Source organism: Nocardia pseudovaccinii NBRC 100343 (genome assembly GCF_001613225.1).
Lineage (GTDB): Bacteria > Actinomycetota > Actinomycetes > Mycobacteriales > Mycobacteriaceae > Nocardia > Nocardia pseudovaccinii.
Genome location: NZ_BDBY01000186.1, coordinates 1 through 50,634, shown reverse-complemented (window position 1 = coordinate 50,634; position 50,634 = coordinate 1). Strand labels below are relative to the sequence as shown.

Genomic DNA, 50,634 nt, shown 5'->3' with positions numbered 1-50,634 from the left:
GGGCAGATCCTGCAGTCGCTGAACCTGCGCCCGCGCAAGCTCGAGATCGTCTCCTGCCCGTCCTGCGGGCGCGCCCAGGTCGATGTGTACACCCTGGCCAATGCGGTGAGCGCCGGTCTGGAGGGCATGGAGGTGCCGCTGCGGGTGGCCGTGATGGGCTGCGTGGTGAACGGCCCGGGTGAGGCGCGCGAGGCCGACCTCGGTGTCGCCTCGGGCAATGGCAAGGGCCAGATCTTCGTCAAGGGTGAGGTCATCAAGACCGTGCCGGAGGCGCAGATCGTGGAGACCCTGATCGAAGAGGCGATGCGCATCGCGGAGATGGGCGCGAACACCACCACCGGGCGAACCGATGCCAAGGGGGCCTGACTGTGCCATCGAAAGATCGTCCGCAGATTTCGATCTGATCCAAACAGAAGACGGAGCATGATGATGGCTGCCCAGTCACTCCGGCACTGTGTACTGCGAAGAACCCCTCCATCCCCCCCTGGCCCTCAAACGAACTTTGTGGGCAGCAGGGATACTCGTGTCGGTCTGCGGGGTGACGGCAGCGGCGTGCTCGTCGGATCCGCCGGAGACCGGCATGGCGTCCGAAACGCAGGCGAGGCCGTATCAGCAGCTGCTGTCTGGGGCGGATCGGGACGCGGTGGCCTATCGGGACGCGATGCGGCAGGTCGATCCGTGCGGATATCTCGACGAGGCGGCGGATAGGTGACCCGAACTACTGGGGCGCTGATGGCGAATTCGCAAGTTGCGCAGCACTTTTCCAGGTGGACCTGTGCCCGGCGGCGGTGGCGGCGGCCGCGAGCCCACATCTGGGCCAGAGGCCGGCGCGGGCGCAGTCACATTTCGCGCAGAACTGGGCGACGGCGTCGTCCGGTGAAGTTGTCACAGTGGCTGCTTTCTGCGTCGGGCATGGGTGGCAGTTGGTCAGTGAGGGCCGTGCGCAGGCGCTGGGAAACCCCGTGTTTGCGGGCCGGATCGGCCAGCCGAGGGAAGACGACGATCGAGTCGCCGTCATAGCGCGGCACGACGTGGACGTGGAAGTGGAAGACGGTTTGGTGGGCGGCCCGGCCGGTGGCGTGGACCAGGTTGATGCCGGACGCCGCAGGAGTCCCGCAGAGCGCTCGCCACCTGCTTGATAGCCGCCATGAGTGTTGGAGCGACTGTTCCGGGATGTCGAGCAGATCCTGGAAGTGCGGCTTGGGAACGAACGAGTACGGGTGTGACTTCAGATTTCAGCCCACGCCCAGGGCTTTGAGCTGTGTAGTGCGAGATGCATTGAGCGGCAATGCTGTTCGGGCTCGGAGTGAGCGGCAGCCTGACATCCAGGGTCCCCCATCCGGTAGCACACATAGTGAGTGGAGACATCGGCGCGAACAAAGTCGGGGAGGTGCGCGATGCCGGTTTCCAGCGCCGGATGTTCGTGGTCGACAGGCCGGGGGCCCACACCATTCCGAGCTCGTCGAGCTGCGCGATCTTCGCGGAGGTTAGTGCGCCGGTTCTTCAGATATGTTGTGTACATGCAATCCACGCGCCTAGTAGGACTTTGTCGCTGACGCGAAGGACTGAGGAACGCGTGCGCGTTGACTGCGACACATGCACGGGCGCGACTATCATTGCGGCCCAGGTCTGCTGGCTGTCCTCAGCTGGGAGAAACCTTCTCCGGAATGCCGATCCAGGCCACTGTAGCGAGCCCAAGCCCCCCGGCCGCGAAGGCAGCCGCGAACCACTCGCTGGAGACCGCCGTGTCGGCGAGGAGGAAGGCGGGCGGCAGGTACAACGACAGCAAGAGCAGGCGGCCAACCACAGGACGGCCCTTGTGCAGCAACAGAACTCCGCTCACCGCGCCCAGCGTCACGAGCGGGGCAAGCACCAGAGATACCGATGTCACGCCACGACCTCCTTTCCCCAGACAGAGCCGACGCAGTCACCATAAGCGGGCTTCCAGTTCGGGGCACATCCGCGCCCCCTCGACGGAACCACCGAGACCCGTCCACGTGCGCTGATCACTTCGACCGCATCGCTCTTGGCGCAGCTCAAGCGGTTCCGTAGCGCGTGCGCTCGATCAAATAGCTTGTGCGACCTCTGCCGCGATAGCGGCTGCAGCTGCGGTGGGGTCTTCGGCGGCGGCGACGGCCCGGCCTATGACGAGGATGTTCGCACCGGCGCGAATGGCCTCGGCAGGGGTTGCGATTCGCTGTTGGTCGTGTACAGGGCTTCCGGCGGGGCGGATGCCAGGAACGACGGTGAGGATATCGGAAGCTTTGCTCCTGATGACAGGAAGATCGGTTGCAGCACAGACGATGCCGCCACATTTTGCTGTGACAGCGTCGGTCAGGCGTTCACTGAGCAGTGCGGGAGAGGCGTCGGGTGCGCTGGTCAGAACCGTGACCGCGAGAACAGTCGGCGCCGGCATATCTGCCGCATCCGCGCCTTCCTGGAGTCCTTTCACCGCCGCCTGCAGCATGGCCTTTCCGCCAGCCGCGTGCACGGTCAGGTACTGCACGCCCAGTGACCCGAGAACCGTGCTGGCACCGTAGACGGTGTTCGGGATGTCATGCAGCTTGACATCGAGGAAGACGTCCATACCGATGTCCTGGATGGCTCGCACCGCGCTGTGACCGGCGGCGCTGAACAGCTGAAGCCCGACTTTCGCCACACCGATGCTGGGCTGCACCGTTTTGGCGAGGGCCAGGGCAGCGCCCAGGTCGCTGGTGTCGAGCGCGATGGCCAGCCGGTCCCGGGCATTGGTTGGCGAGGTGTGCATCGAGGGTCCTCCTAGTCGTTTTCGAGGGGTGCTTCGTATGTGTCGAACGTGATGACGCTGCCGTGCGCCGGTCTCACGTTGCAGACGGCTTCCAGCGCTTCACCCTCGGCGCCGTAAGTGCCGTGAATGTGTTCGATGACGATGCTGTCGGCATCAATTCCGAAAACCTGCTGTTCTGCGTCGTTTGCGTGCCGGGCTCGAATTTCGTTGGCGGTGCGGGTCACGACGTGTCCGGATTCTTCGACGTAGGCTACGACGTGGATGCGTTCGTCGTTCTCTAGTCGGGGAGCAGCCGCGACGATGGATTCCGGGAAGAACATCGAGGTCTCTTCGGTCGGCACATCATCGACGTACGTGCGGCTGCGACGGTGGAAAACGCGAGCGCCGTTGTCGACCTTGAGCAGATGGGCGATTACGACCGGTGCCGTGATCCATTCACGCGCGACGGTGTCTTTCCGCACCGATCCGCTCACATCGCCTCCGAAGACCAGCCCCTGCGCGGCGCGTGCACGTGCGTAGCGGCCGTTCATCGGCCACCTGATTCCCCGCAATTCTGGCGGCATGGGAACGGCCCGCATGCCGGGCCGGGCGATCACCAATCCTTCGGCGACCAGCTGTTGCACTGCCCGGCCTGCGGTCTTCATGTTGACCTCGAAGCGGCTGGCGATGTCGGAGGTGCTGGGAAGCGCCCCGGTGTCGTAGTCGCCGGCGAGCACTTCAGCTCTCAGTGTCTCGGCGATCGAGACGTATTCGGGCTGTTTGGCCATGCCCTGACGGTACCGGAGTACTAGCGGTCATCGGCAAACCCCTCACCGCCTGGCACCTATCCACCTGGTGGACAACCGCTAGGTGGCTAGGTACCGTAAGTGAATTGGATTGGCCGTGCAGCATCTCGGCCAGGCACATCGTGCCCGGCGATTCGCCTGCTTGCACCACGGCTTCTCTGCAGCGCCGAGCGCAGCCACCGGAGGTGGAGAAGAACATGATGCAGACACCGCTGATCTCGACGGATTGCGTCTCCGGCTTGCCTTCGCGCGACCGCCTTCTGATCGCTGTGTGCAGCGACAAAGACGATCCGGATCCGATCTGTGGGTGGGCGCGAGAACTCGTGCGTCTGCACCGCGCGCGACGAGAGTTCCCAGCCACGGCCGCCGTGTGCGACTGCCGCCGGGGCGAGGTGATTACGCAGATCAGCGCGTTGGCTGGTGCTGTAGAGCCTTCAGCGACTGTCGAACGCTCGCTCGGCGTGCTGATCGACCGGATCGCCGCCGCCGCTGAACGTGCGATGGGGCACCTGGCGGTGTCGGGCGCCCGCTCCGAGCAGATGCATGCGGCATGGACAAAGCTGGCCGAACTCGAGCTCGAGTACAGCGCGCTGATCTGTGACCGGTTCGCCTCCCGTGAACGGGCCCCATCCTGACGGGCCGCTCGCAGCACTGGCTGTTAGACCGCCGAATCTCGCGCGAAACATCCTGACCACCAACACCATTGACGGCTCCCGGTCCGGCTCCGGTCGAGCCGCGCCCTCACACGTCTTCTATCTGGTTCCGCCACATCTATGGAGGTGACTCTGATGAGCACGTTGATCGAGATCTCGAAGCGCAAACCCCGGGAGATCCCACGGGTTTTCGATTTCCAGACATCCATCGAGACGATCCGCGCGCACCACTGGCGAGTATTCAGCGACGCGTACAGCGGCTGCGCGTTCAACTGTTCATATTGCCTGTACAAAGGGCCTGACGACTACGGTCGGCATGTGAAGGTGTCCCCCGGGTCGGCCGAGGCCGACCCGTCGATGGGCATTCTGGACATCGGTACCACGACCGACCCTTATCAGCCGATCGAGGGCACCGAGCTACGCACTCGCGGAATTCTGGAAGCCGCGCTCGCCCAGCGGATTCCGGTGTTCATACTGACACGTGGAACGATGGTCACCCGGGATATCGACGTGCTGGCCGAGCTGGCCAAGCAGGGCTTGGTCGAGGTGTGCTTCTCGGTGATCACCCTGCGGGAAGACTTGGCGCGGACCCTTGAGCACCGCGCTCCCGCCCCCGCCGACAGGCTCAAGGCCGCCGAACAAGTGGCCGCGGCCGAAATACCGGTCAGTTTCCACGTCGCGCCGGTGATCCCGGGCCTACAGTCGCCGACCGAGATGGACCGGCTCGGATACGAGTTGGCGTCGCTGGGCTCGCACGTGTTCAACGCGGTACTGGGCGCTCAAAAAGGCTGGTGGGACACGTTTTACGGTGTGATGGAGGGGGCGGCGGACGCGATCGACTCGATCGAGGCGTTCCGGGCCGCGTATCCACGCGAGCTGACGTTCGAGCGGGACGCCGCGGTCAACTGCGGCTTGGCCGATGCGCTGTCGACCCTGCTGCCGTTCCGCGACGGAGTGACCAGGGGCGGGGCGACGTTCGTGGCGGAGAACTTCCCGCACCTGACCACCGGCCCGTTGGAAAACGGCATCTACCGGTGGAAGTTGCCGACGGTGTACGACATGGCGCGGTGGGTGAGCGCGCAGACGGGGCCGGTCGACTGGGACATGTTCTGCGCCTGGTATTCCGGTCATACACCGGGGGACCGGCTGACCGCTTTGGTGCGCGGGCTGTGGGACCAGGGCGAGCTGTTCGTCGGCACCGCCGTCGGCCCCGCCGCCGAGCCGGGAACCTACAGTGGCGGCGCCGAGGTCGGCGAGACCGCGCGCACGACGCTGGTGGCGCGGCGCGGGGCACGGAAATGACCGGACCGGCCGCAGGTTCGACGACGGCGGCGGGTCAGATCCGCACGTTGACGCACCTGGTGCGGCGCGCGGAGTCCGAGCTACGGCCTGACGTGTGGGCGTATATCGACACCGGCAGCGGCGATGAGGTCACCGTCGCCGACAACCGTCAGGCGTTCGGGCGCTGGCAGCTGGTGCCTCGGCAGCTGGCCGGGGTCACCACCGCCGACACCGGCACGACCTTCCTGGGGATCGGCCTGTCGGCGCCGGTACTGACCGCGCCGATCGGGTGCGACCGGTTCCTGTGCGATGACGGGCTGCGGGCCGTCGCCGCCGCGGCGGCTGATTCCGGGATGGCGGCGGTGGTGGCTGAAGCGTCGGGGTGGCCGCTGGAAGACGTGGCCGCAGCGGCGACCGGTGGCTCGATGATCATGCAGGCCCATGCGAGCGGGGAGATCGGGCAGTTCGTGGAACTAGCCGATCGTGCCGTCGCGGCCGGGTATCGGGCGGTGTGCGTGACGATCGACTGCCCGGTCCTGGGGTGGCGGGAGCGGCTACGCCGTCTCAGCGTCTCCATCGATCCCGCCCACTACTCGGGAAACCACCCCGACGGCCGGTTCGCGGCGACGCTGGTCGGTGAGACCGGGTCGTCGTGGACCTGGCGGACATTGCGTGACGCTGCCGACCGGCTCACCGTGCCGCTGATGGTGAAGGGGGTGCTGTCCGCGTCCGACGCGGTGCACGCGGTCGACTGCGGGGCGAGCGCGGTCGTGGTGTCCAACCACGGCGGCCGCCAACTCGACAGCGTCCCAGCCACTCTCGACCAGCTGCCCGAGATCCTCGAAGCGGTCGACGGACAGCTGGCAGTGGCGGTCGACGGCGGAATCCGTTCCGGCGGCGACATCTTCAAGGCCCTGGCGCTGGGCGCGGACGCGGTGCTGATCGGCCGGCCGGTCGCGATGGGCTTGGCGCTGGAGGGGCGGACCGGTGTGAAGGCGGTGCTGGACCTGTTCACCGCCGAACTGGCACGCACCATGGTGCTGGCCGGCTGCGCCCGCATTTCCGATATCAACCCCGATCTGCTGCGGAGACGACGATGACCACACTTGACCCGACCGGCCTGACCGACCACATCGACAGCGACGCCGAGGTCCTGATCGACCGCACAGGCCGACACTGGCACGCGCACCCGGAGCGGCTGCAACTGTCCGGGGATGCACTGATCGGCGGGATGCGCCGCGACCCGGCCGAGCGAATGGTGGTGCACGCGCCCGCGACGGGTGACCCCCTCGGCGCGGCCGCGTACACGACCGCTGAGGAAGCGCACGAAGCGATCCGCCTGGCCCGCAGCGAATTTGGCACCGGCGAGTGGGCCCGCTCCCACCCGGACGACCGCGCGGCAGCACTCGGGCGGTGGGCGGAGCTTCTCGACCGCCACGGCGACGAGCTGGCCGTGCTGATCTGCGCCGAAACCGGCAAACCGATCCGCGACTGCCTAGAAGTAGACGTCGCCGGATGCGTGCGGGCGATTCGCTGGTCCGCTGCCGCGATCGGCAAACACGGCGGACACCATCCCGACACCGGCCCACACTCCCTGGCGGTCGTGGCCCGGGAGCCAGCAGGGGTGGTCGCGGTCATCGCGCCGTGGAACTTCCCGCTCGCGGCACTGGGATACGAAGTGGCACCGGCGTTGTCGCTGGGCAACGCGGTACTGCTCAAACCGTCCGAGCACGCCCCATACGCGGTGCTGCGCGCGGCCGAACTCGCGCACCAGGCCGGCGTCCCGGGCGGGGCGCTGGCGGTGCTGCCCGGCGGGCCCAGCACCGGCGCCGCGCTGGGCCGTCACACCGAGGTCGACGTGATCACGGTGGTCGGGTCCGCGCTGACCGGGCGAGCGTTCCGCCGGTACGCGGCCGAAACCGGTGCCCAGGTGTGGTGCGAGTTGGGCGGGAAATCGACCGCCATCGTGTGCGCCGACACGCCCGGCCTCGATCAAGTGGCACGGAAACTGGTGTGGGGCGCGACATTCAACGCCGGGCAAATGTGCACCGGCGTCAACCGCATCCTCGCCGACCGAACGATCGCCGCCGAACTGACCGTCGAACTGGAGACCGCACTCGACCGGCTGATGATCGGCGACCCCCGCGACTGGGACACCGACATCGGCCCGATGATCACCCCTGAAGCCGCAGGCGCGGTCGCGGGCGCGATCGATCAGGCCTGCGCTGATGGTGCGGTTCTGCGGCGCGGCGGCCCGCTTACCACGCCACCGACCCGCGGCGGTGCCTACCTCGCCCCGACCCTGCTTACCGCCGTCAGCCCGACCATGCCGATCGTCGTCGACGAAGTGTTCGGACCGGTCACCTCACTTATCGCCGTCGGCAACCCTGACGAAGCCGTTGCGGCAGCAGCGGGTTTCGGTACCGGCATCGCCGCCTCGGTGTGGACCGCCAGCCTTGACACCGCGCTGACCGTGGCCGGCCAGCTCAAGGTCGGCACCGTGTGGGTGAACGACTTCGAGGCCGACGACCTGACCGTGCCGGTCGGCGACCTCGGCCGCGGCGGGTCCGGGCACTCGAAAAGCCTTGCTGTCCTGGACAAATACAGTCGATGGAAAACGACGTGGGTCACCGTGCGCGCACGGTGACCCACGTTGCCGGGGCGGTCAGTAGGCGCGAGCGAAAATCACCCGCTTGCCGTAGGCAGCCGGGGCATCACAGCGCACGCACCGGCCGCTCTCCGGCGGCCCGTCCAGCGGCACGCAGCGCGGCGTCGCCGCGGTCGCGGCCTTGACTTGGTCCTCGCACTCGGGTTGGCCGCAGTGCAACGCGACGGCCCACCCCGACGCCACCGCCGCCTCGAAACCAGTCCAGTCGTCCACGGTCACCGTCCGCGACTGCCGGAACTCGCTCGCCCGCGCCAGCAGCATCGCCTGGAACTCCTCAAGGACCTGCGGCATCTGCTGCGGCAGCGCATCCAGGGCGATCGACTGCTTGCCCTCCCCTAGGCGCAGCGCCATCACCGCAGTCCCCGCCGCCAAATCGCGGGGACCGAGTTCGAGCCGGACCGGTGCGCCTTTCAGCTCCCACTCGTTGAACTTCCAACCAGGCGACAACTGGTCGCGGTCATCGACGTGAACACGCACATCAGCGGCCCGCAGTTTCGCGGCCAGCTCATGGGCGGCCGGGACGACGGTGGTGTCGGTGCCGCGGGTGATCGGCACGATCACCACCTGGTGCGGCGCGAGCCGCGGCGGCAGCACCAGGCCGCGCTCGTCACCATGGGTCATGATCAGCCCGCCCAGCATGCGGGTGCTCATCCCCCACGACGTGGTGTGGGCCAATTCCTCACGCCCGTCAGCGGAGCTGTAGCGGATCCCAAACGCGGACGCGAAGTTGCGGCCCATGTAGTGGCTGGTCCCTGCCTGCAGCGCCTTGCCGTCGCGCATCATGGCCTCGATCGTCACCGTCGACACCGCACCCGCGAACCTCTCGCCTGCGGTTTTCTCGCCGGGAACCACCGGCATCGCGCCCAACTCCCGTGCGACCCGCTCGTAGATGCCCAGCGCCAGCATCATCTCCTCCCGCGCCTCGACCTCATCGGCATGTGCGGTGTGCCCCTCCTGCCAGAGAAACTCGGTGGTACGCAGGAACATGCGCGGCCGCAGCTCCCACCGCACGACATTTGCCCACTGGTTCAGCTTCAGCGGCAGGTCACGCCACGACTCGATCCACTTGGCCATCATCTCGCCGATGATTGTTTCGCTGGTGGGCCGCACCACCAAGGGCTCCTCGAGTAGCTTGCCGCCGGCGTGGGTGACTACCGCCAGTTCCGGGGCGAAGCCCTCGACGTGCTCGGCCTCCCGCTTCAAGTACGACTCTGGGATGAGCATCGGGAAGTAGCAGTTCTGGTGACCGGTTTCCTTGATCTTCGCATCCAGCTCGGCCTGCAGCAGCTCCCAGATCGCGTACCCATACGGTCGGATCACCATCGTGCCTTTGGCCGGACCCCGGTCGACAAGGCCCGCCTTGATCACGACGTCTTGGTACCAGGAAGCGAAATCATCCTGAGTGGCGGTCACACCGCGCTCGTCCCGTGCCATAGCCGCAAGGCTAAACCAGACCGGTGACCCACCTCACTCCGATATCGCACCGGCAAGCAGCCGCGGCGCGGACCCTCGTCAGCTGAGTCAGGACGTGCCTGCTTGTTCGAACCCTAGGAATGATCAGCAAGGTGAATCAGCCCAAGCCTGCCTCTGCAACTTGGTCCGGTCCGCGCCGCGAGCCTCTGCTGATCAAAGCGCTCGTGTGCACGGTGCTTGCCGGACTGGCGATGGCGGGCGCTATCGCCACGGTGGTCCAGTGACAGCGCACGTCGACGCCGAAATCCTGAGTAGCCTGCCTGATGGGAGGGAAAGGTGTTGGCAGACAATCGGATCGAGGACAGTGATTTGTCGGGTGACGACAAGGATGTCGTCGAATCGGTGACGGCCGGTTTCATCGCCGAAGCACTCACCGATGGGCGGATCTCTTCCAGCCCGCTGCGGGCTCTCGCCAGGCATGAGAGACAGAACTCCCTGGCCGTCAGCTGATCAGCGACGAGGAGCCAGATCGCCACCGCGACTTCGCGCTGACGGTGAACCAGACAATGAATCTGGCCTGGCCGCACCATGTGCCCAATGCCCCAACAGTTTTCGTGCTTCCCGCCGAATTGATGCCGCCCATTCACGCGGCGCTTCCGTCGAGGGTGGTGGAGCTGAGCCTGACTCACCTCGCCGAATTCGCGGCGCGGATACTCAACGATGTGGGCGAGCTGGCAGGAGAGGGTCGCACGGGTCCGCTTCATGGCGACGTTCGACGGCGAAGCGGTCGTGACACTGATGGACGTTCGTGCCGGGGCCACGTCGTGGGGGACGCTGACCTTCCGTGTCACCGCGACCGGGGTGGAAGGCAACATCAAATGTCAGTAGACGGCCGTAGTTAACACCTCGCTGACCTGGGCAAATGGAAAGCCGTCAGCGACACCGGAATGTCATTGGTGTGGCGACGCGAGGATGTCGGCAGGACTCTCGGATTCGGAGAAATGGCCCTGATCTGGCGGGTCAGGCCGACACCGGCCGCCACCGACATTTTTCTGATGGCGAGCCTGCCGATTCCTCGACCTGCCGCTGTAAAAGCCACCGCGTTAGTTACTTTCGGAGTCCGCCATGGGAGTTGGCGCGTTGCTCAGCTCTCGTCCTCCCAACGTGCCAGGAAGGCGGCGATCTGTTGCAGCAGTTCGCGTCGTGGTGTCCCGGTGCGGTCTTCGAAGAACGCCAGAACGATCGCTGTCAGGTTTTGGTAGCCCATGACCAAATTGATCAGGTCTTGCTCGGTCTGGTCATCGGAGATCAGCTCAAGAAGCCGTTCGACATTGAACGACATGCCTGTGCCGTTCTCGCCATCAATCATGTGCGCGGACAGGGCCTCGATCGCCATCCGGGTTGCCTCAAGTTGTCGCTGCCGAATTGTCATCTGCTTAGCGTAGGAACCTGATGAGACAAGCTCCGCGCCCTGACGCGCCCGGGTCTGCTGGTCTGCTACTGCCAATCCCCGATGGTGAGATGTCCAATCCGGACAAATCTGCGAGTAGGACGAGTCTCTGACCAGCATGCTCGCATCCTTTTCCGGATTGTCGATCGGCTTCCCGTTCCGGAAAAGGATGCGAGCATCGGAGAAAATCCGGGCGAGTGCCGAATCCAGCAGCAGGCGCCGTTCACCGGTCCGACACTGCAGGTTTCACCGTTCTCCATCCGGCTACCTCGCCTGCCAATGCCAAACAGGGACCTGTCATCAACCGAGGTCAGCGCCCTGCCATAGCCGCAATGTCGACCAGATCGGGTTCGGCGGGTGGTGCCTCACTGAGATCGAAATGGGTTGGGGGTACTGAGCGTCCCGAAGCCTTGGTTTGTGCGGACGAGAAGCGTGGTGTCGGTGACACGTGGCAGGGAGTGCAGTAGGCTGCCGACGGGAAAGATCAGTTGGCCATCCAGAACATTGCTGCCGCGGTAAATAGGAATTCGGGTCTCTACCTTCCAACCTCGGATGGTCTCGTCGAGCTCTTGAATCTTCTGCGCTTGTTCGCCGGACACGTTTGTCTGCCTCGCTTCTGTGCGGCGTTGTGATCGCGGCGCCGATCCATTGTGCTCTGAAACCTGCATCCACGTGAGAACGTAGTCCCCAGCGAGCGGCCGGCGTCAAGTCCGGCTCACCGGGTCGCCGACGTGGTGCGTGTTCATGATTTCGCCTCTCATGTTCGATCAGGGACGTCGTCATTGCTGGTCACACAGCTTGATGGCGAGGAGATCGTCGGTTTCGCCGAACTACGCGAATCCGGGCCGCCCGTATCTGGGCGACTGTGCACGCGGCCGGTCGCACCGGTAGCCGTGAGAAGATCGAACGCGCATAGACTCGGGAGATGTCGCGGCGACCCGTCAGATGAATTGTGGTTCGGCAAATTGCCTTCCCCGTGGCCGGAGCGACTGCTCGGATGTGTAGACACTCGGCACCCAAGTGGCAGGCGTCCACCGCCGCCTCAGCGATGGCGAGGTTCATGGGCTCGGATTCATCGTGGCTCCTCGTTTCGATCGAAGACCAGAGTGCCTGTGGGGTGCACGGGGTATCGCTGGGATGCGGTCGGTGTGCAGACGCGCCCTGCCCGTCGCTGGGCTTGTTCACAGCGGGCTCTTCACAGGCAGCAGTGCGGTGCGGGACTCGCTCGGGACGCCGCGCGCCGGTGTCGCCTTCACCTCGGCGTGCTGGGAACGGGACGTGCTGTTGTGCCTGGTCAGGTGTGTGATCAGGACGCTGGCGCGCGGACATAGCCGGCGCCGAGGTCGAAGGTGTAGTCGATGTAGCTGGGCTCGAACGGACGCTGCAGGTCGCCGTCGAGCAGCATCACGACCGTGTCGCCGATCTTGCGGAAGACGATGTTGGCTGGGGCGCAGTCGAGATCGGGATCAGGTGTGACGCGAAATGTCATGCCGTCGGGAATCTCCTCGACCCTTACCCAGCCGGGCTGCCCGCTGGCGAGCTGACGGGCCAGGGCCCCGCGCTCAGCGGCGGTGACAGAAAGGAACTCGGCGACAACGAGATCGCCACGATGACGAGCCGTTCGCTCCCACAAACGCAGGTCTTGGATTGCGAGACGAGCTCGGACGGTAGTGTTTTCGTCCGTGGTGCTGTCGATGTCAGTCACGCCCGGCCACCCCGGTGTTCTCACGTTGGGCGCTCGCTCGCCAGCGGCGGTTCTCGGCAGCCCGATTGGCGCGGCGGACGGACAGTGCGGCGTGGCGGCCGTGCGCGTTGCGGTGTAGGTAGCAACGGCAGCCGTGGCCGGAATACCGGCACTTCCCCCGATACGGCGGGGGGCTGTCGTAGAGCATACGGGCCATCAGCGGAATTCCTTTCTCACGAACAGATGTGGGCGGTACATCAGCCTCGGTCGGTCCTGGTGTCGAAGTAGCGCCTGGTGTGCAGCCGTCTTGGGGTCGTCGGGTGTGGGCTGAAGGGTTGGGGCGTCATCAGTGGCCGTCCAGGCGCGATGACAAGGCGTCGAAGGCGGCTCGGAGCGATGGATGACGGGTGCTCAGGGTCCACTGGGGGTTGCGGAGCTGGCAGCTGTCGTCGTCGAAGACCAGCAGGTGCCCGTGGACTTCGTCGGTGGTCACGTTGCGGACTTCCAGCCATCGGCCGGTGTCCGGCCGGGTTGTCGGGACTGCCGCGCCGGCGCGAGGGTCAGGGTCGATGAGAGTGACTGTTTCGGCGTACTCGGCGCCGTTGTCGTCGTGGCGAATGACGATAAATCGTTGACCGATAAGGGATTTAGGGGCTGATGTGGTCATGGGAACTCGCTGTCGTCGTCGATGCATCGGCGGGCGGGTGGCACACGGCTGGTGCGCTGGATGCGTCTGAAGGCGATCGAATTACCGGCGGCAAAACGTCGTCGGGGCCCGAATCGTCGATGCCGGTGACTAGAGGTGTTCGCCTCGGCCGATCCCGCTTCCGGAGTTTACAATACACCCGTAATAGGGGTATTGTAAACGGCATGTTCGCGCAGGAGCAAACAGGTCGCCGTGCTTACCGAGTAACTGGAGGAACGCCAGGAAGACCTCGATGCCGCACGGACGGCCAACCGCGATCTCATGGCGCAGCTCAACAGCACCGGTCGATAGACGGGGTTCCGCGACTGGCAGTCGCGCGATGAACAGGGCACTCTTCACCTACCCGCGCGCGTGGTCGACGCGGGCTGTTGTTCAGATACTCCCTACACTCGGATTCCCTTGCAGTTCAGTCGCTCTCAACGGCGCGACTGTCGCATCGTTTTACCACTCGCGGGGATGTCCAGTATTCGGTCGGATCCCGGTGCGTTGGGCGAACGACTGCAGACCCGGCAGCGTGTTCGCGCTGGGGTGACGGAGCAGGCTGAGGGTGATCTGCTGGACCGGTTTGCGGTACCGGACTTCGTCGGGGGCGGCCTGTTCGGCGGCCAACAGGGCGCGGTAGCAATGTTCGGGTTTGCCCCATTGGTGGAAGGCACGAGCGACGTCTGCCCAGTAGCGGGCGCGGCGTTCGGGGGATGGGATGGCAGCGGGGTTGATCTGTCGTGCGGCATCGATGGCGGCGCCGACGTCTCCGAGTGCCCGGGCCGCGCTGACCTGGTACAGCCCCACGGCGGTGGGACCGGATTCGGTGTGGTCGTCGAGCTGTTCGGCTGTGTCGCGAGCTTCGGCCAGCAGGGTGTAGGCGGTGTCGCGGTCGCCGTCGACAGCGGCTGTGTAGGCGGCGGTGGACAACAGCGCTCCGTAGACCGCGATGTACTGGCGGCCGTGGCGGAGGTCGGGTTGCAGGGTGGCCGCGGTGTCGACGATCAGTTGGTGTGCGGTGGCGGCGTGTCCGGTGCGGCGCAGCACGATCGCCCAGGCTCGACGAGCGTCGGCGCGGGTGAGGATGTCGTCGCTGCTGTGCGCGACCTGCACGGCGCGATCGGCGGTGGTCCACGCGAGCTGATCGCGACCGAACTTGACCGTCAGTTTGGACGCCAGGATGTAGGTCTGGGCGAGTAGCGCGTTTACGAGGGCGACCTCCTCCGGGCGGCCTCCGTCGGCGTGGGTGGCCATCGCGGCAGGCAGCAGTACCGGCAGCCGGGACGCGACCTCGGCGTACCGGCCGAGGTCGAACGCCGACTGCGCCGCCGTCAGATCGTGCTCGATCTGCGGAAGCTCCACCGGCGGGCTCCCGGACGGCGCAGCCAGCAGGGTCTGCTCGAGGTAGTGGAGAGGGTCGACGGCGGCCGGTGATCGTATCGCGGAGGTACCGAGAACGGCGGCGGTGCCAGCCAGGCTGGTCAGTCCGGTCAGCAGCGTGCGGCGACGCATGTCGGCCTCCTCGTCCGGCGCGGAGTTGACGCCGACGATAGCGGCGGGTGAGCGCACATGCATCGGTTGTGGTGGAGTGTCGGCCAATCCGAGTAGTGGCGGTGGAATGTCGAGAGCGTCGGCGAGGCCGCGCAGCACGCGGACATCGGCGAGGTGCTGCTTGCCGGTTTCTAGCCGCGACAGCGTGGAGATCGAGTAGTTGGTGCGCTGGGCCACGTCGGCAAGGGTGAGATCGGCGGCTCGCCGAACAGCACGGACGACCGCGCCGTAGTCGCCGGACGCGGCGGCGGCATGCACAGCGTCGGTGTTCCAGATCGCGCGGCCCTGGTTCATGCCCGAGTCCCTTGTTCAGGCCGGGAATTCGAGCGTATCGGCCGGATCGCCCAGTGCGCCAGATAATTTGCGTAACCCGCAAACTGCTGCCGCAGTGTGCAACCGGGATAGCAGAGGGCCCGGTGGACGGCGTGTTCTGGAATGGTCGCGGCAGCTCTACCCGTCGTCCCTGCCGCGATGGAGGTACACGATGACCATCCCTGCCACCTCACCGCAGGCGTCGACGATCTCGACAGACTCACGAGAGATGACCGCTGCCGAACTCGACAACGCCGGGCTGCTGCATGCCGGCGAGAACGTGATGATCAGCAGGTTCGCGGTGTTCGTTCCGGCCGACGAGCTGGGTGTGATTCGGCCTGTCGTCGTCGGTGACGGCGCGCGGATCGGCGCCTTCGCGGTCGTGCACGGCGGCACAACGATCGCCGAGCGAGCCCGGATCGAGGAGCGCGCTGTTGTCGGCAAGCCCGAGCACGGATATGCCGTCGGCCGGATCCGCTCCGGCCACGGTGGCGGTACCGTCATCGGGAGCGGTGTGGTAATCCGTTGTGGCGCAGTAATTTATGCCGCTGTCGGCATCGGTGCCGACACGGTGGTGGGGCATCACACGGTGCTGCGCACCGGCGTTCGGGTCGGTGCTGATACTCAGCTCGGCCATCAACTGTGAGTGGAACGCGACACCCGCATCGGAAATGAGGTGCGGTGCTCGCCTGGATCGCACATCACAAGTTCCGCGGTGCTGTCGGACCGAGTGTTCCTCGGTGCGGGGGTGCGCACCATCAACGACAAGACGTTGACCTGGCGTGATCCGCACCGCGAACCGATACTGGTGGCGCCGCAGTTCGGCACTGGCGCCAAGGTCGGAAGCGGTTCGGTGATCCTGGCGGGCGTCACGATCGGAGCCCGCGCGCTCGTCGGAGCCGCGTCCCTTGTCACCCACGACATCCCACCCGGCGCACTGGCTTATGGCCACCCCGCCCGCGTCCACGGGGAGGCATCGTGAACACGATCAACTTCCCCGACGCGATCGGCACGTGGCTGGATCCACTGCAGGCCTTGCTCGACCCCGGCTCCTGCTGCGAATGGCACCACCTGGTCGCGCTCGCCCACACGCTCGACGACGTAGCCGGGATGTTCCAGCTCGAGCCGGAGTTACCTGCCGGTGCGGAGCGCAGCCGCCGGTTGTTGGCGATTCGGGCCGAGCTGTCGCGCCGCGGCGTGCTCGACACCACGGCCCGGTCGGCGCTGTTCACGGTGCTGGCGCAATTCGTCTGCGGGTATCACGACATCGATTTGCGTGATGCTGTCGGGCTCGGGCACGGTGCGCTCATCGCCCGCCACGGCGGCGCAGCGGCTCGCGAGCGGTGGGTTCCGCATCTGCTGGCCGGACAGCTGGCCGGGATCGCGATCACTGAACCGCACGGCGGATCCACCCCGGCCGCCACCCGCACTACCGCGCGCAAGGCGGCCGATGGAACGTGGCTGGTCACTGGCCGCAAGACCTGGATCTCAAGACTGACCGAGGCGGCGGTGCTGGTCGTATTCTTCCGCGCTCCCGACGGCACGCTGGCCGCCGCCGCAGTCGACGCCACCGCACCGGGCCTGCACCGGCGGCCGATCCCGCCCTCTGGACTGGCAGGCTGGAGCTGGGGAATCCTCGACCTCAACGGTGTCGAAGTCCGGCCAGACGATGTCCTGCACGGAGACGGAATGACGTTGCTGCGCAACCACTTCGCCAGGTACCGGCCACTGGTCACCGCCACCGCGATCGGCGGCGCGGCTGCGGTGTTCGACGCCGTCACCGCAGCGCTCGCAGCCCGCCAGGCCGCAGGTGACGTCACGCGGTTGCGGGACTCGGCACTGGTGACACTCGGGCGCACCCACGCGCAACTGGTCACCGCGCTGCTCGGCGCCGCCGCCGCGGGACGGCTGACCGAGGCCGGGCATCCGGACGCGGAATGGTGGGCCGCTGTGACGAAGGCCCACGGGATCGATCTCGCCAACCAGGCTGCCGCCGACCTGGTGTTGTTGCTGGGCGCTGTCGGATTCTGCGCCGACAGCCAGGTCGCGAAGACGCGCCGCGATCTGAACGGGCTACTGTACGCCGACGGCATTCACGAAAGCCTCTACCGGGCCGCCGGAAAGCAGCACGCCACCCGGCCCAGCACCGCCGCGTCAGTGCGGGCGCTGGAACCGCTATTACCACGGTCGGCTTGACCCCCATAGGGGCGGTGCAGTGATCAGGCGATGCGCCGCCCCTGCTCGCACAACACGGTCACACCGTCGCGGGCTGCCTCCAGCGCCGCGGACAGACGATCGGCGAGCAACGGCTTCACCAGGCTGGCAGCATCCTCCAGCGAGTAGAAGTCGGCCGAGAAGATTTCGGTCGGGCTGAGAACCATGCTGCTCACATCGGTTTCGGTCAGCACGCCGCCATCGAATACAAACACGACCCCTTCCGGACGGCCATCCTGCGGGCGAACGTAATCCACGACCAGCAGTCGGCCCAATGGGGCGTCCCAGCCGGTCTCCTCGACCAGTTCCCGCTTCGCGGTCTCCCACGGTGATTCATCCGCCTCGACCGATCCGCCGGGGATCTCCCAGTTCTCCTTGTATCTGGGCTCCACCAGCAACACCTGGTCGCGCGAGTCCCGGAACAACACCCCGGCCGCCATCCGCTTGCGGTTCAGCGTCGCGACATACTGCTCCACAGGCAGCACCTCGGCGCCGGATGCTCCAGACTTACTCGACGTGGTCACCTGCGACACGATAGCCACATCCTGTGCGATTAGGTGAGTTCGTGTCCGCTCCGTGAATGCATCAACATTGCCGATCCGCGTAGCCGTGGCCGTCGGCGGCGGTGCAGGTGGAGCCCGGTTCGACAGCCCGGAACTGCCGGAATCCCCTTGAGCGGCATTCCCAGCAACGACAGCGCAGCATGGTGATAGGCGACCTGGACCGCGGGCAGGCCAGACAGGTCGACCGGCTCATCGGCACAATGGAGACCTCGAAAACTCAAAGCCGAACCCGGCGGTTGCCGGAATCCCCTCTGCCGCAAGGAAATTTCCTATATTCGACGGTCCGGCAACCTTGGGCCCGACGTCTAATCCGGCAGCTCGCGCACCCGCGGTAAGCGCTGCGGCGGGCTGATCGTCCCGGCCGAGCAGGAACGGTGGCCACGACACGACAACGTCCATTGTTGTCGGGCGCGGTGCTGGAAATGAACTGTCCAGCAGAGTGATTGCGTGATCTATCAGCTTTGCTGCTGTGTCGTCGTCAACGACGTCGGTCAGCCGGATGTCCATACCCACGACGCAGTGGTCGGGCACCATGGTGAAGCTGCCGCCGCCACTGATCTCGGTGACAGTGAGCTTGGACGGCAGCGGAAAGCCGTCCGGTGTCGGCGGCGGCAATTCGATTGCCTTGAGGGCCCGACCAACCGGGCCGCTCGGCTCACTGCGTTCCTGGATGTGCTCTTGGATGCCCCCGAATGGGCCGCCTCCCCGAACACGTGAAGCCGCGCACGGAACACTCCACGTCCGCCCACAACCACCTCGTGAATGCCGGGATAACCGATCATCACACCACCGATCGACCCGGTGTCAGGGTCGCTAACACCGTGCAGGAATCCGCCCGGGTTTTCGGCACCGATCCGGACTAGGCGCGTGAGCTACGCGCCAGGCACGTTGGGTAGCAATGAGATTCACCCGTCGTTGTTGTCTATGACGGATTTGTCGGTGGCGTTGCGGACTATGTCGTGCACGCTGGCTTGCAGGGAGCGCAGCAGTTCCCGTTCGGCTTGCTCGGTGTGGGACTGGATGTTCCATTGCCGGACGTCGTCGACTTCGGACTCGATCGCTTCGCTGAGCCGAGTGCGTAGCAGGCCGGGGCTGAGGGCTTCGATCTCGACCGCGTTGTGTGGATCGATGCGTTCGCTCAGGCACTCTTGCCGGTAGCGGGAGTAGTTGACATCGCGGGTGTTGACGTCGTGGGTGACGAACTCGCCGGAGCTCACGTCGCTGGCCGTCACGGCGATCTGCCGGAAGCTCAGGTCGAGCCCGTCGCCGCCGCTGTAGCGGTTGACGCGGGTGACGACGGATCGGGGTACTGCGCGTCCGGTGGGGTCGAAGTCGCCGGCGAAGATGACGCTCACAGGCTTGCCGTGGCGTGTGTACTCCGCGACGGCCTCGTGCACGAATGTCTTGGAGGATTGGCCGCGGCAGGAGTACAGGCTCACGCCCCAGGCCGACGTCACAGGTTCGAGGACACCGGCCACCGAGTCGCTTTCACACCACACCTCTACTCGCCGTGTTTGTGTGCTCCACAGGTTGCGCCGATAGTGCTGCGCCGTGTGGTCCATGGCGTCCTCGATCGAGTCGTAGGCGATCTCCTGTTGCACCCGTCTGGTGCCGTCGGTGATCCATTCCCACGGCAGATCCCCGCGCTCGCGCATGAGGCCGAGTTCGCGGACGACCACCGAATAGTTCCGGCGCGAGCCGCCGCTGTCCTTGTCCCACAGCCACCCGATCCCGAGGTAGTAGACGTGGCGCACCGAGCACGGGCGCGCCGCTTCTACCAGGGCATACAGCTCGGTCCGCAGCTCCTCGACCTGCGCTTTCGTGCGTCGAGGGCGCCTTGTCGAGCTAGCGCCGTAACTCATGGGTCCAGTCAACTCCGGACACGGGTCCCCGTCACCCCAGCGCCCGGATCGGGCCGGTTGAGTTGGGCCATCAACTCGCGGTTGGCGGCGCGGGCCGTATCGAGCTCTTCGCTGCGCTCTTCGAAGCGCACACGCAGATCGGCGAATTGCTGTTCAAGGGGTGGTGATCCGGGCTTGGAGTTGGTCGGTGTCATCGAGTCTGCTGCCGAGCCCGGTTTCGCGCTAGACCTGCTCGCCGAGGAGGTCGCTGAGGCGGGTTTCAATGCGCCGGACCTGAATTCAGGTTCGTTTGGTCGACAAACCAGCTATCGGAGACCTCACCCATCTACCAACGCAGACAACAGCTTTCAGAAACAAACAGGAGGGGCACCGCACAGCGGTGCCACTCCCTGCAACTCACTTCGACACAGGCCCTAGCTGTCGCCGTATAGCGCGGGGCCGATCAGCCGAGGCAGCGAGACTCCGGGCGCTGGTTCCTGCGCGAAACCCAGGAACACACCGACGACGAGTAGGAGCATCACCAGGCAACATTCGTCGCCCGCGGTCAGCTGTCTTCCGGCTGGTGGTCCCAGAGGTGGACGGTCTCGCCGATCTTGAGCGGTTTGTCTGCGGGCCCTTTGATGTGGGGAGGCACGATGCGTTCCTCGTGTTCGCACCCATCGTCGCTGTGGGCGCGGGGGTTGAGACAGGTATTGCGCCGGTAGGGGCGCACGGGCCAGCGGCAGGACCATTGCGGGGCGCGTCGGCCGGTGGAAGCTGTGGCGTCCTGCTCGGTGGCGGTCCGGCTGGGGCGGTGGGCGTTGTGGACGTTGACGATCCGGACGGCGGAGGGGCCGGTGATACCGGCGCGGTGGTCGCGTTTGCGGCCAGCGCGGTTGCGAGGGATCTCATCGACTTCGGTGAGCTGGTTGTTTCCGGTCTGGCTCATCAGCTGCCAGGCGGTGTAGACGACCTGAGCCCATTGCTTCGTGGTGTCAGGCTCCGGCTCACCGAACGGTCCGCCGAATGCCAAGATGGTTTCGTTGTCCCAGTTCAGTGGGGTGCGGCGCGGGTGAGACCGGATGTCGCCCGCAGTCATCGCGGTGCCGTCCGGCGCGGTGCCGACGATGGTGTCCGGCGCCAAAGCGTCGAAGGCGCTACCGGGCGGGGCGTAGAAGGTGAGCCACACTCCGGCGAAGTTGTCGGGGATTGGATTCAGCTGGCCGTGGTTGCGCTGGTTGAACCAGCGCACGGCGGGGCCGCCGGTGACGTCGACATCGTCTGGTGCCCACACGCCCCAGCTGACAGCGACGATCGGCGTGGTGAGAATGGCATGGGCCCCCTCCCGTGCCATAGGACCGCCACCCAGGACGTCGGCGACGTCATGGGTGTATCCGCCGATCGGCTCGGCGAACGCCATGAACCCGTACGGGGAGGGAAGCCGCGACGGTTTGACCGGCTCGGTGGGCGGGGTGGACGCGGCGGCCAGCGCGAGCGAGGTCATATCGGCGGTGGCGTAGTACAGCTGCGCTTCGCTCAGGCGACGCTCTTCCGAACGGGCCAGTAGCACAGAGGCGATCGAGCCGGGGGAGGCACCCACGCCGGGCACGGTCGGGAATACGGCGGTATGTCCAGCGTTGATGGCTGCCGCGAGCGAGTACATGGACTCCTCGCTGCTGGTGTACTCGCACATCCGCATGCGCCACTCCGGCAGCTCGCGCGGCTCCGGCGGCTTCCAAGGCGCGGCGGCGAGCCCGGTTGGGGTGGTCACTTGCTGGCCTCCAGTCTGGTGGGGGACATGGCTGGACTGTATCCAGCCCCACTGACAAGGGGATGCTCGTCAGTCAGGTGGAGGATCGGACGACCGAGTCGGTCACTCCAGCTCCAGCTTTGCTGGAGTTATCCAGTTGGGGGAGTTAGCTTTTGGCGGCAGTCGAGCTGACCTGAAGTGTCCTTTAGACTTCGCCGAGCCAGCCGTAGGTTTGGGCTTCGGCGATGCGGTCGGTCAGGTTGCGTACGATCTCGATGAGCCGCGGCCGGGCCCGTGGGTGAACCCTGAGCATCGGGCAACGGACACGCGTGTTCGATGTTGTTCGGTGGTGTTCCGGTAGCTCGCGGAGTTGATCACCGTCGGGTCGAGGATGTCTGCCGTTTCGAGGACCGCAGTGCTGCGCAGTGGCCCCGATCAATCCTTCTGTGGGTTCAGTGGGTGAGTTCGGCGTGGAGGCGGTCGACGGCGTCGAGGAGTGGGGTGGTTATATCGCCGGTTTGGGCTTCGCGGATCCGGTCGATCAGGTGGGAGATGATGTTGGTGCGAGCGCGGTTGGTGATGGTGGGCGCGATGAGGTGGCTGTAGGCGATGACGAGCTCGGCGTAGGTCTGGGCGAGTTGGTCGATGGAGTCTTGCGGTGGTAGGGCGCGGATTCGGTTGACTTGGTCGGCGAGTGCGGCGCAGGCATCGGCGACGAATCCGACGGGGTCCTGTGGTTGCAGGAGGATCGTGGTCACGACCGCTATCTTGCCTGCCGGCGCGGAGGAGGCTGCCTCAACTAATCGTTCGGGCTACGTGCATTTTCGTTGGCGAAGGCAAACGACTAGGACTGGTTCAACGGCGTTGTGTGCTGATGTATTCGGCGGCGGCTTGCAGGTCGGCGACGGGTGCGATGATTCCGCGCGGGCCGTTCACGATGGTTTCGTTCGGATTGGTGAGGCGGCACACGGTCCAGCTCTCGATGAGCTGGTTTGTCTGCTTGTCGTATGTGCTGAACCATTCGCGCAAGCGCCAATAACCGGGGGTGCCGCGAAGTTCGGGGATCTCGATGAGATCACGGGTGTCCTGGGTGAATACGACATCATTCATGATTCGTGGCTCCCTTACTGGCGCGGCGAATGGGGTCTCTACTGTTTCGGCCTGGTGGTCAGTCCCGTGCCCGGAGCGTGCCAGGCGCGAGGCAAACGATCAGGGCACCAAAAGTGATGTTGCGGTGGGTCTTTCCGCGCAGAATTCGGCTCTCGACGACTCGTCCACGCCCATTGCGCGGGCGATCGCGGCCGCTCTGAGCCGCTGGACGAGATGCATTTCCAGGACCTTGCGGCCCTCGTCGTCCATCGCCGGGGCGAGGCATCAGCGGTCGTTGTCAGCGAGTACGCGATACACGTCGAGTACGAACGTGCCCGGCCCGTCCTTGTCAGCAACGATGCTGGGGTGGTCCATCCAGCGGAGGTTGACAGTCCGAAATGTGATCTCCAACGCGAGCTCGTCGTTGGTGACCACGTTGAAGTTTGCATCGTGCATCGACAAGGGGTGCAATCCGTTATCAGCCCAATCCAAGACGATGTAGCGGATCGCGGTGTCGTCGACCGGGTTCGGTTGGGCCAGCGCAGCGACGAACAGTAGCGAAGCCCTGGAGATGAGCTCTTCCCTGCCAGACCCTCCGGGTAGGTCGAAGATCTGCTGGAGAGCCCGCTCGAGGCTCTGGAGGTTGTCGAGTTCGGCGCTACCAGTGATCTCGCTGATCTTCGTGCGCAGCTGCGGGTCCAAGGGCCAAGCAGGGTTGTGGTCCATTCGTGTGCTCCCGGTTTCGTGAGAGGAGATAGGCAAGGCAGACGCAGCCCATGGGCGGTGGCGCGGGCTCGTCGCAGCAGGCAACGACGCGGCCGTGAGTCGGACTGTTCGTTGAAGGAACCGCTGGTATGCGGCCCCGGCGTCTGGCGCCGAACACAAACAATACCCCCATAAAAGAGGTATTGTCAAAAAGATGTCGGTCGGCTTGCTCGATGCCCAGAATCAGCCTGTCAACCTGCGCAAATACCATGTCCCCCTGAGCTTTACGGGATGGTTTCGGTGGCGGTCGGCCAATTGATGCCGCAGGTCAGCAGTCCTAACCCGTCGGACATCCGAGGAGTCAATTCTCAGACCAGCGGCGCGACCTCGCCTGTCTGGCGCCTCCGGATGAAATACGCTGGTGGTGTGTACATCCCGTGCGCAGTATTCCGCCGCACACCGCTCGAACGGGCGGACCAGGATCTTGCCTGGCATCGTGATGACCAATGGTTCTTCGCGGCTGGTGCTTGCCACATCCTGGCCTACGCCTTCCTCGAAACCCGCTTACCCCGATTCAGTGCGAAAGGCTTGTGGCCGGCCGAGGCCGCCGATCCCGGTCACGTCTACGCCAGCGACGGGACGTGGGCCTTCGACCACTGCGGCTGGACCCTCGAACGCGAACTGCTCGAAGTCTCGCGCGCGGTTGAACCTACGGCTAACTATCAGTCTCGCGCCATTCGAATGGGGCTCGATGAGCTCTGCGCCAGGCACTGGCACCGCACCCGCGCCGAATTCCTCCACGATCCTTGGCCGCGCGCCCGCGCCTATATCGCACTCGTGGACAGCAGTTGCCAGGACACGCGTAAGGCCGGTCAGCAACTTTGACGTGGGCGGTACTGCGCACTACCACGCAGCGTACGAGAATTCGCGATATTTGAATGTGCGAGCCTGCCAGTCAGCGCCTGAGCATCCAAATACGTTGTCAGCAGCTCATCGATCACTCAGGAGGCGGTGCTGCGGAAAGCGTCTTGTGCCCGGCGGAGTGCGTCCCAATTGCGCGTTCACCTGAGCGCTCGGCCATCACTTCTCGTTGTTATAGTCGGCTGACTCGTCGAGCCGAAGCTACCGTGGCCCTGGCGACTTCCTCCAATGGATTGTTATTTGCATCACATCATGTGGGGGAAGTCTGCGAGTCCACACAAATCGGGGACGTGTCGAGGCCGCACGTATGGCGCTATTTCGAAGGACGTGTGAGAGAGCTCGCGGTGTGGTCGGCACCCGGCTGTCGGATGTTGTCGAGCAATAGTGGAGCATGACCACCGAACTGATCTCTGACACAGCGGGTTTCGCCAACTCGGTCGATTTATCACTACCTGCGCAGGTCGTATGTGGTGAAGCGTTGGATGTCATGCGCCGCTTACCGCCAGCGGCTTTCGACGCGATCGTAACCGATCCTCCGTACTGCTCAGGTGGTACGTTCACCACCGATCGCACGTCGCGGTCTGCGGCCGAGAAGTACGTCAGTTCTGACTCGGTGCAAGGGCACATGATGCCGGATTTCGGCGGAGATCAGCGTGACCAGCGCAGTTTCACCTTGTGGTGCAGCTTCTGGTTGAGCGAGGCCCTTCGGGTGGTGCGCCCCGGCGGGACTGCACTCGTATTTACCGACTGGCGGCAATTGCCAGCCGTCAGCGATGCATTGCAGACGGCGGGCTGGCGATGGCGGGGGATCGTTGTGTGGGCAAAAACGAATGCTCGACCCCAACCGGGGTTCTGCAATCAAAGCGAGTACGTGCTCTGGGCGTCGCATGGGCAGCTCGACCGTGATCATAAGCCGCCGTATCTGCCCGGGGTTTTCACCATTGGTAGTCCGAAAGGGCGCGCTCGCAAACACATCACCGCCAAGCCGCTGACACTGATGCAGCAGTTGGTGCGGTCCACGACTGAGCGGGGACTGATTCTCGACCCATTTGCCGGAAGCGGCACCACAGGCGCGGCCGCCATCATGGAGGGGCGGAGATTCTTCGGAATCGAAGCTTCTTCTACATATGCCCGACTGGCAAGCGACGTTGTCGGCAAGGCGTTTGCAGAGTGAGGCGATGGGTTCCCGGCGGACCGTCGCCGGTCGCGACAAGGCGACCAGCATCACCGACGACCGCGTGCTCGTCGTGAGCAACACCGACGCCAACGCGAGCCTTCCCACCGTCATCGGCCTGTGACCAGCGAAACCGCCGCGACGATTCCCGCCGCGGCCCGACAGCATGCCATCCCGTTCAGCGAGGTCGATCTCATGTCGGGAGCGGCCGTCGTCACATCTACCGGCCCAAGATGATCTTCCGAGAATGGCTCACCGACCCGATCGGGACGGTGTCCACGCCGACCATGCGCCAGGTCTTCGCCGCGATGGTCAACTACATCGACGAGTGACCGATTCTCGTGGAAAGCTGACAACATGACCGACATGATCTCGGGGCTGATGCTGGGTCTCACCGAGGCCGAGCGCGCAGCGGCCGACCGCCTCGAACTCACCCTCGGAGTGGACCTGCTTCTGCAACACACCGATTCGGGGTGGGTGGCCTCGCTCATCGCCCCGGACGGCGAACGGCATTCCGCCGCCGGTGATGGCATCGGCCTGTTCCTGCTCGACGCCGCCGAGAAGTGGGCCTCTCCCGTCGTCTGAGCCACATCCTGACCCGGTAGCCGTAACGGCGAGGGAGCCCTGGAACCACACCAGGACTCCCTCCACACCGGGCCGCTGTCCCGGAAGGGGAACCGGACACCGACCTACGCGAAGCAGCTGACCGCGCTGCACGTCTGGCTGCTCGACCGGGACACCGATCCCGCCCTAGAGCTGCTGGTGACGCTGAGTATCCGCCGCGCCGAGGTGGACGAGGCGCTGGCCGCGGAGCTGCCGGTGCGGCTGGCTCGCCAGCGCCGCCACCAGGCCACCGCCACCCGCGCCTACGCCCGCGAGCTCGCCGCCGGGCTGCCGCCGGAGATCGCCGAGAAGTACCGGGCCCGGCTCGGCACCGCGCGGCTGACGGAACCGCGGCCGCGCGACGGGGAAGGGGTCTCGGGGTGACGGGCTCGCGGGCGGGCGACTACTCACGGATCCCGATCGCGTATCTCACTGCGCAGCTGGAGGATTCGCTGTTCCGCCACACCGATATCGTGGAAACCGATCCGCGGTTCGGCGGCCTGCTCGCCCACCTGCACGGGCTGTGGTTCGAGACGATCGCGAACCATCCCGATCCCGTCGGCGCGCTCATCCGCGAGGTCGAGGACAACGGCGGATTTCCCGACTTCGCCGCGCACCAGATCTTCGGCGACGAGGCCGGCGGCATCGACCTCCTCAGCCTGCTGATCTTCGTCAACATGCGCCGACCCCGGCACGGACGCGCCGCCGGGACCGGCGATCCGGCGGAGCAGCCGTAGGCCGCCGGTAACCCGTCGGTGCGGAATCGGTGCAGTGAGCCGCCTACAAAGCCACACATCTGAGCTTGTCGACTCCGTTGCACCCCGGGAGAATCGGAAGCCGTGAGCGAGACCTCCGACCAGGATGAACACATTCTTGAGCAGATGGGTCACCTGCACTCCGCGCACCAGCGTGGCGACAGCGACGCCGCTGCGGCAATCCACGGCCAGCTGGTCGACCGTTTCGGGATGGCGAGGATCGCCGAGGTGATGGCCGCTCGTGACGACCGCGAACGGCTGGGTGCCGAGGTCGACTTGTTGCGGCTGTTTGGGGCCGACGTCCTGTACGGCCGGACCGCCGGTCCGTCGGCACATCCGTAGGTCAGCGGAAGTCGGCTCGGCGGCTGGCCAGAGTGAATTGGGCTAGGCAGCCGTCTGCCGACCACCGCGATTCGAGTAACGGTTCCTTCAAGTGCGGCCAGCAGGCCGGTCAGTGATCCCACCGCCGCCAGAATGGGGTGACCTGGCTGTCGATCAGCGCGTCGCGGAGCGCGGCCGGGCGTTCGGTTTGGGAGCTGATCTATGGTCAGCCAGAGGAAGTCGAGGTGGCTTTCCTGGCTGGTTGGTTCACCGTCGACTTTCACGGTGAAGACCAGGTTCAGTTCGTGGTGGGTGGTGTCGGCCTCGGTGTATCCGTGTTCGACGACTCCGAGGAGTTCGCCGATGTCGGCGGTGGTGCCGAGTTCTTCGGCGAGTTCGCGCGTCAGGGCCTGTTCGACAGGTTCGCCTGGTTCGACGTGGCCACCGGGTAGGAAGGTGTAGTGCTTGCCGCGTTCTCGGGCCACCAGGATTCGGTCGCCGGAGCGGATGACCGCGCGTGCGATGAGTTCGGTTGTGGCGGCGCTCATTTGGTCCTTTTGTTGTCGGTGGCAGCTCGCCGCTGGTTCGTGACGAGCCGGTTAACCCATCGTGGTGCGCCACTTCAGAACCGGGGTTGTCATTGCTGCTTCGGCGATGACGTTGGCGGTGGCGGTTTTCAGGCGGTCCTTGGACCCGGTGATCCATTCGCTCATGAGGGTATTGCCGGCGGCTTGGTATTCGAGGGCCTGAATCAGGCACTCGAGGCGGTCGGCGTCGCGGGCGCAGACAGCTTCCGCAGTGGCCTGTGCTTCGAACTCTTCGACGGTGTCTCGAACGAGTACCTGCAACAGGTCGGGCAGGCCGGAGGTTTGGGTGACAGTGACGGCTTCGTGGTCGAGGTCGCCGAGGAAAGGCTTCGCGACCTGATTAAGGTCGCGAATCCTTGTTTCCTGGCTGTCGTGCCACAGTGCCAGGTGCGCGGCGCGGGCAGGGTCGCCCCCTTCGTATGCGGCGATCAGCGCCGCGAGTTGCGCTGTCCGGCAAGTATGTTTCGGCGACAGATTCGGGGTTTGTGACGCACGCATCCAGCCATCCTTTACGGGTTTCGCGTTTGAGTACGCCCAACTCGAAGGCGAACGCCGCGATCTCGCGGGCAGTGTCGTTGTCGAGCTGCTGATTGGCGTCCATGTTGGGTTCCTTTGTCGCGTCATCGTCGGAGGCGTAAAACGAGCCCACGTTATCGAGGTCCGGCAGGCAGGGGCACCGGAACTGGTCGCTGCCGTTTCATCCCGCCATGACCGACACCGACGTCAACACCGTCGTCGCGGCTGGCTGATGTGCTCAACTCTGCGACTACCTGACCGGTTCGCCGGCAGCGACGGCACGCACCAGCCCCGCCAGACGCTGTCCGGCATCCGGACGTCCCAGCTCCCGCGCGGCCTTGCCGAGCCGAGCGCGGGCGTCCGGGTCAGCGAGCAGCCCCGTAATGGCGGCGCCGACGGTCTCTCCGGTCACCTTGCCCGCCACCGTTATCGCTGCGCCGGATCGGTCGAGCAGCCGCGCCGCCCGCGCTTGCTCGCCACCCGCTGACGACGCCAACGGTATCAGCACCGCGGCCTTGCCTACGGCGGTCAGCTCGGCGAGCGTGCCCGCACCAGCGCGACACACCACCACCTCGGCCAGCGCCAATGCATCCGCCATTCCCGCCCCGTCGATGAAGTCGGTGACGTAGTAGCGGCCGACTAGCTCGTCAGGCAACGCGGATGCTGTGTGCTGCAACCCGGCAAGGTCCGCAGCACCGGCCTGGTGAATCACATTCGCCTGGCCCAGCAGCGACTTCAGCATGTCGGCGATGGCGGTGTTGATCTGGTGGGCGCCCTGCGCGCCGCCGGTGACCAGCACCGTCGGCAGCCTCCGGTCGAACCCACGCCCGAACCGGTCCAACGCCGCAGGTCCACTGCCGGCCAGCACCGATTCACGGATTGGGTTGCCGGTGACCACTGCGCGTGCGGCCGCCCGCGGCGGCAACACCGCGACGGTCGCTTCGGAGGTCACTGCCACTGCGGTCGCGGTTCGCGTCAATACCCGGTTCGCCAGGCCCAGCCCGACTGTCTGCTCATGCACCACTAACGGAATTCGCAGAACGCCAGCAGCCACACCGACTGGCACGGCCACATATCCGCCCGTGGTCAGTACGACATCCGGCGCGAACACGCGCAACCGGCGCACTGCCTGCACGACACCGATCGGCACCCGCCCCATGTCGACGGCATTGGCGTGGGTCAACATCCGCAGCGGGTTGCGGTCCCGACGCAGCTTTCCCACTGCTACCGCGGCGAAGTTGATATCGTCGGCGGCCGCGGTCCGCTGCTCGAGCGAGTCGGCCTGCCCGAACCACAGCACCTGAACCTGAACTGGATCTGCGCCAGCTCGCAGTTCCCGCGCAACAGAGAGCGCGGGGAAAACGTGCCCTCCGGTACCACCACCCGCTATCGCTACCCGCACGACGCCGCCTTCCATGATCGGGCTGTCTCAGCGCGCTCGAGTCTGCCACCAGGTAGGCCAGCGGCAGGACCTTCCACCAGCCCCCATGCGTCTGGCACTCTCGGGGTCTACGATGCGGATGCATTCTCAGTCGGTGAACACGCAGGTGAGCAGCGTCAGCCGATCGAGAAATCCGGCAGCACATCTCGTGTTCAGGGCCTCGATCGCTGCCCCGATGGAGCAGTCCAATACCCGGTACCCTCCTGCGGTGGTGCGGGAGCCGGGCGGGATGATGGCGCCGTAGGTGTCGTTGAGCATCACCGCGATGTCGAGCGTCGGCAGCAGCTTTGCCAGTGATTGCAGGATCGGCGCGAGTTCGGCGCAGGCAACATCGGCCGACAACGGAACGAGCACGTGTCGGCCGAACCCGGTGGTGCTCCGGTCGGTGATCACCTCTCCGCCGCATTCGTAGGTCCATCGCATCATCTGCCGCACGTCGGCGTCGATTCGCGGGAGGTCTTCTCCCTGTGGTCCATCGAAGTCGAGCGCCAGGAGCCGGGTCGTGCGGTTGCGGTAGACCGGGACTGCCGTGGGCGCGGTAGGTAGGTCGGTGGTCAGCGGGGCGCGGCGGGTGAGGCGGCCGCGGGAGTCGAACTGGCGCATTACCGGTGTGGCAGCGATCAGCGGTGCCAGCGCGGCCCATGTCTTGCGCGCGCAGGTCAGTGCGGCATCATCGGGCCCGATCTCGGCGTAGGCCGCGATCGGGTAGGTTCGGGCGGTCATCGCGCGGCCAGACGAAAGCCCTTCGGTGCGACCGCTTTCCGGCCCACCGAACTCGCCTCGGAAGACGCCGTCGAGGAAGCAGCTGTGCCCGTGGGGGTCGGTCCGGATCACCCCGTCGGGGTCTTCAGCGTTGAGGAAGCGCCAGTCGTCCTCGCGAGTGACCACGAACAGTGGCGTGCCGGTCGGGTGGCCGCGGCGTGCTCCGAGCTGGTAGCGGTCGAACTGCTCGGTAGTGAAGGTGATCACCGCGGGATCAGCCCCTGCGCGCATCTGGACGTAGCCATTTCCGCGTGCGACCTGCACATGCCGGGTTCCGGCTGGTGCCTCGCCGGCTTGACTGGCTGTGTGGAAGTCCTTGTCGGCAAAGCGCGGCGCTACCCGATGAGGGTCGGCGAAAAATGCTGCGGTGTAGGAGATCCCGGCATCCGCAGCGAGGGCCCGGCGGGCACGTTTGGCTTGGGCGTTGTTCCTGGGCATGGTCGACTCGTCATTCCGGCGGCGGACCCCACGCAATCCCCGCCTGATGCGCATGTCGACAGGCAGAAGTTGGCGCGACGGTCCCAGACCCTTCGGTCATCGGCGCCGCTCCCGGCGTGGGCGGGGCGGCTCAGATTCGTGCCAGCGCCTTGGCGGATCACATGGTAGACGCCGCACCGTGGTTCCGGGGGACCCAACGCGCTGCGGTCGCTCCGTTCTCAATGTGTCTGCGTGTTTGCGCTGGTGAGGAGGTCTCGGACGGCGCAGTGGTAGGCGGCGTGGACGAGGGGGATGGTGTCGGTGCGTATGCGTTTGTCGGTGCTGTGTTCGCCGATCTTGTCGACGTCGGAGCCCGCGGTGACCGGGATGCCGAGACCGGCGAGGTAGTTGCCGATGTTGCTGGGTCCGGCGATTTTCGCGGCGGTGTCGATGCCGAGGGCGGCGGTGGCGGCGAATAGGGCGGTGGCTGGCGCTGAGTGTGGGTGGGCGTAGGGCGGCCAGTGCTGGACGTGCTCGATGAGGGCGGGTTTGGTGTCGGGCCAGCGGCGATCAGTGTCGTCGACGATACGGCAGATCAATGTCTCGGCGGCGGCGTCGTCGAAGTCGGGGGTGGTGCGAATGTCGATGTTGACGCTGCACAGGTCCGGGGTGACGGAGTAGCCCTGCCCGCCACCGATTTCGGTGACGGTCAGCTTGCCCGGCGGGAACCCAGGGCTGCTGTTGGAAGGTAGTTCGACAGCGGAGAGGCGGGTAATGATCTCGGCGGCTTTGCCGATGGCGTTGGGTGTGGAGGTGCGGCCGCCGGCGTGACTGGCGACGCCGTGGACGTGCAGCCGCACCCGGTACACCGCGGCCGCCAACGACGATGTGGTGCAGGCCGGGGTAGCCGATCATCACCCCGCCGACGTCGGTGGCCGAGTCGAAATAGGTTGTGGCTCCGGCGAATCCGCCGGTGTGTTCGTCGAGGTCGAGTAGCAGGGTGAGGCTGCCGGTGAAGTGTTCGCGGTCGCGGTACAGGCGGTCGGCGAGGTGGCAGAAGATCGAAACCGCCGTTTTGCTGTCGGCCGAGCCGCGCCCCCAGAGCCATCCGTCGCGGATGACCGGGTCGGCGGGCGGATGGGCCCAGGCGTGCTCGTCGCCGAAGACGGCGGTGTCGAGGCGGGGGTATCAAAGACGCCGCATTCGCACTGCAGCGACTGGACAGCCTATGCCGCTGACGTCGCCACACGCTCCGGTCGTGCAGATCAGGCCGGGCCCCGACTGCCGGGTCTGTGTCCAGGTAGTGCAGGTGTCCGGTGGTCATGACGAAGAGGCGGGAGACGTCGCTGACCGCTAGTGGGGATAGGGGACGTGTTATTTGCCCTGTTCGCGGCTGGCCGTGGGCGACGTACTTTGCGCGTCGGTGTCGTCGGTGGCCGGTGGGTCGACGAATGCCAGGATTCCTGTGGCGAGGCCCACGCGGAGGGCGAGGCTGCGTTGTCGCGCGTGTGGGTGGTCGGCGAAGCCTCTGCAGATCGCGGCCCGTGGATGGTTGAGGGTGGAATGGCACACGATGTGGCCTTCGCGGTCCATCGCTTCGCGAATCATCTGTGCCAGGCGGCCTGGGTTCAAGTGCATCTTGTTGCCGGCGGCGAATATGCATGTGGTGCACTGCCTTGCGCAGATCCGGATCTCGCCGTCCGAGGCCACTGGTGGTGGGTGTTCCATTCGTTCGATGTTCTCTTTCTACGTTTCACACTGTGCGGCACAATGCCGACAGGGCAACTCTGACATTTCACTTTTCATTTGCAGCGCAAAGCTTTTCGATACACCGTCCGCCGATAGCATGTTGGACGATGGTCGCCTCAATGTGGATGTTCGGGACTCGAACTCCGCTGCCTCCGTTGCGCGCTACGCGGAGCGCTCGTCGAAGGACACCGAGGGCCGCGCCGCAGCAGGCTACTGATCGTGCGGCGCGGCCGCGGGGGGCCGGGCTGGTTTTCGGGCGACGATGCGTTGGGCCAGGTCGGTCAGGTCGTCGGCCCGCATCCCGGGGTAGCCGTGCAACAGGTTCTGCCACCGCTCGGGAACCGCGCTGGCGCCCCAGCGGGCACCGAGCAGGCCGCCGGCGATGGCAGCGGTGGTGTCGGTGTCGCGTCCGGCACGCACGGCCAGCTCGAGCGCACCGGGCAGGGTGTCGGAATGGGTGATAGCCCACCAGGCGGTTTGAAGGGCGTGTACGACCCACCCGTTCTTCGGGAAGTCCTTGCGGGGATTCCTGGAGGTTTCGGCCTGGTCGAGCAGAGGCGCCCAGTAGTCGGCATCGACGTAAGCGAGCGCCGCGCGCAGCCCGTCGTAGGTGCCGTGCAGGACCGCGTGCCGGATAGCCAGCGTCCACAGCGCGCACGCTTCCTCGGCGCGCTGGTCGGCGTGGGTGAGCGAGCTGACCAGCGCCGCCGCGACGGCGCAGGTGTCGGCGTCGTCGAGGTACACCAGCGCGACCGGCGCGGTCCGCATCAGGGACCCGTTGCCGCCCCGGCGGCCGGGGATCTTGGCGGCGCGGGCCCGCATCTGCCGGGCGGTGCGGCTGCGTTGGTTGAGGACCGCGCGGGTCTGGCCGCCGACGTCCTTGGGCCGAGAGTCGATCCAGGCGACGAACTGGGCCGCGACGGCGTCGAGACCGGCGGTTTCGTGCAGGGCGCCGGTGTCGGCGGCGGCGCGGGCGATCGCGATCGCCATGGAGGTGTCGTCGGTCCATTCGCCCGGCTCCCACCGGAACGCGCCTCCACCGATCATGTCGATCACGGTCTTCCGTGTGGGGAGAGAGAATTCGTAGCCTGCGCCGAGGGCATCGCCGGTGGCGGTGCCCAGAAGGACGCCTGCGGCGCGGTCGGCCTGATCGGCGGTCAGACCCATGGGCTCTTGATTCTGGCGCGCGGGTTCGCGCAGCCACCCCACCCAGCGCGCCAGGGTGCGCAGTGGGCATCCGAGCAGATCCAGGGAAATGCCCAGAGATCGAACGTTCGTCAGTATCGGGTTGATCAGTATAGGGCTCATCGTGGCCCCTTTCTGCTGGTACTGGTGGTGGATGATGGCGGCCGGGCGGCTGCGGTGGAACCTGATGACGCCGAGAGCTGGTCAGCCATTTGCGGCTCCTTGATGCTCGGTATCGGGTCGAGAAGGGAGAGTTGGGGATTCAGCGGTAGTGGCAGCTCGATGCGCAGAATGCGGCGAGCCGCTCTCGGAGACGTGGAGTGCGGGCGGTGGAGAACCGCTGGGGGCTCCTGCGCGAACGGGCGGTTGTGTTCTCTTGCTTTGTCGAATACGTGACAATACCCCCGTAATGTGGTTATTGTCAAGGTTGGTGCAAGAGAGTTCGCCGATGACTAGGGCAAATAGCATGTCCCCTAGGGTTTTCACTGCGCTGAAACGGCCATCGTGGATGGTCGGCTTTCGCCGGGACCGACCTGCTGAAGGTCGAGAAGTCGTCAGCGCCACGGACTGTAGGTGTTGATCAGCCGCTGACGGAAGGTGGAAATGATCACCGATCGGCGCGCGGACATGCGACCATCGTCAGCGTTCGATCCGTTGCCATCTTGGGGTTGGCCCCACCTGCATATCGGATGTTGGAGTCGCTGGCTGTTGACACGTCGTCGAACTGTTCGCTCGGGTGGCCGATCGGCTGAGAGGCTCTGTCTGGAATTTGGTGTCGTGCGAAACCTGTACTGTGCCATCCTCTCTCGGTGACCACTTTCGAGCCGACTGCGGCATTGACGACCTGCGAAAACGCGTTGCGTGAGTTGATGGCTTACGCGTACGGCACGAAGCACGGCGCCGCTTGGCTCGAGGTCGTCGCGACCGCGAAGCAGCGAAAGGATTGGGACAAGCGCGCGGCGAAGGCGGCAGAGCGGTGTAAGCGCGGGGTAGCCGAGGTGGACGAGCCGGGGCTGGCGTATTCGCACTTTTCCGATTTGCTCGAGATCGCGGGTGCGCATTGGGACGAGCTGGAGCCGGCGCTGGGTGCGCGGGATCGGATGTTTCAGTTGCTGGAGGTATTCGCTGAGCTGAGAAACGATGTAGCGCATGGTCGTACGCTGTTGGTCTTCGAGCGGGAGTTGTATTCCGGGATCGCCGGGAAGATACGAAATCAGGTGACGCTGTACATGAGCAGTCGTGACGAGTCCGGCCAGTACTACCCGCGGATCGAGTCCGTTATCGACAGTTTCGGTCATCGGCTCGTTGAGCAGCGCCCGCTGAACGGGGAGATGTTCGGTGGCTCGGTGACCGGCACGATCTTGCGGCCCGGTGATCGTGTGCTGTTCACGGCAACTGGCACCGATCCACACGACCGGCCGCTGCGGTGGGATCTGACCAGGATGAGCGCAGGCACCATGGAGGACTCCAAGGTCTCGGTCGACGGGAATCCGGTCGAACTGGAATGGATCGTCAGTGAGGGAGACGTCGGTGAGAGGAACGGCGTGCACATTCGCATGTATGCCGAGAAGTCGAAGTACAAGAAGTTCGCTGGGTTCGATCACCGCGCGTACTTCCAGTACATCGTGCGGCCGCCGCTGGACCACGACCCGGCGAGAGATGTCGAGTAGCGGGCTTCCTCGCGCCCGGCGGTCGCTGGGTAGTTCGTCGTGGCTGGCCGCAGCGAATATCCGGTGGCAAGGGTGGGGGTCGGGGTCGGAGGATTGTGCCGGTGTATGAGCGTCGTGTGCCCTACCGCGAGTTCTCGCGCGCGGTTCGGCGCTTCCATCGAGATCGGTTGCTGGACAAGGTCGCCGCCGCCAGTGCGGCGATTCAAGCCGGCCGTGTGGCTCGAGCGCGCCTGCCTATCCGTTCACCGGTGCAGCAGTTCACGTTGGCCGCGGTCGCGCGTACCGCGTTGGCCGAGTCGATGGTCTACCGGTCCGATGAACCGGTCACTGACCAAGACCTGACCAGGTTGTGCCACTTGGCGATCCAGGTAGACCACCCCGACATTCCTGACCATGGGATCTTGGCCGCGCCGGTGATGCGTCGGCTGCTCGGACGACTCAGCTACCAGCAGCAACTGTTCGTGCACGCCGAGCTGGAGGACATCACCCGGACCCTGGCGTTGTTCGACGACCACGATCCCGCACTGACCGACATGCCTACCGCCGCCCAATGGGAGCAGGCGCTGGGGGTGCCGCTGCCGACATACTTGACCTTGGCCTTCACCGCCTTCGTCGGAGTCGGTGTGCACGCCGGCCGATTCCCTCATGCGGCGATCGCCGCGGCCGCGCGCGTCGGCGCGTTCGGCGAGGGCGTCGATGCCCACACCGCCACGGCGGTCATCGACACACATTTCGCCGCCGACCGTGCCGAGCTCGAGCTGACCGCCAAGTCCGGTGAGACCGCACTGTTCGCGGGTGGTCGCCAGTTGTGGTTGTCGAACCCGCTGCTCGCCAATCCGATGGTCCGCCGGCCCGATGGGTATTCGGCGCCGATCGCTCCGTTCGTGCTGCACAAGATCACTCCTTTGGGCATGTACTTCACCGGCATCGGCGCCTTCGGTGACGGATTCCCGAAACTGGTGGGTGAGTCGTTCGAGAAGCTGGTCGGTCGGCATCTGCGGCTGCTCGAGTCGCAGGGCGCGCAGGTGTATCCCGAGGTTCGCTATGGGCACGAGAACAAGCTCACCTGCGATTGGCTGGTGGTGCTGCCGAAGCTGGTGCTGTTGGTGGAGGCCAAGGGGATGCGGTCGATCGAGCCCGCACGCCTCGGGGACGAGGACGGGTTGAAGACGCTGGCCTCCCGAGTGCAGAAGGCCCGCAACCAGATCGCCACCACGGCGAAGCTGATCGCCGGGCGGATCCCTGAGCTCGCCCACATTCCCGATGATCGGCCGATCCGCGGACTCGTCGTGACCTTGGAGCCGCTGCACCTCGTCGATACCTATGTCTATGAGGATCTGCTCGAGGCCACCGCGGTCGAGACTGCGACCGCCAGCGCACATAGCGTCGAGGAAATCTTGCCCACGGTGGCCCGGCTGCCCGACGGGCAGGCACGGTTGCTCGACGCGCTCACCGCGAAGCCGCCCACTCCGGTCGCGCTCGATCGTGCGGTCAAAGGCGTTGTCCTCGAGCGCAACCCGAACTCACTCAAGTTGTGGGACAATTGGCGCGCGGCAACGCCAGTCCCGATCGACTAACCGCGGTCGCGAGCACCTTGCCGACACCGAGCACGCGAGAAGTCGTCACCGCGCTCTTAGTCAATGCTCGATTCTTATTCAGCATTCGATGAATCGCGACGGCGCACTTTCTGAACGGCTGGGCGTGCCACGGCCGAATCACGCTGTCGGTAAGCCTGTTCGAGGTGGCTGAACAGGTTCAGGAAGTAGGTTCGTTGCGGTCGATCTGGTCGAGTTTTTCGGCGAGATCGGTCGCTGATCGTTCGACGATGTCGGGCAGTACCCGGAAAGCGGTGCTGGTTTGCTGATGCTCGACGCTGGCGAGTAGGCGTTGGCGGTCGTTGTCGTTGTCGGCGGCGCCGCTGCCGGTCACGAGATCGATGGCCATCTGGGCGATCTCGATGGCGCAGGCCCAGAATTCCAGCGCTTCGCGGACGGTGTCGGGGGCCAGATTGTGGCGTGGCCGGTCGTATTCCTGGCGGGCGAAGTCGAGGCAGTGCTGTAGGAGTTGCGAGTTCGCGCCTACGACCAGGGTGAGGTGCTGGGCGTAGAAGTCGCGCCAGGCCTGCGCGCGTGACACCATTCGGGGCTCGAGTTGCGAGCCGATATTGAGCTCGCTCGGTCCCGGATCGGCCTCGTAGAGAAGGCAGTTCGCGGTGCAGCCGTACAGGTTGTCGAGGTGCGGTTGAGCGGGGGTCGCGGCCATAAAGTACATAGTGCCGTCAGGCACCGACACGCGTTGGGGCTTGTCGCGGGCGATCGGGTCGGTTCAACTCCTCGAGCACATCGGCGAACCGGTCTTCCAAACTGCGCATGTGTCCTCCCCTTTCGAGCGAACCCCTGGATGGCGGCCAGCCTACGACGACGCACCGACATAGCTCTGGGAACGACCCGACCACCGTGTTTCGAACGGAGTTCCTACCCGGGGATCCCCGGCGTCCCAGGATCGAGGCGGGTCCTGGTGCCGCGGGATGCCTATCCTGGTGCGGCAGAGGCAGTTTCGGGACGGAGAAGGGTGGCTCGTGGCTGGATCGGATACGCCGGAGTTGTTGAACCTGGGCGAAGTGTGCGAGATCTTCGGGCTTGAGGACCGCTGGGTGCGTCGGCAGGTGAAGCGGCATGGTTTCCCGCCGCCGAGGCGAATCGACTCCGAGGATTGCTGGGAAGCCACGGAGGCATGGGTGTGGCTGGCTGGCGTTCACCCGGACCTGGCCGAGGTGGCGCCGTTGCGGTACTGGTCAGGGCAGGTCGAGTACCACGGTGTGCGGGAGATTGCCGGCGCGGCGGTGCAGGACTGGAGTGTGGAGGGTGTGCGGCTGCGGCTGGTGTGGAAGCTGCCGCCGCTGCGGCATGTGCTCTTCGACGAGGCCGCGGCACTTTGGCCGATGGTGCGCAGAGTGGTGAAGATCGACGGTCAGGTGAGTCGGTCGGGGCCGGTGTTGTTTGTGCATGATGAGCACGGTGATCGGGTGGGTGAGTGGCGGTGGTCGGATCTGGCGAGGGTACTCGGCGGCGCGGCGCCGTACTGGCCCCCGGTTTTGCGTGTGCCGGAGGTGATGCGCCGGTGGCGGCCCGGCACCACCGACGTGGTCGCCGCTGTTCCGGAGATCGATGCGGGCCCGATCCTGCGGCTGGCCGCGGCACTGGATCCGAGCTTCCCGGCCCATCAGGTATTGGTGGAGCTGGTGCAGCGGGTACAGGCCAGAGCGACTCGCGATGCTCACAGTGACATCAGGTCCGTTGTCGAGGACGAGCGCGCCCAGTGGCTGCAGCTCGCAGCCGAGCCGATGCCGACTCCGGAGCCGGCCTCGCTGTCGGATGCTGTGTGCCGCGCGGGCTGGCTGGAGGTCCTCTCGCGAGCCGATTCGTTGGCTAAGACTGCGGTGCGGGAAGTTGTTGCGTGGAACGGTGGTGACTCGCTGCCCTACGGCTGCCGTGAGAACATCGCTCCCCATGATGTGGTGGCTGCGGAGTGGGCAATCCGGCTTGAGCCGGTGTCGCGGCTGACCGCCGCGTTCGAGTTGGTCCTCGACGACGAGCAGGACAAGGTCGCAGCGTTTCTCACCGATCCGGTCACTGACGCGCCCGTGGTGCGCCTACGCTCCGGGGAGCTGCGGACGGTGTCGCCATGGCGGTTGCCGACGACGGCCCGGTTGGCCGAAGTGATCCTGGGGCAACAGATTTGGATCCGGGACGCAGCTGGCTCGCTGTTCTTGGCGCCGCAGATCAGTGGCTACGGATTGTCCTACGGCTACGACGGGGCACACACGTTGCCGGTGTTGATCGACCGCCTGCTCGACGACATCAACGCCCCGGCCGCCGACGCCTACTACGGTGCCTCCACAGGGCTTGAGGCGCTGATCGCCAAGAAGTGGCCTGCCGGCACGGTCCTGACCCGATCGGAACTCGAACGCGCCCGCGGCCGCACCGGGCTGGTCTAAGCCAGGTCTAAGCCCATCGCATGCGCGGCATGCGCGTACGGGTGACGGGCCGCGATTTTGCGTGCGCGAGCAGGAATGCCGAGCGGTCACCTGGCAACGCGGTTCGATAGACAGTCACAGTGAATCGCCTTGTGCAGCAGCGTGTGTGGAGTGGGCGTTGTCCGGCGACTGTATCTGAGGCTGCGGCTGGGTGGTGCTGGAACTGCTGGTCGCCGCGGCGTTGCGCCATGGTGCTTTGGGGTCGGCGAGGGTGTCCAGCAGGAGCTGGCACCAGGTGGTCGCGGCGTTGACGGCCAGTCGTGCGTGCCGGACGCCAAGTCCTACAGGGGATTTGGCGTGGCCGTGGCCGGTGCCGTAGCCGAGGTTGCGCAGTTCGGCGAGGCCGATCGCGATGGTCGAGACGCTGCCGAGGATCTTGCGCAGGCCGCCGGCGCCGTCTGGACCGATGCCGTTGACAGTCGAGGGGTGCAGGTGCAGGGCTTGCTGGGCCGATTTCACCAGATCGGGGAGGTCGGGATTCTTGCCGAGTGGAACGCCGAGCTCGGTGAGGACGTATTTGGCGGTGGCTTCGATCAGCTGTTTGGAGGCGCCGATCGCGCCAGCGGGGTCGGTGAGGAGAGTCTGGTGGGCGCGGTCGATCTCGTCGCGGATTCCGGAGGCGTCGTTGAGGGAGGCCAGGCTGTGTTCGAGGCCTTTGGGGTGTTTCCAGGTGATGTTGTGGTTGGCGTCGAGTGCGAGGCCGTCGCGGTCGAGTCGTTCCCACACGCCATCGAAGTCGCTGTCGTTGTGGTATGCGTTGCGGGCCAGCCATTTCAGTTCCCACTCGAAGGCGCGCAGGGCGCGTTGGACGTGGTTGATGTCGGTCCAGTCGACTGCGGCGGCGTAGGTCTGGAAGGTCACGCGCCGGACACTGCTGTCGTCGTAGTCGAGCTGATCGACGGCGACGAATCCTTCGTCTTCCCAAAAACTGGCGACGGTGTTCTGCGGGATATTTGTCGCCAGGGCGCGGAATGCGTTGCGTGTGCCCACGCTGATCAGATCGACTCGATTCACGGGCCACACACTATTGCCGACCACCGACGCGCAGCCCTCCACGCGCAAATGCTGTGGCGCCCAACGGTCTCTCGGCTCGGACGCGGGAACTGGCGAACCGGATCGACGCCGGCCCTGGTTTCCGTGTGTGCAGTCGCTACAGCAGGATCAGGACCAAGCACATGCCGACCGTGGCGACTCCCATGTATGTGGCCAGCATGGTGTTGAGGGCGGCATTTGACCTGCCGGTCTTGAGCAGATGGTCGCTGGCGGCCATCAGCACGCTGGTGATGATTCCGGTCAGCAGCGCGGTCACGGCCCATACAGGTGTCGCTCCGACGTGTTGGCCGGCTTCGTCGCCTGCCAACGCTGGTCCGGCGAAGCAGACCAGCACGCCGAGCCCTGTCGGCATCAGCACGGTGGCTGCCGTGCGCCACCGCGACGGTGCCGCTGCGGCGGTGGAAGGGAGGGCGCTCTGCTCTGCTACCGCGGTGCCGACCGGCCGCTCGGGTTTCACCGAGGTGATGCCCAGGGTCTTCTTGTCGGCATCGCGGATGCGTTGTTCGTCTGCACGAATGCGCCGTGGCTGAATGAATTTCGGATGGATCACCCACCCGACGGCCAGGGCGAGTTCCACGCCGATGACGATCCCGAACAAGACGGCTATGCCGGTTCCGCCGTCTTCGGCCGGCGGCCGCCAGATCCGGTCGATGAGATAGGCCGCACAGACGAACGCGACGGGCCAGGCGACCAGGGCCAGGCTCCACAGCAGCCGGACCAGGCGAGCAGGTAGCAGCGCTTGTCGAGGAACCAGCCCCAGTTCGGCCCGGCGGAGGTTGTCTTGGCGCAGCGTGCGGACTTCGACTACTGCGGCAGCGACCGGAAACCCCGCCAGCCCAGCGAGGGTGAGCACCGACCACGCCAGCGCTGCCCAGCTCGACGGCAGCGACCCCCTGATCAGCCCGGATAATCCCAGTGTCGCCATCGACCCCAGTACCCATATCCAGAAGGAGTCGGTCAGCTGGTCGGCCAAGTTCCCTTCACGCCGCCAGGTTCGCCAGGCCCACGCCGCGGCAGGGATTCCGAAGACGAGAACGATTGCCACCAACAGCGCTACCGGCACGACGGCCCCTTCCTGAGCGCCGAAGCGCTTGCGACACAAGTCGCTCGGACAGAGGGCGTCATCGTAGTCCGGACTAGTAGCGCGGCTTCTCCCTGTTTAGTGACCGCTTCCAGCATGAGGTTCTGCTCCTCCCCGTTCGATCGTGTGCGTCTTCACGATCGTCCTGCTAGCCATCATGCAGGACGAATCCAGACGTCCCGGCGAACCACACACACGCGGTGGGAGATGAAAGTTTCGCAGCGGCCGGTGGGCGAGCTTGCCGACGATCTTGAGGTCGGTGAATCACCAACCGCATGTGCAGTGACCGCGAGGAATCTGCGACGATTGCGGCCCGCGACCAGCAAGTTCGCCACCGCATACGGATCACCGCGACTGGCCGAGTAGAGAGAAGCGACCCGGGACGCTCTGATCTCGGCAGCGCCCTCCAGCCCAGCTACGCGAGGCCTCGACGCGCTGCTTTGCAGCTGAGGACCTGGCGCCGATCTGGCTTACTCGGTGAAGTACGACTCCCAGTGGCGGTAGGCTCCGAGACCGCGAATCAGTGGCGCGACAAGGGTTTTGACAGTGTCGCGGGGGTCGTGGACGAGGTCGAGCAGCGCGGTTTCGGCGGTGTGCTCGTAGCTGTCGGCGAAGTACGGCTCGCTGTGCGGCGCGAGGGGGTCGGCATTGAGCGTGTAGGAGGTGGCGTCGCGGGTGCCGGTCAGCACCAACCCGAATCGCCAGGTACCGGCGAATTCGTAGGCGTGGGCAACCAGGGCGGCCAGGCGCACGAGCAGGTCGGCACGTTCGACGATCAGTGTCTCGAAGATCGCGTTGCTGGTGAAGGTGTTGCCTTGCGATCCGGCGGGGGTCACCCCACGTTCGGAGGCGAAGAACAGCGAGCCGTTTTCCCGGAACCGCAGTTCGGCTGAGCGGCCCTCACCGTTCCAGCGTTTGCCGTCGTGCATTCCGGTGGTGATCGCGACGGCATGAGGCCGCCGCGCGAACGCGGGCCCGCGCAGCAGGCTGGGGTCGGTCACGCCGCTGTTGGATTCCGCGGCGCGGACAAGCTCGAGGATCGTGGTCGACCAATTCGGGGACTCGGCGAGGGGCACCAGCATCTGGTCGTGTGCGCCGAGGGGCTCGGCAGCGATCGCGAGGATCGAGTTGATTCCCTTGCGCGGGCCGAGATCGGTGACGGCCTGGTGGATTTCGGCCACGATGTCGGTGCGAGCGTTGATCTGGCGTTCGTGCAGGCGCAGGACTTCGGCGTGGTCGAGCACGCGGTTCTGTTTGTCGCCGCGCCCGTAGTAGCGACCGCCTGCCATATGCGGTGCCCGCGGTGACTGCGGCACGTGCACAACCAGATACCCCTTGCCGGCACCTTCGCTGGCCGGGATAGGGGTGGAACGGATTCGCACGCCTTCCCGCACTGCTGTCGCGGCGATGCTCTCGATGCGCTCGGCCAGACCGTCGAGATCGACGGGCCACAGGCTGGGCGGGGTGGTGTCCTCGTCGATGCCGATGATGATGATGCCGCCGTCAAGGGCGAATGCCGCGATATCGCAGGCGATCTTCTTGTTCGCCGACTGCCCGGGCTCGAGTTCTCGCTTGAGGTCGAGGACATGTGTTTCCTCGAGGATCCCGTCGGCCGCGGCCTGGCGCAGTGCGTCTTCGGTGCGGGGATCCCACAGCGGGCCAATAGGGTTCACGGCATGCAGCGTATCGACAATGCTGCTGTTCTACGGCAGCTCTATCGAAGGTCACACCGCCTGTCGCGGCCCCCTGGCCGATGTGTTGTACCAGTTTGTCGGTGGCCTTCGCGCGGGAATGGGCTTCGCTGGCGCACGCACCATTGCCGACCTGCAACAAGCCCAGCTCATGCGTATCACCGCTGCTGGTATGCGCGAAAGCCACCCCCATGACGTCGCGATCACCGCAGACGCCCCCAACTATTCGTCGCGGCCGTAGCTCTTTTCGAATCGTGTAGTCGAGACGAACTCGACACAAGCGCCTGCTTCGAGGTCGGTCTTGTAGCGCGTGCTGGCTTTCCGCGCTGCGGCCGCGCAGGTGACCGTGGCCTTCGAGGACATGTGTTTCCTCGAGGACCCCCGCCTACCTCGGCCCCGACCTGCGCTTGTCTGTCCGTGCTCGGATTCCATCATCGGTCTGGTGTGAGGATGGTTTGACATCGGTTTGCCTGTGCGGGAACGCGGTTCGGCGCCGGTGGAAGGGAGTTCGGGGGCTGGGGATGCTATTGGGTGTGTGTGTTGGTGACGGTCGATCCCGACCACCTGCTGAGGCGCATCCTCACCGACCTGGACCTCGAGCATGTCGTGGCCGAGGCCATCAAAGGGTTGCGGCGCAACGGAATCCGCGTCGCGGTCCTGTCGAATTCCTGGGGTGCCGGACCGTATGACCCGTACCAGCCCTACGACCTCGCCACCCGTTTCGACGTGGTCGTGCTCTCCCACGAGGTCGGACTCCGAAAGCCTGAGCCAGCCATCTTCGAACTGACTGCCGACCGGCTGGGTGTCGACCCCAGCCGGTGCGTCTTCGTCGACGATGTCGCGCACTACCTGGAACCGGCGCGGCAATTGGGAATGGGCACCGTCCATGCGGTCGATCCCGAAACCACCGTGAAGGAGCTCACGCGCCTGTTCAACGCCCAACCAGACTGCTGATCACTGCGGCGGACCGATATCGGCACACCGGTCAGCACCGGAAACCATTCCGCAGGAAGGGATTCAACCGTGATCGAAACCAAGCCATCGACCACGATGCGGGAGTTGGGGATCGTGCAGGCCAGGCACCGCGATCCTGGACAAACCCGCCAGGGCATTCGCCCTGCCCGGCGAGGGTGAGGACGCCCGCATCACCGCCGAATCCGACGACACCGACGAGCAGTACGAAGGCTGCCTGAGCTTCTTCGACGTGCGCGGCCTCGTGCCCCGGCCCCTGCACATCACCGTCGAAACCACCACTCTCACAGGCGAACTCGTCACCTCGCGAGATCAAGGAATGGTGACCATATGACCAAACCCTCGTCGTCTGCGTCGACGCCGCGTAGCTGGCCTGTCCGGCCCGGCTACCGCGATAACCTCTTCCGCGGTGCGGCGGAGTTCTACAGCCAGTATCGCCCGGCCTACCCTGCGTCGCTGTTCGAGGACCTCCTCGACCGAGCGGGTGAGGGGGGCCATCTGGTCGACCTCGCCTGCGGCACGGGTGAAATCGCGATTCCCCTGCACACCCGATTCGCCCACGTCCAAGCGGTTGACCTCGAACCGGACATGATCGAGGTCGGGCGCACCAAGGCCGCCCAGGCCGGCGCCACCAACATCACCTGGAGTGTTGGCAAGGCAGAGGACCTGGCGGTCACCGAACCAGCGCAACTGGTCACGATCGGCAACGCCTTCCATCGCCTGGACCGACCCCTGATTGCCCAACGTGCCCACCAGTGGCTGGCCCCCGACGGCTGTCTGGCCATCCTGGGCAGCAGCACGCCGTGAAGCGGGACCGAACCGTGGCAAGCAGTCGCCGTCGATGTAGTGGCTCGATGGTCCGGCGACAAGAGCCGCCCTGCCAGCGCGGCGTCTGCGACGACTGGAAGCGGTGGCCAGGCCCGCCGCACGCATGAGGACGTCCTTCGTGACGCCGGATTCGTCGACGTGGTCGAATACCAGTTCCCGACACCCCATACCTGGACGGTGGACGAGTTCATCGGGTTCTTGTGGTCGACCTCGTACACAGCCCCGATCCGCGAGAACCCCTCGCTTGCTGAGGGATTCGAACAGGACCTGCGAGCGCAGCTGCGCGAATGCGAGCTGTCGGGACAGTTGCGGGAGTCGATCGCGCACTACTACATCCTCGGCCGCAAACCCGACCCCGCGCGCATATCTCGGTGAGTACTCGACCCACAGACGGAAAAGTTGAACGTCACCCGGTGATCGCCGTCGTGAGCGGTCCTCCTTCTGGGAAATTCGGCGTACCTCGGTCCGTCGTTCATCGAGACCTTGCTGATTGCGATCGTGGATGGACGGACTAGCGTTCACGTGCTTCGCGACCGCGTTCGACTCCTCGGGCGCGTTCTGCCCGCCCGGCAGCGGTGGTGCCGGTACCCGGCGTTGGCGGCTCACGGTTCAACTCTTGGGCGGGTGGCGGCATCCCCACTTCGACGACGCGCACTATTTCGCGCGGCAGCTTCGCCAGGAATTGCGCTCGCGCTTCCTGGATGCGGGCCAACTCTCGCTGGCGGGCTTTCTCAGCTGCCTGCCGTTCGATGGCTCGCTGTGCGGCTTCCCGTACGCGCGCATTGAGGTCACGCTGGCGTTGCTGCTGTTGCCGTACCAACTCCGGCACGTTATGCAACTCTCGTTGCACTCCACGCGCCTGCTGCTCGAGCATCCGCCCAAGCTTGCGAGCTTTCTCCGCTTCGGCGCGGGACACCTCCACCACCTGAAACCGGTCCGGGAAGTCGCGTTGCAGCGCCTCGAGCCCTTTGCGGACCATGGGATCGGCGGCCCCTGCCCGTGTCACCCATCTTCCTGTGGCGTTCGGGTCGCGGGTCAGTAGTTCCCGGTCCAGCCTGATCTGATTGAGGGTGTGGGGGTCGTCGCGTATCCGGGTGCTGCTCTTGTACTCGGTGAAGTCCCGGCCGCCCTTCTCGTTGACGCGGGCGGTGTCGTGAACTCTGGTGTTCCCCTTGCCTTTGCCGAGTTCTATCTTTTGTTCGTTGCGCCAACCGTTTTCGCGGGTTTCGCCGCGTTGCTGCGCCATGCCCCGATGGAAGTGGCGGCCCCGCTCCTGCGCTTTGCGGGATCGTTCGCTGCGGCGGCGTCTCTCGTCCTCTGCGGACATATTCTGTTGTCCGCCCGCCGCTTCACACGGTGTCCGCTACTCCGGCTGCGCTTTCGAGTCGGTGTAATCGTCTGTGCGGTCGGTGATTTCGTCAGTGAATCCGTCGCCGTGTTCGATCATCGACAGCAGCATGTCCACGGGGTTGTCCACATCAGAGGTGTAGCTGTAGCAGACCGACGGCCCGATGCCGTCGTAAACGGGGGTGCCGTTGCCGGGCACGTTCAACCGCAACCCGTCGGCGTTGCGGATCAGGTATTCGGTCAGGTAGCAGATGAATTGGTCGGCGACCTTGGTATTGTCCGCCAATGCTTTTCGGGTCGGGAACAGGGCGAATGCGCCGTATTCGACCCATTCGAGCATGGCGGGGGTGTAGCGTCCGGCCTCCGGGCGTGGCGGCGTGCTCTCGCCGATCGTGAAGTCCTCGGCTGTGGGGACGGCGGGGAGGGTTTCATCGAAGAGTGTGTCGATCTGGGTGTAGCAGCGGCGCAAGTCAGCCCACGCGTCCCACTCAGGGGTGTCTTGTGCTGCTTCGTCGTATACGGATGCGAGATCGGCCATGCACACTCATCCCCTCGATACGTTGCTCCTGGTTGGTGTTGATGATATCGGTCCGGTCGGTCCATCGACCGCCGAAACGGCCCTCGACCCACTGAGAACACGCCTACCACTTCGCTCACCCCAACCTGTCACTGTGATCGAACGACTCGGGCCCCGCCGAAAAGCTTGCGGTCGGATGGATCGTGAGCGAAGTCGATCCGACGCCAGATGCCGACCGGTGGTGCTGTCCCAGTCGCCACGGGCGGCCCGCGCGGCTATGGGCGCGGGTCGGCGGTCTCCTCGTCGAGCCAGAGTTTGCACGCCAGCGCAGCGGCGCGCACCGAGTCAATGGTCAGCTCGCGGCCTGCCCCGGGGATCGCGTTGCGCAGTCGGGTGTCACGCTCGTGGTAGCGGGCGCGGGCGAAGTGGCTGCTTGCCGACGGCCCGTCGGCGCTGACCAGCATCTCGGTCACCGTGCCAAGGTGATCTATGCCGTCGGTGCGTCGGAAGTAGTGGTCGCCGTTGGACGCCGCGCGGTGCTGGGAACGCAGGAACCGGGTGCCGTCGTCCAGGATGATGGCTTTGGGGGTGATCTCGCGGATCGCGTTGCGGACCGCCGGGCGGTCCTCGCGGTCGGCGAGGATCACCACGGCCGCGCCGGGTGCGGCCCAGTCGGGAAGCGGGAGCGGGGACTTAGGCATGAGGCGGGTGTCCTTCTTGGAAATCGGTTGGGGAGAGTGCGGATCTAGGTGCGTTCGAGACGCTTTCGCTGCTCCGCCGTGCGGAAATGCCTTCTGACGGAAAGCGTGCGACGGCGCCGGCGTTGGCAGGCGTGTCGGTCCTGCCCTCCGGCATGTCCCGATCGATCGGGGGGACGTGTCGAAAACCCTGGTAGGCAGTGGGATTGTGGACGGCTACTGTTCGACTTCGTGGTCGGCGCGTTGAACTGACGCGACGGCTGGGGATGCCTTCTAGTCAGAGGCGCGGCCGAAGAACAGCCAGCCCGTGTGCTCGGTGCCGCCGGTGGTGATGACGTCGATTTCGCCGGTGCGGGGCGGTAGCACAGTGTTGAGGATCGGGTGTCGCCGTTCCTGGTATCGGGAGCCGCGCACCGCGATGACCTTCTCGCCGGGGTACTGGGTGTTGATCGCTGTCTGGGCGATCGCGTCGTGCCAGTCACCGGTGTATTTGCCTGTGGCGCGCCAGGTTTCGTGATCGAAAGTGATCGTGCGGGGATGTTCGCCTCCGCAGAGGGCGATTGCTCCAGCGGGTTCGTCGATGGCGCGGACCCGTGGGTCGTCATCGGCCAGGAGCTTCTCGGCCTGCGTGATCGCGTCGGTTTGAGACATTGGCTGGCTGGAGATCAGCACTACGCGGGTGGCTTCGGCGATGGTGCCGGTGGGGTAGTGGGTGCCGTATTCGCCTTGGGCATCCTCGACAGCCCCGGCAAACGCTTCCTCGAGGTCGGTGATGTTGGCAATGGCGTAGAACTCTCGGTGTGACATGAGCGTCTCCTCTTCGGATTGGTTGCGTCGCCGACGGTCTCGGCGTCTGGGTCGAATTCAGGGCCTTCGGGCACCGGGGTGGAGGAATGCCGGTGTCGCCGGGGTGTTGGATCCCGGCGAGCCTGCGCCCACACGAGGGACCGGACGCAGGGTTCGCATCGAGGCGGTGAGCGCTGCGGGGGAGGAGGCCGCTGGTTACGGGGACAGGGTGTGGGCGTCGACTGCGGCCAGGTAGAGCGAGAGCTGTCCGGCGACGCGGGTCAGGGCCCGGGCGAGCCTGCCGCCCCAGTCGGTGTCGGCGTCGAGGTCGTAGTGGTGGTCGCCGGTGCCGTCGCTACTGGTGGTCTGGATGTGGATGCGGGTCACGCTGAGGGGTGCCAGCAGCTCGGGGTAGAGGGTTGTGTTGGTCTCCTTGATGAGGGGAGCCCAGGCGGTGACCGTCCATCGGCGCAGGGACAGGTTGCTGTTGTTGTTGCCGGAGCGGACGGTGATGACGAACATCGACTGGTTGTCTACCTCGGTGATTTTGTAGTCCTCGAGGATCTTTTCGGTGATGGTTCTGCTCTCGAGGGAGCTGAGGACGGCTTGCCAGCGCCGCCAGGTGCCGCCGTGGGTGTCGGTCCAGCGGGCTTCCTCGCGATCGCGCAGGACTTTCTTCAGCGCGGTGCGCCAGTCGTTGAGCAGTCCGGTAGGTAGGGCGGCGAAGTGCAGTTGGTGCAGCAGCTTGTTCATGGCCTTGCGAGGTGTGCGCGTGAAGGTGCCGGTTTCGATTTGCTTGCCGCGCCTGGCGAGGCTGTAGTTGCGCTTGGCTCCCTTGCCTTCGGGGGTGAGGGTGGCGGTGTAGTCGCCGATTGTGATGGTTTCGGTGGCAGTTTCGCAGGTCTGCCAGCTGCCTTCGAGTGCAGTGGGAAGAACCAGGTTGATGTCGTTAGTGGGCGCTGTAGCGGGCACAGGTCGCCTCCTATACGATTGCGTGCTGAGGATTGTTGATTTATTCCTGGGTTTCAGTCGAGACTTCCGTAACGATTGGCCAGCAGAGTTTGTGGCCTGATCCTTTGGGAAAGGTTTTCGTGTCTGTTTTGGCCTTTCCGTCGAGGGTGTAGGTGTACTCGACGGTTACTGTCTCGCTGTCGCGGGAAATGGCTGTCACGAGATGTTCGTTCCAATCGACGTCCATGAGAATGTTGTCTCCGACAACGAGATCATCAGGAGTCTTGAATCTCACTATGTGCATACTCGTGCCTCCTAGGATGCGGGAATTATTCGGATGCCTGACCATGCCGGAAGTGTTAGTTCATGGCTTTCAGCAGCTTCGCGAGCTCGCCTGGTGTGCCGTAGATGCGACCGGCGGCGGTTTCGAGGAACAGCGTGGATGTCGCGTTGGGGTTCGCAGGGTTGGTTGCCGCGACATCACTGGACGAGTTGACCTTGGCGGGCCTGACCGGACTCCAGGTGCCGCACACTGTCCGGACTCCGCGTCGATCAGCGCCGGTGATCTGGGGGCAGCGATAGTAGGTGAACGGTTGGTCGTTCTCGTCCCGGCGTGTCTTCGACACGATCTCTTCCATTTGGCCGTGGTCGCAGTGGACTGCCCCGTTGCTCAGGCGGCGGACTTCAGCCTTCTTGGTGGACTGGGAAACCACGACGATCTCACCCTTGTCATGGATTGTCTGTCCGGGGGTTTCAGGTGTTTCGCCGGAACGATGGACGCTGAGGCGGATCGCAGGGAGCAACTGTGCGGTCACCCAGTCTCGAAATGGACCGGCATTCGGGTTATCGCTACGCCTGGTCAGTACGTCCAATCCGGCTTCGGTGACGAGGTTCATTCGTCCTGAATTGGGCATCCATGTATTGATCTGATCGACGGATGAAACGTCGGCCGAGGTTAGTGCCAATTTCTGAGACTCGTTCAACTTTGCCAGGGCTGACTGAGTGTTCTTGTATCCCAAGGGGCGGCATACGTCGGGTGCGGAGAACAGAATGTCGTCTCCGAGTTTGATGTAGCGGACGGAATCCGAGGTGAGGGGGAACTCGGAACGGGAGACCTCAATGTCGTTCATTTTGTTCCTTTCGAACCTAAAGCTTTCAA

At 65.4% G+C, this 50,634-nt stretch carries 57 protein-coding genes and 4 pseudogenes; 24 read left to right on the top strand and 37 right to left on the bottom strand.

Annotated features, from left to right (window positions below; all coding sequences use genetic code 11):
- Together NP3_RS23485 and NP3_RS51170 are read left to right on the top strand one after the other, a co-directional pair.
- Positions 1-366 (top strand): annotated as a pseudogene (locus tag NP3_RS23485) (flavodoxin-dependent (E)-4-hydroxy-3-methylbut-2-enyl-diphosphate synthase); the annotation flags it as partial.
- A 214-nt stretch (positions 367-580) separates the two neighbouring features.
- Positions 581-712: a hypothetical protein gene (locus NP3_RS51170; protein WP_281197483.1), complete on the top strand. Its 132-nt coding sequence runs from the start codon at positions 581-583 to the stop codon at positions 710-712.
- A 127-nt stretch (positions 713-839) separates the two neighbouring features.
- On the opposite strand, the gene NP3_RS51575 is transcribed toward NP3_RS51170, so the two are convergent.
- From NP3_RS51575 to NP3_RS23465, 4 genes are all read right to left on the bottom strand, one after another.
- Positions 840-1,232, bottom strand: a complete 393-nt coding sequence (locus tag NP3_RS51575) for an HIT family protein (RefSeq protein WP_084508855.1) — start codon at positions 1,230-1,232, stop codon at positions 840-842.
- A gap of 410 nt (positions 1,233-1,642) precedes the next feature.
- The gene (locus NP3_RS23475; protein ID WP_157124488.1) at positions 1,643-1,891 is read right to left on the bottom strand and encodes a hypothetical protein; all 249 of its coding nucleotides are present in this window, start codon (positions 1,889-1,891) and stop codon (positions 1,643-1,645) included.
- A 174-nt stretch (positions 1,892-2,065) separates the two neighbouring features.
- On the bottom strand, positions 2,066-2,767 hold the full coding sequence (pyrF, locus tag NP3_RS23470) for an orotidine-5'-phosphate decarboxylase (RefSeq protein ID WP_063043753.1): 702 nt from the start codon (positions 2,765-2,767) through the stop codon (positions 2,066-2,068).
- An 11-nt stretch (positions 2,768-2,778) separates the two neighbouring features.
- On the bottom strand, positions 2,779-3,534 hold the full coding sequence (locus NP3_RS23465; RefSeq protein ID WP_063043752.1) for a GntR family transcriptional regulator: 756 nt from the start codon (positions 3,532-3,534) through the stop codon (positions 2,779-2,781).
- Between the two features lie 203 nt (positions 3,535-3,737).
- Between NP3_RS23465 and NP3_RS23460 the strand changes: the two genes are divergently transcribed.
- The 4 genes from NP3_RS23460 (at position 3,738) to NP3_RS23445 (ending at position 8,133) form a co-directional block, all read left to right on the top strand.
- Positions 3,738-4,187 carry a hypothetical protein gene (locus tag NP3_RS23460; protein ID WP_063043751.1) on the top strand — a complete coding sequence of 150 codons (450 nt, stop codon included), beginning with the start codon at positions 3,738-3,740 and terminating at the stop codon, positions 4,185-4,187.
- A 153-nt stretch (positions 4,188-4,340) separates the two neighbouring features.
- Positions 4,341-5,507 (top strand): SPL family radical SAM protein, encoded by a 1,167-nt coding sequence (locus NP3_RS23455; protein ID WP_157124487.1) that lies wholly within the window; start codon positions 4,341-4,343, stop codon positions 5,505-5,507.
- Positions 5,504-6,586 carry an alpha-hydroxy acid oxidase gene (locus tag NP3_RS23450; RefSeq protein ID WP_063043749.1) on the top strand — a complete coding sequence of 361 codons (1,083 nt, stop codon included), beginning with the start codon at positions 5,504-5,506 and terminating at the stop codon, positions 6,584-6,586. Before NP3_RS23455 ends, NP3_RS23450 begins: the two co-directional genes overlap by 4 nt.
- Positions 6,583-8,133 carry an aldehyde dehydrogenase family protein gene (locus NP3_RS23445; protein WP_063043748.1) on the top strand — a complete coding sequence of 517 codons (1,551 nt, stop codon included), beginning with the start codon at positions 6,583-6,585 and terminating at the stop codon, positions 8,131-8,133. Before NP3_RS23450 ends, NP3_RS23445 begins: the two co-directional genes overlap by 4 nt.
- Before the next feature lie 18 nt (positions 8,134-8,151).
- Here NP3_RS23445 and proS read toward each other — a convergent pair whose 3' ends face one another.
- Entirely contained in the window at positions 8,152-9,588 is a 1,437-nt protein-coding gene (proS, locus tag NP3_RS23440; RefSeq protein ID WP_063043747.1) for a proline--tRNA ligase, read from the bottom strand.
- Positions 9,589-9,903: 315 nt separating this feature from the next.
- Between proS and NP3_RS48175 the strand changes: the two genes are divergently transcribed.
- A complete protein-coding gene (locus tag NP3_RS48175) occupies positions 9,904-10,077 on the top strand; it encodes a hypothetical protein (RefSeq protein WP_157124486.1) in 174 nt (57 codons plus the stop codon).
- A 634-nt stretch (positions 10,078-10,711) separates the two neighbouring features.
- Here NP3_RS48175 and NP3_RS48170 read toward each other — a convergent pair.
- The 5 genes from NP3_RS48170 to NP3_RS23420 all read right to left on the bottom strand — a co-directional run bounded on the left by NP3_RS48170 (position 10,712) and on the right by NP3_RS23420 (position 15,234).
- A complete protein-coding gene (locus tag NP3_RS48170) occupies positions 10,712-11,137 on the bottom strand; it encodes a hypothetical protein (protein WP_157124485.1) in 426 nt (141 codons plus the stop codon).
- Between the two features lie 1,186 nt (positions 11,138-12,323).
- On the bottom strand, positions 12,324-12,722 hold the full coding sequence (locus NP3_RS48165; RefSeq protein WP_157124484.1) for a hypothetical protein: 399 nt from the start codon (positions 12,720-12,722) through the stop codon (positions 12,324-12,326).
- Positions 12,715-12,918: a hypothetical protein gene (locus NP3_RS48160; protein ID WP_157124483.1), complete on the bottom strand. Its 204-nt coding sequence runs from the start codon at positions 12,916-12,918 to the stop codon at positions 12,715-12,717. The genes NP3_RS48165 and NP3_RS48160 overlap by 8 nt, the downstream gene beginning before the upstream one ends.
- A 129-nt stretch (positions 12,919-13,047) precedes the next feature.
- A complete protein-coding gene (locus NP3_RS23425) occupies positions 13,048-13,368 on the bottom strand; it encodes a hypothetical protein (protein ID WP_063043744.1) in 321 nt (106 codons plus the stop codon).
- 480 nt (positions 13,369-13,848) lie between these two features.
- On the bottom strand, positions 13,849-15,234 hold the full coding sequence (locus NP3_RS23420; RefSeq protein ID WP_063043743.1) for a helix-turn-helix domain-containing protein: 1,386 nt from the start codon (positions 15,232-15,234) through the stop codon (positions 13,849-13,851).
- 190 nt (positions 15,235-15,424) lie between these two features.
- Between NP3_RS23420 and NP3_RS49925 the strand changes: the two genes are divergently transcribed.
- The 3 genes from NP3_RS49925 (at position 15,425) to NP3_RS23410 (ending at position 17,448) form a co-directional block, all read left to right on the top strand.
- Entirely contained in the window at positions 15,425-15,898 is a 474-nt protein-coding gene (locus NP3_RS49925; RefSeq protein ID WP_218024924.1) for an LbetaH domain-containing protein, read from the top strand.
- A gap of 69 nt (positions 15,899-15,967) precedes the next feature.
- Positions 15,968-16,234, top strand: coding sequence for an LbetaH domain-containing protein (locus NP3_RS51165; RefSeq protein ID WP_281197482.1), 267 nt, complete (start codon positions 15,968-15,970; stop codon positions 16,232-16,234).
- Complete coding sequence (locus NP3_RS23410) at positions 16,231-17,448, top strand: acyl-CoA dehydrogenase family protein (RefSeq protein ID WP_063043742.1); 1,218 nt, start codon at positions 16,231-16,233, stop codon at positions 17,446-17,448. Before NP3_RS51165 ends, NP3_RS23410 begins: the two co-directional genes overlap by 4 nt.
- A 23-nt stretch (positions 17,449-17,471) precedes the next feature.
- On the opposite strand, the gene NP3_RS23405 is transcribed toward NP3_RS23410, so the two are convergent.
- The 8 genes from NP3_RS23405 to NP3_RS23375 form a co-directional block, all read right to left on the bottom strand.
- On the bottom strand, positions 17,472-17,990 hold the full coding sequence (locus tag NP3_RS23405; RefSeq protein WP_218024922.1) for an NUDIX domain-containing protein: 519 nt from the start codon (positions 17,988-17,990) through the stop codon (positions 17,472-17,474).
- Positions 17,991-18,218: 228 nt separating this feature from the next.
- Entirely contained in the window at positions 18,219-18,644 is a 426-nt protein-coding gene (locus NP3_RS51570; RefSeq protein WP_063043741.1) for a peptidase dimerization domain-containing protein, read from the bottom strand.
- 290 nt (positions 18,645-18,934) lie between these two features.
- On the bottom strand, positions 18,935-19,891 hold the full coding sequence (locus NP3_RS23395) for a hypothetical protein (RefSeq protein WP_063043740.1): 957 nt from the start codon (positions 19,889-19,891) through the stop codon (positions 18,935-18,937).
- 8 nt (positions 19,892-19,899) lie between these two features.
- Positions 19,900-20,085 carry a hypothetical protein gene (locus NP3_RS48155; protein ID WP_157124482.1) on the bottom strand — a complete coding sequence of 62 codons (186 nt, stop codon included), beginning with the start codon at positions 20,083-20,085 and terminating at the stop codon, positions 19,900-19,902.
- 350 nt (positions 20,086-20,435) lie between these two features.
- Entirely contained in the window at positions 20,436-21,641 is a 1,206-nt protein-coding gene (locus NP3_RS23390) for a hypothetical protein (RefSeq protein WP_063043739.1), read from the bottom strand.
- Between the two features lie 431 nt (positions 21,642-22,072).
- Positions 22,073-22,378 (bottom strand): hypothetical protein, encoded by a 306-nt coding sequence (locus tag NP3_RS23385; RefSeq protein WP_063043738.1) that lies wholly within the window; start codon positions 22,376-22,378, stop codon positions 22,073-22,075.
- A 97-nt stretch (positions 22,379-22,475) separates the two neighbouring features.
- Positions 22,476-22,730, bottom strand: a complete 255-nt coding sequence (locus NP3_RS23380) for a hypothetical protein (protein WP_063043737.1) — start codon at positions 22,728-22,730, stop codon at positions 22,476-22,478.
- A gap of 264 nt (positions 22,731-22,994) precedes the next feature.
- Positions 22,995-23,435 carry a hypothetical protein gene (locus tag NP3_RS23375; protein ID WP_063043736.1) on the bottom strand — a complete coding sequence of 147 codons (441 nt, stop codon included), beginning with the start codon at positions 23,433-23,435 and terminating at the stop codon, positions 22,995-22,997.
- Positions 23,436-23,705: 270 nt separating this feature from the next.
- Here NP3_RS23375 and NP3_RS23370 point away from each other — a divergent pair, with 270 nt between their 5' ends.
- The 6 genes from NP3_RS23370 to NP3_RS50590 all read left to right on the top strand — a co-directional run bounded on the left by NP3_RS23370 (position 23,706) and on the right by NP3_RS50590 (position 27,209).
- Positions 23,706-24,299: a hypothetical protein gene (locus NP3_RS23370; RefSeq protein ID WP_063043735.1), complete on the top strand. Its 594-nt coding sequence runs from the start codon at positions 23,706-23,708 to the stop codon at positions 24,297-24,299.
- Positions 24,300-24,726: 427 nt separating this feature from the next.
- Positions 24,727-25,509 carry a DNA-methyltransferase gene (locus NP3_RS23365; RefSeq protein ID WP_063824871.1) on the top strand — a complete coding sequence of 261 codons (783 nt, stop codon included), beginning with the start codon at positions 24,727-24,729 and terminating at the stop codon, positions 25,507-25,509.
- A 357-nt stretch (positions 25,510-25,866) separates the two neighbouring features.
- Positions 25,867-26,094, top strand: coding sequence for a hypothetical protein (locus NP3_RS23360; protein WP_063043734.1), 228 nt, complete (start codon positions 25,867-25,869; stop codon positions 26,092-26,094).
- 177 nt (positions 26,095-26,271) lie between these two features.
- Entirely contained in the window at positions 26,272-26,496 is a 225-nt protein-coding gene (locus NP3_RS23355) for a hypothetical protein (protein WP_063043733.1), read from the top strand.
- Complete coding sequence (locus NP3_RS23350) at positions 26,493-26,849, top strand: hypothetical protein (protein WP_063043732.1); 357 nt, start codon at positions 26,493-26,495, stop codon at positions 26,847-26,849. Before NP3_RS23355 ends, NP3_RS23350 begins: the two co-directional genes overlap by 4 nt.
- A gap of 102 nt (positions 26,850-26,951) precedes the next feature.
- Entirely contained in the window at positions 26,952-27,209 is a 258-nt protein-coding gene (locus NP3_RS50590; protein ID WP_063043731.1) for a hypothetical protein, read from the top strand.
- A gap of 227 nt (positions 27,210-27,436) precedes the next feature.
- Here NP3_RS50590 and NP3_RS50585 read toward each other — a convergent pair.
- From NP3_RS50585 to NP3_RS23310, 8 genes and pseudogenes are all read right to left on the bottom strand, one after another.
- A pseudogene (locus NP3_RS50585) lies at positions 27,437-27,736 on the bottom strand (NUDIX domain-containing protein); the annotation flags it as partial.
- A 51-nt stretch (positions 27,737-27,787) separates the two neighbouring features.
- A complete protein-coding gene (locus tag NP3_RS23335) occupies positions 27,788-28,273 on the bottom strand; it encodes an HD domain-containing protein (RefSeq protein WP_218024921.1) in 486 nt (161 codons plus the stop codon).
- Positions 28,274-28,541: 268 nt separating this feature from the next.
- Entirely contained in the window at positions 28,542-29,693 is a 1,152-nt protein-coding gene (locus NP3_RS23330) for a UDP-N-acetylglucosamine--N-acetylmuramyl-(pentapeptide) pyrophosphoryl-undecaprenol N-acetylglucosamine transferase (RefSeq protein WP_245721080.1), read from the bottom strand.
- A 126-nt stretch (positions 29,694-29,819) separates the two neighbouring features.
- Positions 29,820-30,932 carry a hypothetical protein gene (locus NP3_RS23325; RefSeq protein WP_157124481.1) on the bottom strand — a complete coding sequence of 371 codons (1,113 nt, stop codon included), beginning with the start codon at positions 30,930-30,932 and terminating at the stop codon, positions 29,820-29,822.
- Between the two features lie 218 nt (positions 30,933-31,150).
- Complete coding sequence (locus tag NP3_RS49915) at positions 31,151-31,792, bottom strand: peptidase dimerization domain-containing protein (RefSeq protein WP_063043727.1); 642 nt, start codon at positions 31,790-31,792, stop codon at positions 31,151-31,153.
- Positions 31,793-31,829: 37 nt separating this feature from the next.
- Positions 31,830-32,066: pseudogene (locus NP3_RS51565) on the bottom strand (M20/M25/M40 family metallo-hydrolase); the annotation flags it as partial.
- A gap of 219 nt (positions 32,067-32,285) precedes the next feature.
- Entirely contained in the window at positions 32,286-32,621 is a 336-nt protein-coding gene (locus NP3_RS23315; RefSeq protein WP_063043726.1) for a hypothetical protein, read from the bottom strand.
- Positions 32,622-32,870: 249 nt separating this feature from the next.
- Positions 32,871-33,827 (bottom strand): ADP-ribosylglycohydrolase family protein, encoded by a 957-nt coding sequence (locus NP3_RS23310; RefSeq protein WP_063043757.1) that lies wholly within the window; start codon positions 33,825-33,827, stop codon positions 32,871-32,873.
- A gap of 827 nt (positions 33,828-34,654) precedes the next feature.
- Here NP3_RS23310 and NP3_RS23305 point away from each other — a divergent pair.
- Together NP3_RS23305 and NP3_RS23300 are read left to right on the top strand one after the other, a co-directional pair.
- Complete coding sequence (locus tag NP3_RS23305; protein ID WP_063043725.1) at positions 34,655-35,515, top strand: hypothetical protein; 861 nt, start codon at positions 34,655-34,657, stop codon at positions 35,513-35,515.
- A 101-nt stretch (positions 35,516-35,616) separates the two neighbouring features.
- Positions 35,617-37,092 carry an NERD domain-containing protein gene (locus NP3_RS23300; RefSeq protein ID WP_157124480.1) on the top strand — a complete coding sequence of 492 codons (1,476 nt, stop codon included), beginning with the start codon at positions 35,617-35,619 and terminating at the stop codon, positions 37,090-37,092.
- A 178-nt stretch (positions 37,093-37,270) separates the two neighbouring features.
- Here the strand turns inward: NP3_RS23300 and NP3_RS23295 are convergent, their stop codons facing one another.
- Positions 37,271-37,777 (bottom strand): hypothetical protein, encoded by a 507-nt coding sequence (locus NP3_RS23295; protein WP_063043723.1) that lies wholly within the window; start codon positions 37,775-37,777, stop codon positions 37,271-37,273.
- A 316-nt stretch (positions 37,778-38,093) separates the two neighbouring features.
- Between NP3_RS23295 and NP3_RS23290 the strand changes: the two genes are divergently transcribed.
- Positions 38,094-39,512, top strand: a complete 1,419-nt coding sequence (locus tag NP3_RS23290) for a helix-turn-helix transcriptional regulator (RefSeq protein ID WP_063043722.1) — start codon at positions 38,094-38,096, stop codon at positions 39,510-39,512.
- 114 nt (positions 39,513-39,626) lie between these two features.
- On the opposite strand, the gene NP3_RS23285 is transcribed toward NP3_RS23290, so the two are convergent.
- From NP3_RS23285 to NP3_RS23275, 3 genes are all read right to left on the bottom strand, one after another.
- The gene (locus NP3_RS23285; RefSeq protein ID WP_218024920.1) at positions 39,627-40,565 is read right to left on the bottom strand and encodes an abortive infection family protein; all 939 of its coding nucleotides are present in this window, start codon (positions 40,563-40,565) and stop codon (positions 39,627-39,629) included.
- A 136-nt stretch (positions 40,566-40,701) separates the two neighbouring features.
- Positions 40,702-41,667 carry a hypothetical protein gene (locus NP3_RS23280; RefSeq protein WP_063043721.1) on the bottom strand — a complete coding sequence of 322 codons (966 nt, stop codon included), beginning with the start codon at positions 41,665-41,667 and terminating at the stop codon, positions 40,702-40,704.
- 488 nt (positions 41,668-42,155) lie between these two features.
- The gene (locus tag NP3_RS23275) at positions 42,156-43,358 is read right to left on the bottom strand and encodes an AlbA family DNA-binding domain-containing protein (RefSeq protein ID WP_245721079.1); all 1,203 of its coding nucleotides are present in this window, start codon (positions 43,356-43,358) and stop codon (positions 42,156-42,158) included.
- A 43-nt stretch (positions 43,359-43,401) separates the two neighbouring features.
- On the opposite strand from NP3_RS23275, the pseudogene NP3_RS23270 reads away from it, so the two are divergent.
- The 5 genes and pseudogenes from NP3_RS23270 to NP3_RS23255 form a co-directional block, all read left to right on the top strand.
- Positions 43,402-43,617: pseudogene (locus NP3_RS23270) on the top strand (IMP dehydrogenase); the annotation flags it as partial.
- 302 nt (positions 43,618-43,919) lie between these two features.
- Positions 43,920-44,330 (top strand): HAD-IA family hydrolase, encoded by a 411-nt coding sequence (locus tag NP3_RS23265; RefSeq protein WP_169814553.1) that lies wholly within the window; start codon positions 43,920-43,922, stop codon positions 44,328-44,330.
- 133 nt (positions 44,331-44,463) lie between these two features.
- Entirely contained in the window at positions 44,464-44,682 is a 219-nt protein-coding gene (locus NP3_RS51560; protein ID WP_084508843.1) for a peptide deformylase, read from the top strand.
- The gene (locus NP3_RS23260; protein ID WP_063043718.1) at positions 44,679-45,155 is read left to right on the top strand and encodes a class I SAM-dependent methyltransferase; all 477 of its coding nucleotides are present in this window, start codon (positions 44,679-44,681) and stop codon (positions 45,153-45,155) included. The genes NP3_RS51560 and NP3_RS23260 overlap by 4 nt, the downstream gene beginning before the upstream one ends.
- Before the next feature lie 39 nt (positions 45,156-45,194).
- Positions 45,195-45,551: a hypothetical protein gene (locus NP3_RS23255; RefSeq protein WP_157124479.1), complete on the top strand. Its 357-nt coding sequence runs from the start codon at positions 45,195-45,197 to the stop codon at positions 45,549-45,551.
- A 136-nt stretch (positions 45,552-45,687) separates the two neighbouring features.
- Here the strand turns inward: NP3_RS23255 and NP3_RS23250 are convergent, their stop codons facing one another.
- From NP3_RS23250 to NP3_RS23220, 7 genes are all read right to left on the bottom strand, one after another.
- Positions 45,688-46,422, bottom strand: coding sequence for a ferredoxin reductase domain-containing protein (locus tag NP3_RS23250; protein ID WP_063043716.1), 735 nt, complete (start codon positions 46,420-46,422; stop codon positions 45,688-45,690).
- Between the two features lie 117 nt (positions 46,423-46,539).
- The gene (locus NP3_RS23245; RefSeq protein ID WP_063043715.1) at positions 46,540-47,061 is read right to left on the bottom strand and encodes a hypothetical protein; all 522 of its coding nucleotides are present in this window, start codon (positions 47,059-47,061) and stop codon (positions 46,540-46,542) included.
- 254 nt (positions 47,062-47,315) lie between these two features.
- Positions 47,316-47,741, bottom strand: a complete 426-nt coding sequence (locus NP3_RS23240) for a hypothetical protein (RefSeq protein ID WP_063043714.1) — start codon at positions 47,739-47,741, stop codon at positions 47,316-47,318.
- Between the two features lie 270 nt (positions 47,742-48,011).
- A complete protein-coding gene (locus NP3_RS23235; RefSeq protein ID WP_063043713.1) occupies positions 48,012-48,545 on the bottom strand; it encodes a hypothetical protein in 534 nt (177 codons plus the stop codon).
- A gap of 195 nt (positions 48,546-48,740) precedes the next feature.
- Positions 48,741-49,496 (bottom strand): hypothetical protein, encoded by a 756-nt coding sequence (locus tag NP3_RS23230; protein ID WP_063043712.1) that lies wholly within the window; start codon positions 49,494-49,496, stop codon positions 48,741-48,743.
- A 40-nt stretch (positions 49,497-49,536) separates the two neighbouring features.
- On the bottom strand, positions 49,537-49,770 hold the full coding sequence (locus NP3_RS23225) for a hypothetical protein (RefSeq protein ID WP_157124478.1): 234 nt from the start codon (positions 49,768-49,770) through the stop codon (positions 49,537-49,539).
- A 64-nt stretch (positions 49,771-49,834) separates the two neighbouring features.
- Positions 49,835-50,634: BRO-N domain-containing protein (locus tag NP3_RS23220; protein WP_218024919.1), on the bottom strand; the 800-nt coding region annotated here is incomplete at its 5' end.

What these genes read in the sequence shown, in the direction of transcription:
- NP3_RS48170 (WP_157124485.1), bottom strand. Translation starts at nt 11,137, where the DNA reads ATGCTGGTCAGAGACTCGTCCTACTCGCAGATTTGTCCGGATTGGACA.
- NP3_RS23420 (WP_063043743.1), bottom strand. Translation starts at nt 15,234, where the DNA reads ATGAACCAGGGCCGCGCGATCTGGAACACCGACGCTGTGCATGCCGCC.
- NP3_RS23240 (WP_063043714.1), bottom strand. Translation starts at nt 47,741, where the DNA reads ATGCCTAAGTCCCCGCTCCCGCTTCCCGACTGGGCCGCACCCGGCGCG.
- NP3_RS48155 (WP_157124482.1), bottom strand. Translation starts at nt 20,085, where the DNA reads ATGACACCGACCAACTCCAAGCCCGGATCACCACCCCTTGAACAGCAA.
- NP3_RS48160 (WP_157124483.1), bottom strand. Translation starts at nt 12,918, where the DNA reads ATGGCCCGTATGCTCTACGACAGCCCCCCGCCGTATCGGGGGAAGTGC.
- pyrF (WP_063043753.1), bottom strand. Translation starts at nt 2,767, where the DNA reads ATGCACACCTCGCCAACCAATGCCCGGGACCGGCTGGCCATCGCGCTC.
- NP3_RS49925 (WP_218024924.1), top strand. Translation starts at nt 15,425, where the DNA reads ATGACCATCCCTGCCACCTCACCGCAGGCGTCGACGATCTCGACAGAC.
- NP3_RS23245 (WP_063043715.1), bottom strand. Translation starts at nt 47,061, where the DNA reads ATGGCCGATCTCGCATCCGTATACGACGAAGCAGCACAAGACACCCCT.
- NP3_RS23450 (WP_063043749.1), top strand. Translation starts at nt 5,504, where the DNA reads ATGACCGGACCGGCCGCAGGTTCGACGACGGCGGCGGGTCAGATCCGC.
- NP3_RS23370 (WP_063043735.1), top strand. Translation starts at nt 23,706, where the DNA reads ATGGTTTCGGTGGCGGTCGGCCAATTGATGCCGCAGGTCAGCAGTCCT.
- NP3_RS23375 (WP_063043736.1), bottom strand. Translation starts at nt 23,435, where the DNA reads ATGGACCACAACCCTGCTTGGCCCTTGGACCCGCAGCTGCGCACGAAG.
- NP3_RS23445 (WP_063043748.1), top strand. Translation starts at nt 6,583, where the DNA reads ATGACCACACTTGACCCGACCGGCCTGACCGACCACATCGACAGCGAC.
- NP3_RS23235 (WP_063043713.1), bottom strand. Translation starts at nt 48,545, where the DNA reads ATGTCACACCGAGAGTTCTACGCCATTGCCAACATCACCGACCTCGAG.
- NP3_RS23380 (WP_063043737.1), bottom strand. Translation starts at nt 22,730, where the DNA reads ATGAATGATGTCGTATTCACCCAGGACACCCGTGATCTCATCGAGATC.
- proS (WP_063043747.1), bottom strand. Translation starts at nt 9,588, where the DNA reads ATGGCACGGGACGAGCGCGGTGTGACCGCCACTCAGGATGATTTCGCT.
- NP3_RS23335 (WP_218024921.1), bottom strand. Translation starts at nt 28,273, where the DNA reads ATGCGTGCGTCACAAACCCCGAATCTGTCGCCGAAACATACTTGCCGG.
- NP3_RS51170 (WP_281197483.1), top strand. Translation starts at nt 581, where the DNA reads ATGGCGTCCGAAACGCAGGCGAGGCCGTATCAGCAGCTGCTGTCTGGG.
- NP3_RS23365 (WP_063824871.1), top strand. Translation starts at nt 24,727, where the DNA reads ATGACCACCGAACTGATCTCTGACACAGCGGGTTTCGCCAACTCGGTC.
- NP3_RS23310 (WP_063043757.1), bottom strand. Translation starts at nt 33,827, where the DNA reads ATGGGTCTGACCGCCGATCAGGCCGACCGCGCCGCAGGCGTCCTTCTG.
- NP3_RS23325 (WP_157124481.1), bottom strand. Translation starts at nt 30,932, where the DNA reads ATGCCCAGGAACAACGCCCAAGCCAAACGTGCCCGCCGGGCCCTCGCT.
- NP3_RS23465 (WP_063043752.1), bottom strand. Translation starts at nt 3,534, where the DNA reads ATGGCCAAACAGCCCGAATACGTCTCGATCGCCGAGACACTGAGAGCT.
- NP3_RS23360 (WP_063043734.1), top strand. Translation starts at nt 25,867, where the DNA reads ATGACCGACATGATCTCGGGGCTGATGCTGGGTCTCACCGAGGCCGAG.
- NP3_RS23395 (WP_063043740.1), bottom strand. Translation starts at nt 19,891, where the DNA reads ATGAGTTACGGCGCTAGCTCGACAAGGCGCCCTCGACGCACGAAAGCG.
- NP3_RS23455 (WP_157124487.1), top strand. Translation starts at nt 4,341, where the DNA reads ATGAGCACGTTGATCGAGATCTCGAAGCGCAAACCCCGGGAGATCCCA.
- NP3_RS23295 (WP_063043723.1), bottom strand. Translation starts at nt 37,777, where the DNA reads ATGGCCGCGACCCCCGCTCAACCGCACCTCGACAACCTGTACGGCTGC.
- NP3_RS23425 (WP_063043744.1), bottom strand. Translation starts at nt 13,368, where the DNA reads ATGACCACATCAGCCCCTAAATCCCTTATCGGTCAACGATTTATCGTC.
- NP3_RS23250 (WP_063043716.1), bottom strand. Translation starts at nt 46,422, where the DNA reads ATGGCGCAGCAACGCGGCGAAACCCGCGAAAACGGTTGGCGCAACGAA.
- NP3_RS23260 (WP_063043718.1), top strand. Translation starts at nt 44,679, where the DNA reads ATGACCAAACCCTCGTCGTCTGCGTCGACGCCGCGTAGCTGGCCTGTC.